The organism is Pseudomonas sp. NPDC088368 (genome assembly GCF_044753445.1).
Classification (GTDB): Bacteria; Pseudomonadota; Gammaproteobacteria; order Pseudomonadales; family Pseudomonadaceae; genus Aquipseudomonas; species Aquipseudomonas bambusae.
This window is the reverse complement of the sequence record NZ_JBIVNG010000004.1, coordinates 458217-515887: the sequence shown is the minus strand read 5'-3', so window position 1 is coordinate 515887 and position 57671 is coordinate 458217. Positions and strand designations below refer to the sequence as shown.

Here is a 57671-nt window from a genome sequence, read left to right as displayed (position 1 = left end):
GCACCACGCTGAGGGTGTCGAAGAAGTGCACCTGCTCGACCCGATGCCCCAACCGCGTCAGGCCCTGGGCCAGAATCGACGTCAGACGATGAACCCGTCGGGCAATGGCGGTCAGGCCTTTCGGGCCGTGGTATACGGCGTACATGCTCGCGATATTGGCCAGCAGCACTTGGGCGGTGCAGATGTTGCTCGTGGCTTTCTCGCGACGAATGTGTTGCTCGCGGGTTTGCATCGCCAGACGCAGCGCCGGTTTGCCGTGCCGGTCGACGGAGATGCCCACCAGCCGCCCCGGCATATCGCGCTTGAAGGCATCCCGGGTGGCGAAGTACGCCGCATGGGGCCCACCGAACCCCAACGGCACGCCAAACCGTTGGGCGCTGCCCAGCGCCACGTCGGCATCGAATTCGCCGGGCGGGGTCAGTAAAGTCAGCGCCAGCAGGTCGGCGGCGACGGCCACCAATGCCCCGGCCTGATGGGCGCGTTGCACCAATGAGCGATGATCGACGATGGCGCCGGTGCTGGCCGGGTATTGCAGCAGCAGGCCGAAATAGCCGTCGAGCCCCTGCTGCTCCAGCTCGGTCTCATCACCGATGACCACTTCGATGTTCAACGGCTCGGCACGGGTGCGCAGCACGTCGAGGGTCTGTGGGTGGCAGTGGTGCGACACGAAAAACGCCGGGGCTTTGTTTTTGGCGAGGCGCTTGCAAAACGTCATGGCTTCGGCGGCAGCGGTCGCCTCATCGAGCAGCGACGCGTTGGCGATGTCCATGCCGGTCAGGTCACTGATCAGGGTTTGAAAATTCAGCAGCGCTTCCAGCCGACCCTGAGAAATCTCTGGCTGATACGGGGTGTACGCGGTGTACCAGGCCGGGTTTTCCAGCAGGTTGCGCAAGATGGGTGCCGGGGTCAGGCACGGGTAGTAGCCTTGGCCGATGTGGTTGCGCAGCAGCCTGTTTTTGCCCGCGATGGCTTTGATCGCCGCCAACGCTTCGGCTTCGCCCTGCCCCGTTGACAACTCAAGCACGCTGGTGCCCTTGATGCTCGGCGGGATGACGCTGTCGATCAGTGCGTCGAGGGCGTCATGACCGGTCAGCGCCAGCATCGTCGCAACGTCCTGATCGCGAGGACCGATGTGGCGGGCAATGAATTCGTTGTCGGTATTCAGCGGTGTCTTTGGCGTGCTCATGTCGATCCCCGCTTCAGGCGTTTTCGGCCAGGAAACGCGCGTAGGCGTCCTGGTCCATCAAGTCCTCGAAGGCGCCAAGGTTGTCGATGCGAATGCGGAAGAACCAGCCCTCGTCCATTGGCGATGCGTTGACGATCTCCGGTTCGTCGGAGAGCGCCTCGTTGACCGCCACCACCTCGCCGGTCAGCGGCATGCTGATGTTGCTCGCGGCTTTTACCGACTCCAGCACGGCGACCTCATCCCCTTCCGAGAATCTACCCAGCTCCGGCAATTGCACGAACACCACATCGCCCAACGCCTCTTGGGCAAAGGCGGTGATACCCACCGTGAGCTCGCCGGAAGTTCCCAGGCGCAGCCATTCATGCTCGGCAGTAAAACGCAGCGTGCTCATCGGTATTCCTCTTGTTATGGAGTGCCCCGGTGGTGGGGCTGGCACAGAGGACTAGAGCAAGGGCAATGCCAATCGACTATTTCCCATTAGTTTCAATGAGTTGCGAGATTTAGCGAAGGTTCTTTTCGACGCCCTGGATCGATACCGTTCCAGCCCGGTGAGCAAACGTGCGCGCTGACACGCCAGCACCACGGCACACGCGACGAGCAGGCGCGTGGAGCGAAATCGGTCCAGTGGAACGCTATCGAACCGCCACGCTGAAAGGCGTAAAAACTAGCGACCGCCGATCCCGTATTTGCGCAGCCGTTGGCCAATCGCGGTGTGGGACGTTTGCAGCCGCACGGCCAGTTGGCGAGTCGACGGGTAGGCGAGGTAGAGGGTTTCCAGCAGCGACTTTTCGAAATCCTGGACGGCGGTTTCCAGGCTGACCACGCCGCCCGCATCGGCTTTTTGGCTGACGAGTTCGGTGCCCGCCAGTTCGAGCCCGTCGCAGTCGATCACGTCGTCTTCACAGATCGCCGCCGCGCGAAAGATGACGTTCTGCAACTGCCGCACGTTGCCGGCCCACCGATTGCCCATCAGCACCGAATGGGTCGAGGACGCCAGTCGGCAAGGTGAACGCTGAATCTGCTCGCAAGCCTGACGCAGGAAATGCTCGGCCAGCAGCAGGATGTCCAGGCCGCGTTCGCGCAGCGCCGGAACGAGGAGGTTGAGCACATTGAGTCGGTAATAAAGGTCCTCGCGAAAGGTACCCTCGGCCACCATCCGCTCCAGATTGCGGTGAGTGGCGCACACCACACGCACGCTGACGTGTACTTCACGGTCGCCCCCCACTCGCCGAAAGCAGCCGTCGTTGAGAAAGCGCAACAGCTTGGCCTGCAAATAAGGCGACATTTCCCCCACCTCATCGAGGAACACCGTGCCGCGATCCGACAGCTCCAGCAGCCCCGGCTTGCCGCCCCGCTGCGCGCCGGTGAAGGCCCCGGCGGCGTAACCGAACAATTCGCTCTCGGCAAGGCTCTCTGGCAGCGCGGCGCAGTTCAGCGCCAGAAACGGCGCGTCCCGACGCGTGCTCAAAGCATGACACGCACGCGCGACCAGCTCTTTACCGGTGCCGGTTTCGCCTTGAATCAGCAACGCGGCATCGAGGCCCGCGACTTTCTGCAAGCGGGTCTTGAGCTGCCCGAGCGCCGGAGAATTCCCCAGCAGCGCGTCGAGCCCTTCTGCGTGATCATGATGCAAGGAGGCCAGGCGTTCGCCGATGCGACTGGGGGGATAGAGGGTCAACAGGCCGCCCGCGAGAAAGCGCGCGCGTTGCGCAGCGCCGGTGATGGGCGTGGCATCGAACAGCAAATCCTGCCCGTTGAAACTGACCTCGCACATGGGCAGGCGAAAGCCCTTGTCGACCAGCGACTTCGCCAGGTCCGGCGCGGGAAACAGGTTCGACAGCGGTTCCCCCGTCGGGTCCCGGCCATACAAACTGACCAGCTTGGGGTTGGCCAGCAGCACATAGCCGCCGGGATCGACCGCCAGCACCGGATCACTCATCGCCGCCAGCAACGCGTCGAGCTGCAAACGCCGACGCTGCCCCGGCAGCAGGTCCACCAATTCCACGGCCTTGACGCCCTCGATGCGCAACAGCGCGTAGTTGAGTTCGTCGAGCACGGTCTGGCACAGGTCGGGGGCATCGATATAAACGTTGGGTGGAATCATCTCCACCGCGTCCAGATTGAGGTGACGCGCGCCGAGCAAGGCCAGGACTTCCTGGGTGATGCCGACGCGGTCGTTGAACGTGACGTGGATTCGCATGCTGCGCCTCGCTCAAAGGGTCACTACCGCTCAAGACCGAGGAAGGTAGCCCAACAACTCGTCGGTGTTCATCACGTTGCAGTAGATCATGTTCATGATCGCCAGCTCCTGGTTGTGCAACTCAAGGCTGCCTGCCGCACTGGCGTCGTCGATCACGATCACGTCGAAGCTTTCGTCGGCGAGACTGCGCACGGTGGACGCCACGCACTGGTCGGTGAACAGGCCCGCGCACACGACGTGGGTGATGCCGAGATTGTTCAGAATCAGCCGCAAGTTGGTGCCGGTCAGGGCGCTGTCGGTGGTCTTCAGCACCACGATTTCGTCCGGGGCCGGTGCAAGGCGGTCGATGACTTGGGAAGCGTGCTCGTTCGCGGGCAGCAGCAGGTTGTTCCAGCCCGGTTTCTTCTGGCTTAGCGAGCGGTCGCGGCCCTCGGGAGTCAGGCAGGCAATGCGGGCGAACAGGACATCGAGGTCTGCGCCGCGAAACGCGCCGATCAGTTTTTCCAGATTCGGAATGACGGTTGCATGCATCCGCTCATGAAACGGCGTCCAGGCATCGAACCGGGCACGTTCCCCGTCGTCGAGGGTGGCAGGATCGGGACGCTCCAGATAGGTGTTCTGCACATCGATGACCAGCAGCGCGACTTTGCCTTTTTCGAGCACGGGATCTTCCGGCTCAGGGGCGCCTGCGTAATACAGGGAACGGCGTGCGGTTTTCCAGGTGTTCGTCATGACGGTCTCCAGCAGGTGAAGAGGTTTTTTATGAGGTGCCGTGGCGCGTCCGGGAACCCGCCAGGGCGTTTTCCTGCGGTTATGCCGAACGGGTCAAAGCGGCCGACAGCCTGGCAGACCCAAACGCGAACGCGGTGCCGATGGACATCGAGACGATGACCAGCAACAGCACGTTCTGAAAGCCAGCCGACAACAATGCCGGGTACGCGAACGCACCGGGCGTCTGGCTGATATAGGCGAAGGTGGTGGCGTAACCGAGCGTGGCCGCCGGGACCGACGAGAATGCCGAAAAACGCGACGCCATGATGTAGAGGAAGACGCTGCCGGCGACGAGCAACCCGACCCACAGGGGTGCGCCGAGCGTGGCGGCAGGACTGGTCAATGCCAGCAGCGCAACGATCCACGCGACCAGCACGCCAAATGCGTTCGACGTCAGGTTGAGCCAGATGGCGCGAGTGTCACCGCCAACGGCGAAGTACGACGCCCATGCGACAAAAGCAGCCCATAAGAGAATCGTGCCGACACTGAGAAAAAACCAGGACGCCACCCCTCCCAGGATGCCCACGCCAATTGCGGTTGCGAGTATTGGAGACATACGTTTTACCCTCTTTTCTTTTTTTCGTTTAGGAGAAAAACAGACGCTAAAGAAACATAACAGCAATAAATTTCTCGCGCAAAAGAAAAAACAGGTGTACTTTGAAATTGCCCCCTGCGATTCAGGGGACAGCTACCGTTACAAGCGCATATGTCCTAGCCAGCAAAATCATCAGAAAAAGAATGAGGCCAGATATGTCTACTGAAAGAGCTCACTTCATCAAACGTCACAACCTTTGGACCGAAGAGATGACCCGCGCTGCGGACGACGTCATCCAACGTATCGATAAGGAAGGACTCCGTTTTATTCGGCTGGGATGGGGTGATCAGCACGGTATCGTTCGCGGGAAAACGATCACCGTAGAAGAATTCAAAACCGCTCTGCACAGCGGCAAGGATTTCCAGCTGGTAACGACGATTTTCGACCCGACCAACCACCCGATCGTCCCGCCATTTGGCGCCGAGAACGCTCTGGGTGTGCCGGAAATGATCGGCTTGCCGGACGGCATCCTGGTCCCGGACCCGACCACGTTCCGCGTGCTGCCATGGGTCAAGGACACCGGTTGGTGCCTGAGCGACGCGTACCTCTCCAATGGCAAGCCTTGCCCGTTCTCGACGCGCCAGATCCTTCGTGACCAAATCGCCAAACTGAAAGGCGACGGCCTGAACATGGTCGTGGGCCTGGAGTTCGAGTTCTACGTTTTCAAGCTGCTGGACCCGAAACTGGCCCCGGAAAACTGCGGCAACCCGGCCACGCCGCCTGAAGTCTCGATGATTCAGCACGGCTACCAGTACCTCACCGAAACCCGTGGCGACGAAGTCGAAGGCCTGCTCTCGTTCATTCACGAGAACGTGCAGAAGCTCGGCCTGCCACTGGCGACCCTCGAAGACGAATGGGGCCCTGGCCAGTGCGAAGTGACCTTCAACCCGCTGCCTGCAATGGAAGCAGCCGATGCGGCGCTGCTGTTCCGTTCGGCGGTCAAGCAGCTGTGCCGTCGCAACGGTCTGCACGCCAGCTTCATGGCCATCCCGAAAGTGGCCAACGTGTTCCCGAGCGGCTGGCACATGCACCAGTCTGTCGTGGACAACAACGGTCGCAACGTCTTCATGGCTGAGGAAGGCGAAGCGGGTCCCTTGTCGCCACTGGGCATGAACTACATGGGCGGTCTGCTGGCCAACGCGGCAGGCACTGCCCTGCTGACCACGCCAACCGTCAACGGCTACAAGCGTCACCGGCCGGATGGCTTCGCGCCGAACAAAGCCTCCTGGGCACACGAAAACCGTGGCTCCATGCTGCGCTCGATCGGCGGCCATCACGACAAGGCATCCCGTATCGAAAACCGTGTGGGTGAGCCGACCGCCAACCCGTACCTGTACATCGCGTCGCAGATTATCGCAGGCCGCAACGGCATCGCCAACAAGATCAATCCGGGTGAAGCGGTAAAAGCAGCCTACCTGGCCGACCGTCCGCAACTGCCGATGAGCCTGATGGAAGCCATCGTTTCGTTCAAACAGAGCGACGTGCTCAAGCAGGAACTGGGCCCGGTGTTCCACAACTACCTGACGCTGCTCAAGGAATTCGAAGCCAACCGCTTCCTGTCCGCCGTCACCGATTGGGAACAGAACGAATACTTCGAAATGTATTGATTGAGCGATAGCCGCTCGGAAACCTACTCAAAAAACTCCAGCACACCAGGAGGTCACACATGAAAATCGGCGCAGCGCAGTTGCGGCCAGCCTGGCTCGACCGAGCCAGGACCGCCCAGATCGTCATTCAGGCGATCAAGGAAGCGAGCGAACAGGGTATTGAACTCCTGGTGTTCTCGGAGTCGTTTCTGAGCGGCTACCCGTTCTGGATATGCCGCACCAATGGATCGGCCTTCGACGACCCGCTGCAGAAACGCGCGTACTCGCAGTTTCTGGAAGCGGCCGTCGAAGTCCCCGGCCATGAGATGAATTTGATTGCCGAGGCCAGTCGTGATTATGGCGTCGGCGTTTACCTGGGCATCAACGAGCGCGGCATTCGGGAAGGCCGTGGCTCGATCTACTGCTCACTGGTGGCGATTCACCCCGAGCGGGGCATCGTCAGCGTCCATCGAAAGCTGGTTCCGACCTACGACGAGCGCCTGTGCTGGGCGCCGGGCGACGGCAACGGCTTGCAGGCCCACGATTTCGGCGAATTCAAGGTCGGCGGCCTGAACTGCTGGGAGAACTGGATGCCTCTGGCGCGCTTTGCCCTCTATGCACAAGGCGAAGACATCCACGTCAGCGTGTGGCCAGGCAATGCGTCCGCGATCAAGAACGCGGGCCAGATGATCGCCACCGAGGGCCGGGTCTGGGTCATCAGTTCCAGCGGCATTCTGTCGCTGTCGGACGTGCCCGAGGATTTCGCCTTCTATGACCCGCTCAAGGATGACGGCGTGGACGTCATCTTCACCGGCGGTTCCTGCATCGTCGACCCTTCTGGCCGCGTGGTTGCGCAGGCCGAAGACGGTCGCGAACAGATCATCTCGTTCGACGCCGACGTGGGCCGTGTCCGGGAAGAACGCCAGAACTTCGACCCGACCGGTCATTACCACCGCCAGGACGTCTTTCGCGTCTCGGTCGATACCTCGCGCCGGCAAACGCTGCACCAGCACGACGCGTTCGAACAGCATAAAAAAATATAAATCTTCAACACCTTTTTGGACTGCCACCACATGAAAGCCATCGTCATTCAGCACTCTCCAGACACGGGGATTGGCCTGGTCGGCCCTATCCTGCGTGATCTACACGGGTTCGAGCTGCACACGATCGATGCCCGAACGGCGTCTTTCGACGACATCGATCCCGATTCAGGTGATATTTTCGTGCTGCTCGGCTCGCCCACCGGCGTGTATGAAACGCACATTCCCTGGACCGCAGAAGAGCTTGAATTCACTAAAAAACTGATCGCCCTCGAAAAACCCATCATGGGCATCTGTTTCGGCGCGCAAATGCTTGCCGCCGCCCATGGCTCCGAAGTCAAGCCAATGGGTTATCGCGACACCGGCTGGTTGATCAACGACGACGCCATCGATGAGCTGTGGGCAGGCCCGTGGTTCCGTTGGCACGGCGACAACTTCAACCTGCCGAAAGGCGCACAGAAGCTGGCGAGCGCAGGCACGTCGATCCAGGGCTTCCAGAAAGGCAACACCGTGGGCATGCAGTTTCACCCCGAGGTCGACGTGGGCATCATCAACGGCTGGGTCGAGATCAATCGCGAGTCGCTGATCAACCGCAAGGTCGACATCGAGGAACTCCTTTATACTGCCGCCGCGAGGGTCGAAGAGGCCCAGCCCAGAGTTGAAGCATTGATTGCGGACGTTCTGGCCCGTTGCCTTGGCTGAACCCCCGGAGACCACAGTTTGAGCAAGATCCCTGTCAAACCCAAGGCTGACCCCCTGCTAGGCGTTGAGATCAAGGCTCAGCGCAATGCGCGCGGCTGGACGCTGGAGGAGCTCAGCCAGCGCAGCGGGGTGTCGATCGCGGCAATCTCGAAAATCGAAAAAGGTCAGTCACGCCCCAGTTTCGACACGCTGCTGAGCATTGCCCGCTGCCTGCAAATGAACTTCGTCGACATCATGGACGGGGCGTCGGGGCTCCAGCCCCAGGCCGTCATGGCCCGCCTCATCTCGACCAAGGCCGAGGACGCCGAGCTGTTCAGCACACCCTTCTACGATTACCGCGTGCACTCGTCGGCATTGAAATCCAAGGTCATGGTGCCGCTGCGCATGACCATCCGGAACCACGACGTGCCGCCGATAGAAGACTGGAGCCTGCATGACGGCGAGGAATTCATCTTCGTGCTCAAGGGCGTGCTGATTTTCCACACCGAACACTACGCGCCGCTGACCCTGAACGTGGGCGACAGCTCGTACATCGACAGCACCATGCGCCATGCTTTTGTGTCCGGCGATGAGGGCGAGGCAGAAATTCTGTCGATCTGCCTGTCGATCCGGCCGTTCAAAGCGCAATAGATCGCTGTCTGCACACCCCTCCCCGTCGACTCAATGGACCACCGGGCCGCCTGTTCATCAGGTAACCCCGTGGCCCTTGAATGCTATCCCCGCTCACGGAATCAGCAGAATCGACCCCGAATGTTTACGCGCGGCGATGGCCTGATGGGCCAAGGCCGCCTCATCCAGTCGATACCGGGCCAGTGGGAGCGGCCCCAATGCGCCTGCCCTGAAGCGCTCGAACAGTTCAGCGGCGGCGCTGTCCTGATTCTGCGGGTTGACGTACTGCGGCGTTGAGGGTTTCCCGTAGCGAATCCCGCGCGCGGCCAACACGGCCATGTCTGCCACGCCAGCGCCCGACGCATTGCCGACGTGAACCAAGTGCCCGCCGTCGCGCAATGCGCTGACCGAAGCCGCCAGCGTGGCGTGCCCTACGAGCTCGTACACCACGTCAACGCCCGCCCCGCCATTCGCGGCCTTGATTCGCTCGGCCAATCCGGGCTCGTCTGAACGCAAAACGTGATCGAGTCCCCAGCCTTCGACGATTCGCGCTTTCTCGGCGGACCCCGCCGTCGCGATGACGGTGGCACCGATGGATTTGGCCCACCGGGCGAGCAGCGTGCCGACACCCCCGGAGGCGCCCTGAACCAGAACCGTTTCACCGGCCTGAAGGGCATGCACCTGCCTGACCAGCATCCACGCCGTCAGCCCTTTGGCCAACAGCCCGGCGGCCTGCTCGCTGGAGACGTCGTCGGGCAGTTTGATCAGCGTGTTCGCGTCGATCACTCGGCGATCCGCGTAGGCACCCAAGGCGAAGAAATAGCCCACCCGGTCACCCACTTTCAAATGCCGGACCTGCGCGCCAACGGCTTCGATGACACCGGCGCCCTCCACTCCGGGTGTGAACGGCAACGGCACGTTAAAGGTGCCGTCCCTGAACATCGTGTCGACGAAGTTCACGCCGATGGCTTCGTGGCGCAACAGCACCTGATCACTGCCGAGGGTCTCCAGCGTGAACGTTTCGGGGTGGAGAACCGAAGGCCCTCCTTGTTGATAAATCCGGATGCGTTGGGTCATGGCAGGCTCGCTCAATCGTGACGTGGAAAATGGACGCCCGTATGAAGGGCGTCCTTCAAGCACAGGCGTATCAGGCGGATTGGCCGCCGTCGACGTTGAGGGTGGCGCCGGTGATGTACGACGCATCCGGGCTGGCAAGAAAGGCCACGGCGGCGGCGATATCTTCCGGTTGACCGTAACGACCGAGCGCCGTCAGGCCAATGAGAAACGACGCGTGATCGGCGGTTTCAGGGTTCATGTCGGTATTGATTGCGCCCGGTTGAACGGTATTGACGGTGATGTTCCGCGAGCCCAGGTCCCGCGCCCAACCACGGGTGTACGCCGCGACAGCGGCCTTGGTCGCCACATAATCGGCAGCACCCGGAAACGGGATGCGATCGGCGCCAGTGGTGCCCACGGAAATGATGCGACCGCCGTCACTGATCAAGCCCGCCGCAGCGCGCACAGCGGACACCACGCCGCCGATGTTCACGGCCTGCTGGCGGTCAAACGCCGGGATATCCGCCTGCGGATCATCGACAGGCCCGGTGACGAACACGCCTGCGCTGTTGACCAGGATGTCGAGGCGGCCGAAGTGTTGATGGACCCGTTTGACCAGTGCGGTGACTTGGGCGGCATCGCCTTGATCAGCCTGGATCGCCAGTGCCTGCACGCCTTGACGTTCGATGTCGGCGACGACCTGTTGCGCTTGCTCACGGGATTTCGCGTAGCTGAACGCCACATGAGCGCCGTCTGCGGCGAGGCGTCGGGCGATGGCCGCGCCAATGCCACGGGAGCCGCCAGTCACCAGTGCCACTTTGCCATGAAGGTGTTGAGTCATTGATTGATCTCCTCTGAGTGCCATCCGACTGGATCGCGTAATGGGGTGAAATCAATGTATGAGAACGTGATTGATGGATAAATCCATCGAAAACAACACCACTGTTCCCATAAACAGGCTAATAATGCGAGCACTCACTGTCACCCGAGCGGGCCGCGTGGACTATTTCAATGCTGTGAAATCCTTCATTCAGGTCGTGGAAGCGGGCAGTTTCGTCAAGGCGGCGCAGGCCCTGAACCTGCCGCGCAACACGGTCACCAAGCACATTCAGTCGCTGGAAAGCCACCTGCGGGTGACGCTGCTCAACCGCACCACGCGACGCGTCTCGTTGACCAATGACGGCACGGCTTACTACGAACGCATGGTCCGGGTGATCGATCAATGGCTGGAAGCCGAATCGGACCTCTCCAGCGCACAGGTACGCCCCCATGGAAAATTGCGCATCGACATGGGCGCGACGGTGGCGTCCATGCTGGTGCTGCCCGCACTCCCCGACTTTCAGAAACGCTATCCGCTATTGCAGCTGGACATCGGCGTGAGCGACCGCCCCGTGGACCTGTTGGGTGACCGGGTGGACTGCGTCATTCGTGGTGGCGCGTTGAACGACCCGTCGCTGATTGCCCGACGATTGGGCAGCCTCGAATACGTGACGTGCGCCACCCCCGGTTATCTCGCGGCCCACGGGACGCCCCTGCACCCCCGCGATCTGGAAAAGGACCACCAGATGGTCCGGTATTTTTTTGCCGCCACCCAACAACGCAGGCTGGAAACGTTCGTCCAGGGCGATGAGCGGGTCTCGGTCGATGGCCCTTATTTCGTGTCGGTCAACGATGCCAACGCCCTGCTCGCTGCCGCGCTGGCTGGCATGGGCGTGTTGCAGACACCCCGGTTCATGGCCGATCCGCACCTTGAATCCGGCGCGCTGGTTCAAGTGCTGCAAGACTGGTCACTCGAACCCAATCCGATCTACATCGTGTACTCGCCCAACCGCCACCTCAGCGCGCGGGTGCGGGTGTTCGTCGAATGGCTGGTCGAGCTGTTCGAGGCAAAAGGCTTGAGGTGACGCGCCCGCAGGCAGGACGACATGGGCAGTCCGCCGTTGCATCTCTTTGCATCATTTCAGCCTGCGAAACAATGAATTGAGATTCGAGCGGGTTCTGTACAGAAATCTCTTGTAGGACGATGTTCGTCAGTCAAAACAGCGGCGCATTGACAGGAAACGGACAAGTAAGTTGTTCGTCAGTGCAATGAAACGCGTTAACCCTGAGCGCCGTAAACATACTCTCTTTACATCATCAAGCATGTTGCGTAACAGAAAGACACGCGAAAAAGATATAGCAGCTATTGATACGATCAATACGATTCACTGCATCTTCCAAAGTATGTATCTCAGTATTATGGCGTCGATGCCGATGAATGTTTGCCCGTTGCAAACGTACCTGCGCGCCCACTGGGTACAGCTTACGCCAGACACACAGACCTCACCCTCAGCATGTCCGGTTCACTTTGGAGGCTGGACATATTACCCACCAAAATAAGAACAGCACACACGGAGCAATGCGTCATGAAATTCATTCACGATTTGAAACTGGCCACGAAACTGATCATGGCGTTCGGGCTATGTGCATTCATTACATTGGGCGTCGGCTTATTGGGAAGTCGAGGTTCTACCCAACTGGCGGCGAGTCTGGAAAACGTGTTTTCCAACAACTTCGTTTCCGTGGCAAACATTGATGATGCCCAAACCAAAGCGGTGGCACAGCTTCGTGACGTATACAGTCTGATTGTTGTGACAGCGGCGAACGAGCCTGACAGCGACAAACAGGCAATCCTCACCAGCATCAGAGCCAACGGCAAAGCCAGCGAAGACGCGTTCGCGACCTATCGCAAAACGCCAATGGTGGAAGACGAACGTATCGCCGGTGATAAATTGGTGAAGGACTGGCCGCTGTACCAGGCCCAGGTACAACGCGTGCTCGATGGATTGGCATCAGGCGACTTGCCCTCTGCCCGCTCCATCGTCGGCAACCAAGTGCAAGACCGCTACCAGCAGGTCATGAGCGAATTCGACGCTATTGCGGAGTCCAATGATCGCCAGGTTGCAGAGGCTGCGCGGGACGCACACGAACAGGCCAGTACCGCCGCGACGATCCTCTTCACGGGCGTTGCGGCCGCCTTCCTCGCGGCACTGGGGCTGGGGCTCATGTTGGCGCGCCTCATCAGTCGTCCCATCAAGACTGCCGTGGAAACGGCTGAACGCATCGCAAAGGGCGATCTCACGCAGCGCATCCACAGCACGTCCCTTGATGAGACCGGCCAGTTATTGACGGCCTTGGGCAAGATGCAAGAAGGCCTGCGCAGCACGATTCACCAGATTGCGGATGCTTCCAACAACCTCGCATCCGCCGCCGAGGAATTGAATGCCGTGACCGAAGACGGCAGCCGTGGGCTGTTGCGTCAGAACGACGAAATCCAGCAAGCCGCCACCGCCGTGACGCAAATGACTTCGGCAGTTGAAGAAGTCGCACGCAACGCCATCTCGACGTCCGAAGCGTCAAAACAGGTCAGCGCTCAGGCGAGCAGCGGTCTGGAGAAAGCGCAGGAGGCCGTCGGTGCCGTCAATCAGGCGACAGCCAACATCACCTCGTCCACCGGCATCGTCGAACACCTCGCCGTTGGCGTGCGGGACATCGGCAAAGTGCTGGAAGTGATTCGCGGCATCGCCGAGCAGACCAATCTGCTGGCGTTGAACGCAGCCATCGAGGCCGCGCGCGCCGGCGAACAGGGGCGCGGTTTTGCGGTGGTTGCCGACGAGGTCAGGGCCCTGGCGGCCAGAACCCAATCCTCCACGGGCGAAATCGAAAGCATGATCTCGTCGATTCAATCCAGCGCCGACCAAGCGGTGGTTTCAATGGGTAACAGCAAATCACTGGTGACCCAGACGCAGCAGTTCGCACAGGCCACCGGCGACGCGCTGGAACTCATCGCGCAGGGCATCGGAGAAATCAACGAGCGGAATCTGGTCATTGCCAGCGCCAGTGAGCAACAGGCGAACGTGGCCCGGGAAGTCGACCGCAACCTGGTCAACATTCAGGACCTGTCGACCCAGACGGCAGCGGGTGCGCACCAGACAACGGCGTCGTCGCAGGACTTGTCGCGCCTCGCGATTTCCTTCAACGATCTGGTAGGCCGCTTCAAGCTATAAAAGCAGGCGAACCGCATCGGGCCAATGGGATGACATTGGCCTGATGGGTGATTGGGCGTGGGGGGTGAACGATCAGAGGTCCAGGACCAGCCGTGGACTTTTGGCGCGGGAGCAGCACGGGGTGAATTGGTTGTTGCGCTGATGTTCTTCCTGGGTCATGAACATGTCCCGGTGGTCCGGCGTGCCGTCGAGGACCTTGGTCAGGCAGGTGCCGCAGATGCCTTGTTCGCAGGACACCGGAATCTCGATACCGGCGTCGGCCAGCACCTCGACCACGCTTTTGCCGTCGGGGATGTGATAGGTCTCGCCGGTGCTGTTGAGGACCACGTCGAAACTGCCCGCACTGCGTTGCACCACCGGCGCGGCGAAATACTCCCGGTGCAGGTGATCCGCTGGCCAGTTCAATTGTTCAGCCGTGCCGAGGACGGCGTTCATGAAGCCGTTCGGCCCACACACGTAAAGATGGCTCCCGATCATGGGCTGTTCCAGCACCTTCGCAGCGTCCAGTTTTGAAGGGGTGTCGTCGAAATGGAAGAACACGCGGTGGGCGAAACCGGCCTCGCGCAGCTCCTTGAGGAACGCCATGCGGTCCACTGAACGCGTGCAATAGTGAAGCTCGAACGGCGCACCCCGGTTGAACAATTCTCGCGCCATGCACAGGATCGGCGTGATGCCGATCCCGCCTGCGAACAGCATCGAATACTTGGCCTCGGCCACCAGCGGGAACAGATTGCGTGGCTCGCTGATGGACAGCGTGTCGCCCACCTGCAGCCCGTGCATCGCCTGCGAACCGCCCCGTGATGCAGGGTCTTTGAGCACGCCGATGCGATAGCGACGGGTGTCATGAGGCGCGTTGCACAGCGAGTACTGCCGCGTCAGACCGCTGCGCAGGTGCACGTCGATGTGCGCACCGGCCGTGAACGGCGGTAACGGCGCGCCATCGACACGCTCCAGTTCGAAGCTGTCGATGTCGATCGCCTCGGACCGGCGCGACACCACACACACGTCGATCATGCTGGACTCTCCACGTTCCGTGACGAAGGGTTCAGGCTGTTCTGCTCCTCAAGGATCAACCTGTCGAGAATGCGGCGGGCACGAATGGCCCCGGCGTCACCGATCAACAGGATCGGCTTGAGGTCCCAGAAGTCCTCATCCCCCATGGAGGCCTGCTGCGCTTCGAGCATCGGCAGGTCTTCGGTTTCGAACGGCACGCGCAGGCCCTGAATGTACATCTTGGCTTTCTGCTCGCCGACTTCGGCCAAACGTTTCGGGAAGCTGATCCCGAACCAGTAATGGGTGGTGGTTTCCGTTTCGGGGGTGAAGAAATGCACGGTAGGGACCGGGCTGCCTTCTTCGCGGCTCTTGCCGGTGCGGGTGGCGCCGGTGTTCAGCAGCAACGTCGCCGGGGCGTCCCAGCGCACGTCGAGCCAGCGGTCGACCCGGGTGTCCGGCGGGAAATCGAAGATGTCGTACAGAAAGGACGGCATGATTTCATTCTGGATCAGGCGCTTGGACCAGACCGTGTCGCCGTCCTGTTCGACTACGGTCGTGGCCTGGCTCACCGAGCTGCTGCCCAAGGTGCTGGGGTGCAGATACTCGATGTGGCTGAGGTCCATGATGTTGTCGGTTTCGAGCACGTAGTTGGCCCGCGCGTGCAGGTAGTCGCGACCGATGTAATAGAGGTCCGGGTCCAGGGCTTCGAAGAATGGAATGGTGTCCGGCGTGGCCAGTTCAGGGGCGCCCATCCAGATCCACAGCACGCCGTAACGCTCGACCAGCGGGTAGGCCTTGACCTTCGCCGCCTTGGGAATCTTGCCGTCGCCATGGGGGTTGTGCACGCATTCACCACGGCCGTTGAATTCGAGGCCGTGGTACGCGCAACGCACGGAGTCGCCGTCCAGGGTGCCCATGTGCAGCGGCGCGAACCGGTGCGGGCAGCGGTCGTGCACCGCTTGAGCGACGCCTTGGGAGTCGCGGAAAAACAGGATGTTCTCGTTCAGCAGCTTGCGGTTGAAAAGTTTGTCTTGCTCGACTTCGTAGTCCCAACCCGCCGGGTACCAGGCGTTACGCAGAAAGGCCATTATCGATTCCTCATCTCAGATCATCTTGTTATTGAACGACCGGCGTCTTCACACCAACGCCTGTCGTTTTGCGGCAGCGGGGGGCGGCGCTATTCGGTCGTGCCGTCCGTTTTCAGCCTCCGGGGAGGCAGCTTTGTCTGGCGCATCAGGCAGCATGAAATGCGCGAGCGCGGGCAACAGAATCAGCGCGCCCAGCATGTTCAGCAGGAACATGAAGGCCAGCAGCACGCCCATGTCCGCCTGAAATTTGATCGGTGAAAAGATCCACAGAAAGACCGCGCAGGCCAGGGTCGCGCCAGTCAACATCACAACCTTTCCGGTGAACACCAGCGACTGGTAATAGGACGCCGACAGCGAATGGCCCTGACGTTTGTGCGCCACCAGCACGCTCATGACGTACAGCGCGTAATCGACCCCGATGCCCACGCCCAGCGCGATGACCGGCAGGGTCGCGACTTTGATGCCCATTCCGAGCATGACCATCAACGCCTCACACAGGATCGACGTCAGGACCAGCGGCACGATGGCGCACACCGTCGCGCGCCAGGAGCGGAACGTCGCCAGGCACAGCAAGGTGACGGCGGCGTACACCCACAACAGCATTTCGTGGTTGGCCTTCTCCACCACCTGATTGGTGGCGGCTTCGAACCCGGCGCTGCCCGCGGCCAACAGGAACTTGACCTCGGGTTCGTCGGCGGTCCGGGCATAGGCCTCGACCGTTTGCGTGACCGCCTTGAGCGTGTTGGCCTTGTGATCGCTCAGGTACACGAAGAGCGACAACAGGTTGCAGTCCTGATTGAACAGCGAACGCGGGGTGTTGGTGGCGATGGCGTTCAACATGCCCTGGTTATGGCTGAGGTCGTACCATTTGGGGTTGCCTTCGTTCATGCCCACCAGCGCTTGACGACTGACGCTGGACAGCGACGCCGTGGACTCGACGCCGGGCAGGTTGCGCAATTGCCATTCCAGCGCGTCGACTTTTTTCAGCGTCGAATAGGCTGTGCATTGATTGGTCGGGGTTTTCACCATCACCACCAGGACGTCACTGGTGGACGCGTAATGCCGGGTGATGAAGTCGTTGTCCTGGTTGTACCGCGAGTCGGCCCGCAGTTCCGGTGCGCCCCGGTCGAGGTCGCCGATCTGCACGCCCCGCCCGATCACGAAACCGCCGCCCGCCAGCACAGCGGCAACGATGAGCGCCACGGTGGCCCAACGACGCTGGGTGAAACGGTCGAGAAATTGCCACAGCGGATTGCGGGCCGCCGTGTCCGTTTCCGCCACGCTCTGTTCATAACTTTTGCGCGCGGCAACCGGACTCACGCCGACGAACGAAAGGAAGACCGGCAACAAAATCAGGTTGGTGAAGATCAGCGTGGCGACGCCAATGCTCGCGACCATGGCCAGGTCCTGGATGATCTGGATCTGAATGATCGTCAGCACGCCAAACCCCACGGCGTCGCACAGCAGCGCGGTCAATCCAGTCAGGAACAGCCTGCGAAACGTGAACCGCGCAGCGACCAGACGGTGAGTGCCCTTACCAATGTCCTGCATGATGCCGTTCATCTTTTGCGCGCCGTGGCTGATGCCGATGGCGAACACCAGGAACGGCACCAGCACCGAATACGGGTCGAGCTGCAACCCCACCAGGGGCAACATCCCCAACTGCCAGATGATCGCCACCAACGAACAGGACAGCACCAGCGCCGTGCTTCTCAGGCAGCGGGTGTAGGCGTACAACACGCCGCCCGTGATGATCACCGCGAGCAGGAAAAACAGCAGGATCTGCTCCAGCCCGTCGATCAGATCACCCACGACCTTGGCGAAGCCGATGATGTGAATGCCGACCTTGTCGGAGCGATATTTGTCCCGGATCTGTTCAAGGCGCGCGGACAATTGCGCGTAATCGATCGGCAAGCCGGTCTGCGTGTCGAGGGCTAGCAGCGCCACGTAAATGATGCTGGACTTGCCATCGAGCCCGACCAGCCGACCGATCTCGCCGGAGTTGTCGACGTTGTGGTGCAGCGCTTCGAGGGTGGCTTTGGAGCCGTCGTAGTCGTCCGGCATCACCGGGCCGCCGTCCAGCCCCTCTTCGGTGATCGCCATCCAGCGCGTGGACGAGGTGCACAGCGACTTCATGAACGGCCGATCAACGCCTGGAATCAGGAACACCTCATCGCTGATCTGCTTCAGCGTCTCCAGGTACGCCGGGTCGTAGATGTCACCGCCAAGGTTTTCCACCGCAATGCGCAATGCGTTGCCCTGCCCCGCCAGTTCGTCCTTGTTGTCGGCGTAGTGAATCAGGTACGGGTGCTGGGTCGGTACGGTCTTTTCGAAACTGGCGTTCAGTTGCAGATGGCGCAATTGCCACCCGAGAAAAAACGTCGCGAGCACGCACAGCAGGATCACGATGAAACGGTGATTGAAAATCAGGCGCTCGGTGAACGAACCCGAGCGGGGATCGAACTGATCCAGCGTCATGGGCTGCTGACTGTCGGCGGCACCGGTCATGTCTTTAGGGTTCATTGCTGGGCTTCCAGTACGGCGTTGTCAGAGACAGCCTTCAAAGCGTGGGTCACGCCTCCCGGGCCCACCACGGTCGTGGCCCCTGTGGGCGAGGCAACGAAATCGGACAGCGGCCCGCCGTTCGAACGGGCGAGTGGTATCAACGCAGCGTCCTTCGCGGTGTGAAACAGCGCACCGTTGGCGTTGGCGAATATCACGCTGTCATCAGGACCGGGTCGACTGGCGACCCAGCTCTGCTTCAGCCCGCCCGTCAGTGCCTGCCAGGTGGCGCCCTGATCCGAAGAGCGCAAGGCAACCCCTTCGAGTCCCCCTGCGTAAATCCCACCCTGGGCGTCTTCGGTCAGGGTGAAAAAACTGGCGGAGGCGCCGGAGTCCAGTCTTGCAAAGTGCTCACCCTGATCGGAGGAGCGCGCCAGGAAACCTTGCTCCCCGGCCAGGTAAAGGCTCCCTTGAACGTTGGCAAGGGCGTAAAGGTGCAGGTTACGAGGGTTGTCGACATGCCCCAGCACGGCGGCCCACGTACGGCCACCGTCCTGTGTGCGGAGGACCACCCCGTAGGCGCCCACCGCCAGACCGTGCTGCGAATCGGTGAACTGAATGGAGAACAACGGCTCGCTGGAACCCGTCTCGATCATGCGCTCGGCGTTGCGCTCCAGACCGTCGATCAGGGGCTGCGCCTGCGCCGAAACGGGGGACGCCTTGAGGTGCCGGACTTCGGCCAGCGCCAATTGCGCGGCCGCCACCCCTCGCAGCACCGGTGCCCAATGCTCGCCGCCGTCGTCGCTGCGCAACAACGTGCCTTCATGGCCAACGACCCAAATGTGTTGCGGGTCCAGGGCCGTCAGGCCGGTCAGGGTGACGTCATTGCCGCTATCGACCTGTCGCCAGTTGGCGCCATCGTCGTCGGACAGCAGGATGACGCCACGCTCCCCCACCGCGATCAGGCGTTCGCCCGCGCGCTCGACGGCGGTCAGGTAATGGGGCTTAGCGGCACTGTCTTGAGCGGCGGCGTGAACGAGGTTTCCCGCCACGGGCAACACGCTCACCAGCCCGAGAAACAGGCAACCGAAAATGCGATGGTACATGTCAGATACTCCAGTCATTCGCGCCGCTTGCGCGGCGCGGATGGACCTCAGCGAACGCCTTCACTGGACAGCGAGTCCGCCGTGAAAAACGAGTTGGGCCAGGGAGCATGAACCGTCATCTGGTCCTGATAACCGTTCTGGATGTTGTTGGCGAACCAGCCGCCGCTCAGCAAGTCGTAGACGCCGAAACTGCTGTTGATGGTGCCCGGCAAATCCGGCAGGACGACGTTCTGCATGTAGCCGGTTTTCCACAGTTTGCCGTTGGCGTCCCAGCTGTCGGCGAGCATGGCCTGCCAAGTGTCTTCGTCGAGGTAGAAGCGACGTTTGGGCATCACGTGGCGCATGCCGGGCGCGAGTTCCGCTTCCACGATCCAGGCGCGGTGCAGTTCCCAGCGCACGTGATCCGGGTTGAGGAAATGTTCGCCCAGTACGTCAGCGTCCTTGGCCGGTTGCAGCGCCTTGTTATTGTTGTACGGCACGAAGACTTCCTGCTTGCCCACGAGCTTCCACTTGTAGCGGTCCATCGGGCCTTCAAACATGTACACCTCGTCGAAGTTCATCTGCCCGGAGGTGACGAACGACGGAGTGTCGTAGGCGGCGTTGGGCAGCTTGCGGGTGCGACGCTGGCCGGTGAGGTACTGCCAGGTCGGACGGCCCTGGGCGATCTGGTCCAGCGGGTCGATGGCAAGAATCGATTGACCGGCCTGCAACGGCGGCGCAGTCGGCACCAGTTTCAGTTGACGATAAATACCGTTGAAGCTGTCCCGGCCGTCCTTCTGGTAGTAAGGAAACTGGTAGTAGGCATTGTTCGTCGAGGTCAGCACGGTACGGCCCGAGGTCGTGCCGTTGTAGGCGCTGAATTCGAACGTGAGGCTTTCGCCCTGCCAGCGCAGCATGTGGTTCCACATGGCTTCGTTGCCGTTTTTCGGGATCGGAAACGGCGTGCCGCCATAGGCCCCTTCCACCGCAAAACCGTCTTTGACCAACTTGGCCTCGGTGGCATTGCGCAGGGTGTTTTCATAGACCCACTTCGGCGCAGCGGCGGTGCGGTGAGTCGGGTACACGTCGATGCGATAGTCCGGGTATTTGGCAAGCATCGCCAACTGGCCTTCGGTCAGGTTCGCCTTGTAGTCCGCCGCGTTTTTGCCGGTGATGCTGAACAGCGGTTTTTCCCCCGCGAACGGGTCGCCTCGCTTGCCGCCGGATTTGTAATTCGGATCGAGCGTGGTGTACCCGCCGGTCCACGCCGGGATCTTGCCGTCCGCACTCGCGGCGCGCTCTCCGCCCAGCGGCGTCAGCGTCGTATTCAACTGAGCGGCTTCCTGAGGGCTGACGGCGGCGTGGGCCAGGCCGACACTTGAACACAACACGCCAATGGCAAAGGCTGAACACAGTTTCATGGAAAAATCCTCGGTTCTTATCATTCTGGATTTAGAACGCCCGCTGAATGGAGAACGAAATGAAGTCCCGGTCCCCGTAGGCATTGTCGGCACTGTTGGAGCTGCCGTAGTAATGGGTGAAGTTGAGCAGGCCGTTCCAGACGCCGTCGTAGACGCCGCGCAGGCCGATGCTCATGTCGCCGCCACCGTCGGCGTTGTAGTTGTTGAAGGCCGCGTCGGTCGGGGATTTGCCGTGGGTGTAGCCCATGCCGACAGGCACGAACAGATCCAGTCCCGGTGCCGCCTGGTAATAGCTGGGCTCCAGAACGAAGCGCACGCCGGTGGCACTGTCGGTGAAGTCCTTGGCATCGAACTGTTCGCGGTTTTTGGTCACGGCCAGCAACCGGTGCCACGCCACTTCACCGATCAGGCTGGCGGACTCCCACAGGGGCGTGCGCGGCACCAGGTAGATGGTCGACAACTGGGCATGGGCGGTTCGACCCAGTGCATGCCGGTCGCGGCTATCATCGTCAACGTCGACGAACACCGGCCCCAACTTGCGCAGCGGCATGTCGTAGCGCGTCGACATTTCACCGGCAAAGTTCGCTTCACCGACGCTGGTGCTGAAACTGGCACCGAGCATTTTCACGCCTTCGGAATACACCTCGGCGAACTCACCCACCTGGCCAGGGTTGGCCCCGAAATTCTTGCCTTGATAGGCATAGATTTGCGGAAGACGGTTATTGAAGCGCAAGGCGAACAGGCTGTACTCCGTTGCGCCTTGACCGGGGTTGAAGTTCAGCGCGACGCCAAACTGGCCGGACTTGCTGGCGTCGCGACTTTTGCCGCGATAGAGCGAGATGTTGCCGTCCGCGTCGCCGATCACCGGGTTTTGCCCCACGATGATCCGCTTGTTGCCGTCGCCGACGATGTCGGCGGTGCTGAAGAAACTGCCCGAGGGCGCCAGGCGTGTGCGCTCCCAATCCAGTTGGTAAAACGCCGCCATGCTCATGCTGTCGTTGAACTGGAATTGCATCGACAACTGGTTGACCGGCATGAACAGCTCAGCGGCCCGAGTGTTGGGCACCGACAACGCTTTGGACACATCGATAGGCGCCTGGCCGTAGGCGATGCCGTTGGTGGGGAACAGCAAGCTCTGCCCCCACAACAACGTGTGCTTGCCCAACCGGAACGAGGTGTTATGCCCGCCGATATCGGTGCTGCCGTAGACAAACGCGTCGAGCAGCTCGGCCTTGCGACCCGCGAGCTTTTCGGTCTCGTCGTCAAACCCGTCATTTCTGCCCAGGTGGTTGACGGTATTGGATGAGTTGTCGTTGCGCCCGTTATAAACGCTGTCGTACCAGGCGGCGCCCGTCGTGCGAAATCCGAAGCCCTGATAGCTCATCCCCAACTCGGTGAACAGGTCGACCCGGTTGGAGGTGATGCCCTTGTCGAAGTTGCGGTCGCCGTCATCGGCGTTGGCATCGGACGTCAATGAGCGATCCTGGTCGTGCAGCCGGTACGCCGTGCTGTACTTGAGGGTGTTGTCCCAATAGCCTTTGACGCCCGTGTCTTCGAACTTGAATTCGAATCCCGAGGCAAACGGGGCCATGATGGAGAACGTGCCGAACAGCAACGTCATCTGTGTCGGACGGGCAAGACGCTTATAAATGAGGTGCATGGCAGATACCGTTTTTATTTTAGTTGTCTGAACTACGTCGTGGTGCACTACAGGGTTTCAATGCCGCTTCAAACGCTCCGGTTCGTGAGCGTCAGAAATTCACGTGGTTAGCACCCTTGAGGGCGAGCAACTGCCGGGCCTCCTCCGGGGTGGCAACGTCGAGGGCCAGGCCTTCGATGATCTTGCGCACCCGGCGCACCTGGTCCGCGTTTTCCCGGGCCAATTGGCCCTGCCGGTCCCACAGCGAATCTTCGAGACCGACCCGGACGTTCCCGCCGTTGGCCGCCGAAATGGCAGCGGTGGGCATCTGTGCACGACCAGCCCCCAGCACCGACCACACGAAGTCGTCACCGAACAGCCGATCCGCCGTGCGCTTCATGTGCGCCACATCGTCTGGATGCGGGCCGATGCCGCCGAGAATCCCGAATACCGTCTGCACGAACAGCGGCGGGGTCACCAGCTTGCGGTCCAGGAAGTGCGCCAGGTTGTAGAGATGGGACGTGTCGTAGCACTCGAATTCGAAGCGCGTGCCTTGGTCCGAACAGGCACGCAGGATGTTTTCGATGTCCTTGAAGGTGTTGCGGAACACCGTGTCCCGCGTGCTTTCCAGGTACTTCGCTTCCCAGTCGTGCTGGAAATCCTTGTAGCGATTTAGCATCGGAAACAGCGCGAAGTTCATGGAGCCCATGTTCAGCGACGCCAGCTCCGGCGCCAGCTGCAACGCGGGTTGCAGACGTTCGTCGACACCCATGGTCGGCGCGCCGCCGGTGGTGATGTTGATGATGCCATCGCATTGCGCCTTGATCGTGCCGACGAATTCGCGGAACAGCGCCGGGTCCTGACTCGGGCGCCCGGTCAACGGATCACGGGCATGCAAGTGCACGATGGACGCGCCCGCCTGCACGGCACCGATCGCCGCGTCTGCGATCTGTTGCGCCGTTACCGGCAAATGCGGCGACATGCTCGGCGTGTGGACGCCGCCCGTCACGGCGCAGGTGATGACCACTTTGCCTTTGATGTTTTTCATCGATTACCCGACCTTCGCTTGAAGCGCTGGCGTGCGCTGAGCCGTCAGGTCGTTGAACACGTCTCTGACCCAGTCCACGAGGTAATCCCGGGCGTTGGACATGTTGTCCGCACCGCAATGTTCTACCCCGCCTTCGCGCTCGGTGAAAATCTTCAGTTCGCGCCGTGGGCTGTTGACCGCTTGCTCGTAGGACTGGTGGGCGTACTTCACGTTGATCTGGCGGTCGTTGCTGCCGTGCAACACCAGGAACGGCACGGTGATCTTGTCCACCACGCCATTGAGGGTCACCCGAGGGGCCATGGCCATGAACGCGTCCATGCTGTTTTCGCCCCAGACCCATTGCACGTGTTCCCAGTAATGAGGCACCGGGTTCGCGCCTTCACGGGCCTGACGCTGTTTCTGGACTTCGCCCCAGTTGTGATTGGCGCCCCAGGCGACGCACAACGTGAAGCGTTTTTCGAATGCTGCCGCACGAGGGGCGTAGTAGCCGCCGAGGGACCAGGCCGAGATGCCGATCAGGGTTGGATCGATGTCGCTGCGGGTTTCGAGATAATCGACGACCGCGCCAGCCCACAGCTCGCTTTCAATGACAGCGGTGTGGCCGTGCAGGCGAATGGCGCCCCCTGCTCCCGGTTGGTCCACGATGATGCTGGAGATGCCGCGACGAGCCAGTTGCTGGGCGAGCCCCGAGCCGTAAATCATCTCTTTGAAACTGTCGAGGCCGTTGAACAGCGCCATCACCGGCGCAGGCTTGCCGTTCACACCTTCCGCTTTGACGAACAGCGCGGGCAAGTAACTGCCGTTATAGGGCACTTCGATGATTTCGCAGTTTTCCTGGCTCAAGTGCACGAACTTTTCAAAACACTCAATGCTCTTTTTGTACGCGGTCTCACGCTGCGGGAATTCCTGCGACAACATGCGTTCAGCCGTGAGGTAATAGTTGGAGGCGCGACCGTATTTAGTGCCCGCGCTCAATAAGTGCCCCGCCGCCACGTCTTCTTGTGCCAACTCGATCAACGTGTTGGCGCGAGCGCTCCAGGCTTCGTAAAACGCCAGGCTGCCTTCGTCATCGCCCCGTTTCGACACGTCGATGAGCGACTGACAAATAGCGTGCACTTCACCGAAATGGCCACCGGTGTTTAACGAAATATTGGTCGCCAGGTTCCATACATAGTTCGTTGGAAAGTATTCAAGCATGTCGACAACTCCAGCCAATCTGAATAGTGGGCACGGTCATGGATGCGCACAGGTCCGCGCGCCGCGATCAATACGCGACACGGGAAGTGCAACGATCACAGTGCCCCTGATGCGAACTTAAAACGGGCGCGCGAGGTCTCTCAGCGCTTCGCCGAACACTTGGCCTGCGTCATGGGTCGGCGCCTGACCGGCCCATTGCCGAAGTTCGGCTTCGATCAATTTTCCACACGCGTCGGTGACGTTGCGGCAACGAGGCTGACGCCGGACGTCGTAAGCGCTCAAGGCGCTTTCAAGGCCTTGATGTTCGTCGAGCAGGTCGCCCAATAACACCGCATCTTCCAGCGCCATCGCGGCGCCCGCTGCCAGGTGCGGGCTGGACGCGTGGGCCGCGTCACCCAACAACACGACGCGACCACGATGCCAGGAGCCTTCGACGAACAGCTCTTCGATCGGCTTGTAGACGACCTGGGCCGGATCGGTCACACGCTGGGCCAGCTCAGCGATCAGGCCGGAATAATCCTCCAAGTGTTCGCCCAACAGGGTGTGCAGTTGATCCAGCGGCTTGCGCGGATTGCCCGGCTCGGCGGTGACCAGGAACAGGTACATCAACTCTTCGCTGAGAGGAACCAGCCCGACCTTGTTGCGATGCCCGTAATAAATCCCGCCCCAGCGCATGTCCTTGGGACGTTCGGTGATGAAGCGCCACACTGCCTGCCCGACGAACTTGAGCTCGGTGCGACCGAACATCAGATCGCGAACTTTCGAATACACGCCATCGGCGCCGACCACCAGGTCGTAGTGAGCCTGGCGCCCATCGGTGAAGGTTACGTGGGCGGAATCCGCCGTTTGCGTGATCGCCTCCACGGAAGTCCCCAACTCGACGCGGACACCGTGCTCGATGGCCGTCTGCGACAGCATGTCGTGGAGGATGGGCCGGGTGATCCCGTTGTTCGGCGGGCAGTCGGCGCCTTCAGCGCGGGGTGTCGGCACAGAGTGGAGCAACTCACCTTCTTGCGTGAAGAGCTGCCAGCCTTCGAACGGCCATCCGTTGTCGATGCAGCGCTGGGCCAGGCCGATTTTCGACAACGCACGCAGGGCATTGGACGGCTGGATGATCCCCACGCCGTAAACGGTCCACTCGGTCTTGATCTCGACCAGGTCCACTTCGATGCCTTTTTGGCGCATCGCGATGGCCGCTGCGAGACCACCGATTCCACCGCCCACGATCAGAACTTTATTAACGCATCCCATGACTGAATCCTTTTAATCGGCAACAACAGGCTGAAGAGTCACTGACAGCCAGTGAAGGTCGATTTCAGGGGGCATTTCAGAAACTGAGGGCAACGAATCAGGGTGTAGAAACATGAGGTCTGGCTCCGACGTCAGGATAAGCCGGTGATGATTGGCCCATCGGTTTTTTGTATTTGTGAGCCCAATCTATCGGGCTGCCCGGCCCCTGATAAATGGCTTGTATAAATGCTTCGTATTGACCCCGTGAATGTTTCTTCACGCTTCTCGCCAGTCCCGTGGATGCGTCATCAATGGCCGCCGTTTCATCAGCTATTTGCCGGGTGAATGGCAGGTATTTATCCAATCCACTCCTCATCGTTTAGCCCTGAGCGTAGGTTCGTCCGCCAAGCGCGAATGCCGGGCAAGTACCCGTTTCCGTGAACGTTCAGGTTCAACGTCCGGCCGCCCCGAACACAATAAAAACGACACTCAGAGGGTGATTCAATGGCAATTATCGGAATAGAAAGTCTGGTCTATGGCGTCGAGGATTTGAGCGAATCAACCCGCTTCTTTGAAGACTTCGGCCTGCCGCTCATTCATCAGGACACCGACTCCAGCCTCTTCCGGCTGGAAGAAGGTTCCCATGTGGTCCTTCGACTGCTGGGCGACCCGACGCTGCCCGCGTCCAGTGTGATTGGCAGCGGCGTGCTCGAAACCATTTGGGGCGTGGACTCACAGGCGTCGCTGGAGGCGTTGGCGCAGCAGTTGGGGCGTGACCGGGACCTCACGTTCGATGCAGACGGCACTGTGCATTTCCAGACCGATTGCGGGTTGGCGATGGCGCTTCGGGTCTACTCCCGGAAAACCGTACTGACGGCCCCCGATGCGCTGAACTCGCCCGGCCGGATCAATCGGCTCAATCAGCACCGCAAGTGGCGTCTGCGGGCACGCCCCAAGGTGATCCAGCACGTGGTGTTCGCGGTTCAGGACTACGAAAAGACATTCGCCTTCATGAAGGAACGGCTGGGGTTCAGGCTGTCGGACCACCAACGCACTTTCGGCATTTATGCGCGCGCGGACGGGGCCAACAACCACCACAACATCTTCTTCCTGAACGCCAATCTGCCCTTCGGTGGCAATGTCGGGGAAGTGCGTTTTCATCACGCCAACTTCGGCGTCGAGGACATTGACGAACTGATGGTCGGCGCCAATTACATGGAGCGTAAGGGCTGGGAAAAATCCCATTTCGGGTTGGGTCGCCACCGCATCGATTCCGGGCTGTTTTATTACGTGCCCTGCCCGGCCGGTGGAGAAGCCGAATATGGCGCAGACGCCGATTACGTCGACGATAACTGGATACCCCGCGACTGGGAGGAACCGACGTTCGGCTTCGCGCATTACGTGCACAACATCCCACCGTTCCTGAAAGAAGAACCGGGATGGGTCGTCAAATACCTGGAAGGCAGCGTGCCCACCGTCAAGAGCAAGTAACTGACGGCGTTTGAATCGCCCGTCTTGCATAAACAACAAGACGGGCGCAGATGAATCGGTATCGCTGAGTTATTGTTTGACGCCACTGTTCATTTGCGCGGCGACGCGATGCAACAAGTCGCGAAACCACAAGGAGACCTGATCAGAGCCAAAGGATTTGTGGTATTGAATGTACTCTCTGAAGATGGGCATCTCGACCGGAAGTTCGTGTATCGCGATGGGAAATGTCGACTGATACAACTTCGCCAACTCATGATGCACCGTGGCAATACGGTTCGTGCCCACGACCAGACTCGGCAATAAACTGAAGTACAGACAAATCACTTCTATTCGTCTGACCTTTCCATACTTGGCGAGGAACCAGTCTTCGAACAACGCCGTACGCCCCTCTTCGATTTGCGTCACCACGTGACCCAGCTTTTGATAATCCTCGAACTTCACGCCTGCTTTGATGGCAGCGTTCTGGTCCCACGCCACGCAACAAAAACGGTCCTGGAACAGAAACTCGGTGGGATGGGCGGGATGGGTAAAGTTCTCCGGGGCAATGACGAAATCCACTTCGCCCCGGTCGAGGCGGTCCAGATAGGAGCCGTTCAGGATCGACATGCGAATCCTGACGTTGGGGGCTTCCAACGCCACAGCCCGCACCACGGCCGGCATGAACACGCTGCTGACGTAGTCGGACACGATGATCGACACCTCGGCATCGACCTCTGAAATATCGAACGTTTCCCGGATCTGCGTGACTTTTTGAATGCTGATTAGAATGGACTTAACTTCCGGCGCCAGGCGTTCACCGAGTGATGTAATGACCATCTTTCTGCCCGTAGGCACCAACAGTTCGTCTTGAAAATACTCTCTGAGTCGGGTCAGCGAATTGCTCATGGCGGACTGGCTCAGATAAATCCGCTCTGCCGCTTTCGATACACTTTTTTCCCGCAACAAGGCGTCGAGCGCGACCAACTGGTTTAAGTCCAAGCGGTTAAACCTCATCGCCCCTCTCCTCTGTTCTTATATTTATACGGTCCACGGGTGGTATTGATCTAATCCATTCCTCAATACACGGTCGGAAGCCTACCCTTCCCACTGGGATTTTTCAATCCTGGCGGTCGGTTACCGACAACTTTCATCACTCACAATGATAATAAACAGGGGTATTGTTCGATGCCTGGCAATCCAATAGATTCTTTTATCGTCACCACTGACGATCTTCATTACATCGGTCATAAGTTACAGCGCCCGGAATGCATTCTGGCCGAGCGCGACGGTTCTTTATGGACAGCGGACGCACGGGGTGGCGTGGTGCACATTCAGCCCGACGGCAGCCAGCAGTTGATTCTTCCCAAACAAACGACGAGCGCCACGGTGTCAAACCCCTCCGAAGAGGCCTCTCGACTGACCACCGGCAGTTTGCCCAACGGCCTGGCGTTCGCCCGCAATGGCGACATCATCATTTCCAACTTTGGCACGGACCGGTTGGAGTTGATGAGCCGTCAGGGGGATTTCAGCGTCATGGCCGACACGATCGATGGCCTTCCTATCGGCAAGGTCAACTTCGTGCTGCGGGACAGCAAAGACCGCATCTGGATGACGATTTCCACCCGAACGGTGAACTGGATGACGGCCATGAGCCCCACCATTTCAGACGGCTACATTGCGCTGTACCAGCACGGCGTGCTGCGGGTCGTGGCCGAAGGGTTTCACTTCACCAACGAAATCAGGCTCGATGCCAACGAGGAATGGCTGTACGTCGCCGAAACCTGTGGCATGCGCGTGACCCGATTGCGCGTGCTCGATGACGGGTCCCTGGTGGATCGCGAAGTGTTCGGCCCCTCGAACCACAACGGCTTCATCGACGGCATCACCTTCGACGCCTTCGGCAACCTGTGGGGAACGCACATCATGCTGGACCGGGTGTTCGCGATCACGCCCCAGGGTGACATGAAGATCATCCTCGACGACGACAACGGCAGTGCCGAAGGCAAGGCCCTGCTCGCCGCGTTCGCAGAAGACAAGGCCACCGCAGACTTGATGTTGGCGTGCGGCGGCACCATCGCGCCCTGGTTCACCAGCATCACCTTTGGCGGCGCCGACCTGTCCACCGTGTACATCGGCACCCTGCGGGGCGACCGCATTCCGTATTTCAAATCCCCGGTGGCGGGCTTGCCGATGGTTCACTGGTAGTCGCCTGCCCTCTCAAGCCCGGCCAATCCCGTCGCAACGACGGGATTGTTCAGTCCCCTGAACACTCATTTCGTCCTCTGCCCGTATATGGGTTTTTCCCGACTCGATAGAGTTTCCTCATGCCGCTCAGCCCTGTTGAACGGCCCTCGCTTTCCCTTTTTCCAGACCTCCCTTCCTTCGGGATTTCACGGAGTGAACCATGACCGATAACGCGCAAGACAATCAGCCCGCCGGGTACCTGCCTGACGCCGTGTGGCAGCCGAAAACGGCGTACGGCGGCCAATTCGCAAGCATCAACCGCGCCGACTCGGGCGCACGCTTCGAACAAGCGCTGCCGGTGGGCATGCACCCGCTTCAGCTGTATTCCCAAGGCACGCCCAACGGCCAGAAAGTGACGATTCTGCTGGAAGAATTGCTCGCCCTCGGACACGAAGGCGCCGAGTACGACGCGTGGCTGATCGACATTTTCAAGGGCGACCAGTTCGGCAGTGGTTTCGTCGGCATCAACCCCAATTCGAAAATTCCGGCGTTGGTGGATCACTCGATGAACCCTGCCCTGCCGGTCTTCGAAAGCGGTTCCATCATGGTGTACCTCGCAGAACGCTTCGGCGCCTTTCTGCCGACCGAGCCACGTGCACGTTCCGAGACCTTCAACTGGCTGATGTGGCAGATGAGCACGGCGCCATTCGTGGGCGGCGGCCTGGGGCATTTCTATGCCTATGCGCCGATCAAGATCGAATACGCCATCGACCGTTACGCCATGGAAACCAAGCGTCAGTTGCATGTGCTGGACACCCACCTCGCCTCCCACGAATACCTGGCGGGGGATCAATACACCATCGCCGACATGGCCGTGTGGCCCTGGCATCCGGGCAGTCTGTTCGGGGTCTACGGCACCCACGCCTTTCTCGCGGTCGAGGAATACACCCACCTGATGCGCTGGTATCACGCCATTGCCGCACGGCCTGCCGTAGCCCGCGGCCGCCTCGTCAATCGCACGTCCGGCGCGCCGGGAACGTCCCTGCGCGAGCGCCACGACACCACCGATTTCGATGCCTTGCTGAAATAGGCAAAGCGCTTCAGCGGGTACGATGTCCTGCAACCGTTGACGGCTCCCGACGCAAGGTGCCGGTGTTGGCGAACAGTTCGGCGATCCAGTCGACGAACACCCGCACTTTGGTCGAGAGATGGCGATTTTCGGGGTACACCGCGTAGACCGGCAGCGGCTCGTTGGCCCAGTCATCCAGCACCGTCACCAATCGCCCATCTCTCACCCAAGGGGCCATCAAAAAATCGGCCATTTGCACGATGCCCAGACCTGAGAGGCCAGCGGCGGTGTAGGCATAGCTGTCGCTCAAGGCGATGTGGCTGGACAGGGCCACCTGCACGCGCTCTTCCGCTCGCGTGAAATACCAGTCGAACGTCTTGCCGGTGCGTGCGGAGAAATAATTGACGCAGCGGTGATGGGCCAGGTCGTTGGGGTGCAGCGGACGTCCGTGGCGCTCAAGGTACGCGGGCGAAGCGCAGGTGGCGTAATGCATCGTGCCGACACTGCGGGCGATCAAGCGAGAATCCGCGAGCTGACGACCGCCACGAATGGCGCAGTCCACGCCTTCCTCCAAAAGGTCCACAGGCCGGTCGCTGCACCCGAGCTCCAAGCGAATGTCGGGGTAGCGTTCGAAAAAATCCGGCAGCGCCGGAATGATCACTTCGCTGGCCAGGCCCGTGGGTACGTCGGCCCGCAAGCGCCCCGAGGGGCTGAGCCTGTGAAGGGAAACGGCGTCTTCGGCGTCACGCACCTCCGACAGAATGCGCAAACAGCGCTCGTAGAACGATGCGCCCTCGGCGGTGACGCTGACGTGGCGGGTCGTCCGGTTGAGCAGCTTGACCGACAGCGACGTTTCCAGGGACTGGATGAGGGTTGTCACCGTCGCCTTGGGCAACTTCAGGGTGTCGGAGGCGCGGGTGAATCCTCCGGTGTCCACGACCTGAACGAAGACTTCCATCGTCAGCAATTTGTTGATCACGGCCGTTCCTCCTCAGCACTCTCGGCGATGATCGTCTGCACGATCACCAGCGCCGGGGCGAGCGTCTGCGCAATCCGCTCAGCCTTCGTGGTGGGCCGCACGTGACGCCCGCACGGCACGAACAGCGGATCGTCAAAGCGCTTTCGCAACTTGCTGAGCACATTGCTGACCGCTGGCTGCGTCACGTTCAAGACATGGGCCGCCTTCGACACGCCCCCTTCCTGATACACCATCAGGAAGGTCACCAGCGAATTGAGGTCGAATTTCTGGAAGTGCTGGCCGTCAATCGGCATGGGGCGCCCTCTGCACTCTCACAGGCTTCCCCGGATGACGAAGCTCTGCCAGCCGCGCATGTGATTGATGAAACGCTCGCTCAATCCGCCGTCACGCAAATACTGCGCAGGCACGGGCAGTTTCGGGCTTTCATAGGCCGGGTTTTCCCAGACTTGACGCGGAAAATCCCGCTGGAGAATGCTGGCGCAGCCGATCAACACGAAATCACAGCCTTGATCCATCAACTCCCCTGCGCGTTGGGCTGTCATGATTTTCCCCGCCGCCCCTACTCGCACCCCGTCGCGGGGCAGTTCCGTGAACACGCTCAGCATGTTCTGCCCCTTGAACGTGCCCTCCTGGACGATCTGCGCGGAATCCCACAGGGCCAGGTCGAGGTAGTCGATCAGTTCCCGGCGAAGGATGTCGGCGGTGATGTCCCGCAGCTCATCCAGCAACAGCCCGTATCGTTCGACGGACAGGCGCCAGCCAATCTGGAAATCGGGGCCGCACGCTCGACGAATGCCCTCCATGACTTCAATCGTCAGACGGGCGCGGTTCTCGACGCTGCCGCCGTATTGGTCCGTGCGGTCGTTGTACAGCGGCGACATGAACTCCGACAGAATCCAGCCAAAGGCGCCGTGTATCGCCACGCCGTCGAAGCCGGCCGTTTCTGCCCTCACCGCACCGGCGATGAAGCTGTCGCGGATGCGCTCGACTTGCTCGGTGGTCAACGCCCGGACTCCCGGCACCGTGTAATTGGACGCAGGCGCCGGAATGCCGCCAATCAGCGGATTGGCGCGATGCCCGGCGTGGTGCAGCTGCACCGCCGACAACCCGCCGCCTTCGCGGATCGCGCGGGCCATTTTGGTCAGGCCTTCCAGCTGTGCGTCGCAGTTGATCCCCAACTGCCGTTCGAAACCAATGCCGCTGGCTTCCACGTAGGTGGCACAGGTCTGGACCAGACCGTAACCCCCTTGGCCGATCTGTTCCATCCACTGCTGATCGAACTCAGTGGCCGTGCCGTCGTGTTCGCTTTGCTGGTTGGTCAGTGGCGCCAGCATGAAGCGGTTGCGCATCGCCGGGCCGTGAAGCAGCGCCAGCGGTTTGAATAAATCTGAAACGGACATAACACCAATCTCCCATCACACAACGTTCGAACGAGCGTCAGCCACCGGGGCTGACGCTGAATCAACCCCGACGATCCTGTTGCTGCGAATCGACGACCCCACCCGCCTGCTGGCGCTCATCGGCCTGCCAGCCGCCGCCGAGGGCGCGCACCAGGTCCACCGTCGCTCGCGCCCGCGCCCCTTCGGACTGGATCAACAATTGCCGGTTACGCAGCAACGTTCGCTCGGCATCGACCACGACCAGGTAGTCCACGTCACCTTCGTCGAAACGGGACTTGGCCGAACGGGCTACACGGGACGAGGCCTCTTGCGCACCCTGTTGATGAACGATTCGCGCGTCCAGCGTGCGCATGGAAACGAGGGCATCCTCGACTTCGCGGAACGCCTGCAACACGGTCTTGCGGTACTCGCCCACCCGTTCCTCGTAAACCGCGCGGGCGCGGGCCATGTCGGCCTTGCGCCGCCCGCCGTCGAAGATCGGCAGGTTCAACGCCGTGCCCACCAGCGGCCCCAACAGAAAGGTGCGCTGCGACCAATTCGTCAGATTGCCGAGGTCCGTGGACTCGTAGCCCAGCGCGCCGGTCAGCGACAACGACGGGAAAAAAGCCGCTTTTGCCACGCCGATCCGAGCGTTCTCGGCGGCCATGGCGCGCTCGGCAGCGGCGATGTCAGGGCGACGCTCCAGCAACGTCGAAGGCAGGCCCGGCGGCAGTTGAACGGTGATCGGGTTCAGCGGTTTCCCTTCCACCGAAAACGCTGACGGTGCCTGACCCAGCAAGGTGGCCAGCGCATGGGCCGTCAACGCGTATTGCTGCTCGACCGCCAGTTGCTCGGCCCGGGCGGAATACAGCTCGGTTTGCGCCTGGTCGACCACATAATTCGCCACGGCGCCGTTGTCGAGCCGTCGCACCAGCAGCTTCGCGGTGTTGTCGCGCAGCGTCACCGTTTCCTCCAGCAACAGGCGTTCACCCTCCAGTTGGCGCAGGCTGAAATAGGTGCGGGCGACATCGGCCTGAATCAGCAACAGCATCTGGTCCGCCAAGGCCTGTTGCCGGGAGGCGTCCGCCTCAGCCGCTGCGATGCTGGCGGAAACGCGGCCAAACAGATCGACCTCATAGGCCACTGTGGCCTGGGCGCGCCAAAGGGTTTGCGCGGTGCCCGGTTCACCATCGCCGCGCCCGTCCGCAGCACCCGAGGTGCGCTGGCGGGTGGGACCGAAGCCTGCGTCAACGTCAGGGAAACGCGCCGACTCACTGCGCGCCGTCAACGCACGCGCCTGTTTGAGTCGGGCCATCGCGATGCTGACGTCCGGGTTGGCCGCCAGAGCCTGCGCTTCCAATCGTTCAAGGACAGGGTCGCCCATGATGGTCCACCAGGGCGACGGCTTTTGGGCATCCGCGGGCGCGGCGGGTTGCCAGCGACCGGGGGTTTCCGACGGCGTCAGCGGCGTGGCGGATGACTGACCGGCCTCGACGAACTGCGCAGGCACCTGCAAGTCAGGGCGTTGCTCGACAGGCGTCACCGAACAGGCCGACAGCAGCGCCAGCCCGATCGCCAGGCTGAGCAGATTCCGAGGCGTACGAGCCGAACGCCCGCCTGCATGGATTGAATAAGTCATGCCAGACGCTCCGGCTGCGGTTGATCGTGATGATGGGAAACGAGCGCGGGCGCTTCGTGGTGGGCCGCACTGTGCAACGGTTTGTTACCGCTGAGGGCGCGGACCACCACGTAGAACAGCGGCGTGAGGAACAGCCCGAAGAAGGTCACGCCGATCATCCCGAAGAACACCGAGATGCCCATGGCCTGGCGCATTTCAGAACCGGCGCCCGACGACATGACCAACGGAATCACGCCCATGATGAAGGCCATCGACGTCATCAGAATCGGCCGCAGACGCAAGCGGCACGCCTCGATGACGGCCTGGACCGTGGACCTGCCAGCCATCTCCAGCTCACGGGCAAACTCGACAATCAGGATGGCGTTTTTTGACGCCAGGCCGACCAGTACGATCAGGCCGATCTGGGTGAAGATGTTGTTGTCACCGTGGGTCAGCCACACGCCGAGCAGCGCCGAAAAAAGACTCATCGGGATGATCAGAATGATCGCCAGCGGCAGGGTCAGGCTCTCGTACTGCGCGGCCAGAACGAAGAACACCAGCAACACGCACAGCGGCAGAATCCAGATCGCCGTGTTGCCCGCGATGATTTGCTGGTAGGTCAGGTCGGTCCATTCGTAGCTCATGCCCGCTGGGAGGGTTTCGGCGGCAATGCGTTGAATGGCGGCCATGGCCTGATCCGAGGAATAGCCTGGCGCCGGGCTGCCGCCCACGTCAGCCGCAGTGAAACCGTTGTAGCGCACGACCTGATCCGGGCCATAGGTCTGGCTGATCCGGGCGACCGAGGCGATGGGGATCATCTGCCCGCCATCGCTGCGCACATGCAGTTGGCCAATGTCATCCGGCTTGGAACGGAACGGGCTGTCCGCCTGCATCCGCACCTGATACACGCGCCCCAGGAAGTTGAAGTCGTTGACGTAATACGAGCCCAGGAACGCTTGCAGCGTGTCGAACAGGACCGGCGTACTCACGCCAAGTTGCTGGGCCTTGGCGCGGTCGATGTCGATCTTCAACTGCGGCACGTTCACGGTGTAGGTGCTGAACAACGGGCCGAGTTCCGGCGCTTCGGCAGCCTTTTTGATGAACGCTTGCGTGGCCGTGTACAGCGCTTCGTAACCGAGGTCGCCACGGTCTTCGATCTGCAATTTGAAACCGCCCAGCGTGCCCAGTCCGTACACCGGTGGCGGCGGAAAAATTCCCGTGAACGCGTTACCGATGGTGCTGAACTCACGGGCCAGGTCGGCGGCCACCTGATTGGCACTGATGCCCTGGCGGTCCTTGAACGGTTTGAGCAGAACGAAACTCAACGCGGTGCTGGAGCTTTTGGTCACGGCGTTGATCGACAACCCGCTGTACGCCGAGGTGCCCATGACCGCCGGGTGCTTGAGGGCCATTTCGTTCATACGGTTCATGATCGCTTCGGTGCGGTCCAGCGTCGAACCTTCCGGCAATTGGGCCAGGCTGACGAGGTATTCCTTGTCTTGAGCGGGCACGAAACCGCCCGGCACGTGGCCCGTCAGCCACCATGTCGCGCCCAGCAACGCGGCGTACACCACCAACAAGCTGCCTTTGTGTTTCACCAGCCCGCCGATGCCGCCGCCATAGCGTTCCGACGCGCGATCGAAGGTACGGTTGAAGCGCCCGAAAAACCGGCCGAACAGTGCATTGGTCACACGGGTCACGGCATCCGGCTTGGCGTCGTGCCCCTTCAAAAGCATGGCCGACAACGCAGGCGACAAGGTCAGCGAGTTCACCGCCGAGATTAGCGTCGAGATGGCGATGGTGACCGCAAACTGCTTGTAGAACTCACCGGTCAAGCCACTGAGAAACGCCAGCGGCAGGAACACGGCAGAGAGTGTCAGGGCGATGGCGATGATCGGTCCGCTGACTTCACGCATGGCCTGATAAGTCGCCTCCCGGGGATTCAACCCTCGGGCGATGTTGCGCTCGACGTTTTCGACCACGACGATGGCGTCGTCCACCACAATGCCGATGGCCACCACGAGGCCGAACAGCGACAGGGTGTTGATCGAGTAACCCGCCAACAGCAGGAAGGTGAAGGTCCCGATAATCGAGATCGGCACGGCGAGCAGCGGAATGATCGACGCGCGCCAGGTTTGCAGGAACAGGAACACCACCAGCACCACCAGAGCCACCGACTCCAACAGCGTCTCGACCACGGCATCGATGCCGTTCTGCACCGCGCGACTCGGCTCGTAAACGACGCGGTAGATCAGGTCCTGAGGGAAGTCTTTTTCAAGTTCCTGCATGGCCCGATGCACGTCGCGGGAAATCTGCAACGAATTGGCGCCGGGCGCTTCCTGCACGGTCACGGCCACGGCAGGCGCGTTGTCCAGAGTGGCGCGAATGCCGTAGTCCTCGGCCCCCAGTTCGACCCGTGCGACGTCGCCCAGACGGGTGATCGCCCCGCGCGCATCGGACTTGATGACGATGCTTTTGAATTCGTCGGGGGTCTTGAGCCGTCCGTCCGCATTGACGTTGAGCTGGTACGCGGTGGTCGATGGCGTCGGCGCGCTGCCAATGGTGCCCACCGCCGCCTGAATGTTCTGGCGGCGAATGGCGTCGGCCACATCGTTGGCGCTCAGCCCTCGCTCGGCGAGCGCCGCAGGGTTCAGCCACACGCGCATGGCGTAGCCGCCCGGGCCCCAGATCGACACTTCGCCCACGCCGGCAATCCGCGCCAGACGGTCCTTCACATGGAGGATGGCGTAGTTACTGACGTAGTTATTGTCGTAGGTGCCCTTGGGCGAAACCATGTGCACGGCGATGGTGATGATCGGCGAGTTCTTGATCGCCGTGACACCCAGACGCTGCACGTCTTCAGGCAACCGCGCCTGAGCCTGGGAAACGCGGGTCTGCACAAGCTGCTGCGCCTTGTCCGGGTCGGTCCCCAGCTTGAACGTCACGGTCAGGTAGAGATGGCCGTCGCCGCTGGCCTTGGAATCCATGTACAGCATGTCCTGCACGCCGTTGATGGATTGCTCCAGCGGCGCAGCGACGGTTTCGGCGATGGTCTTGGCGTTGGCACCGGGGTATTGCGCGTGAACCACCACCGAAGGCGGAATGACTTGCGGGTATTCCGAGACGGGCATGTTGAACGCCGAGACGATGCCCGCGAGCAGGATCAGCGCCGAGATCACACAGGCGAAGATCGGCCTGTCGATGAAGAACTTAGAGACGTTCAAGACCGGCCTCCCAGGGCGGCGCTGGCCGATTCGGGCTGAGCGGCGGGCTTCGCGTCCGCCGCGACCGCCGAGACTTCGGCACCGGGCATGGCACGGAAGGCGCCGTCCACGATCACCTTCTCATTGGCCTCGACGCCGCTGCGCACCACGCGGTCGGTCCCCTGTAAGGTGCCCAGTTCCACGAAGCGTCGCTCGACCTTGTTCTGCGCATTGATCACCAGTACGTATTTGCGGTCCTGATCGGTGCCGACGACGGTCTCATCGACCATCACCGCTTTGTACGGCGCACCGCCTTGCAACCGAACCCGCGCTTGCAGACCGGAGAGCATGTCAGGGCTGACTTTTTCCAGACGCGCACGCACCCGCACCGTGCCCGAGCGGGTGTCCATCTGGTTATCGAGGGATTCGATGCTGGCGGAATACGGGAACGCGTCATCGTTGGCCAGGCCGACCTTGACCACCGGTTGCGTGCCCGCGCGCAACGACGGCGCGATAAGGCGCAGGTAACTCTGCTCGTCCACATTGAAGGAGGCGTAGAGCTTGCCGTCGGAGACGATTCGGGTCAGCGGCACTGCGTCGCCGCCCGCAGCGACCACGTTGCCCACGGTGATTTCTGCGCGGGAAATACGGCCTGCGATGGGCGACCTGACCTGGGTGTAACTGAGCATCAGTTGAGCCTGTGCCAAGGCGGCCTGCGCGCCTTTCAGCGCCGCCGCCGCTTCACGGGCCGCATTGTCGAACGTGTCGAAATCCCTGCGGGCGATGGCGTTCGATTCCAGCAGACGCTTGCCCCGCGCCTGCTCGACGTTCGCGTGCCGCTGGCGCTCTTCGGCGCCTGCAACATTGGCCTGGGCCTGGCGCACTTGGGTCTCGAAGGGCGCAGGGTCGATGGTGAACAGCAAATCGTTCTGGCGCACCGACTGGCCGTCCTTGAAGTGCACCGTCAGCAGCGTGCCCGCCACTTTCGGGCGCACGTCCACCACATCGACGGCTTCCAGACGCCCGGTAAAGTCCTGGGAATCCGAGACCCAGCGCAATTGGGCGGATTTGTATTTCACGGCGGGCAATGGAGCGGCCGGTTCGGCTTGAGCTTCCGCGCCGGGCTTCCAGAAAGCACTGCCAGCGCCGATGGCTGCAAGCACGGCTACCGCCAACAGGTGCTGTTTTTTGAGGGGATTCATGCGAGTGATTCCAAAGTTGAATACCCGCAGTCTGAGGCCGTCCCTCAGAGCCATCTAGATCGAAACTTGGCTATGTTTATTGCCTTAAATGGAATAACCACCACTGATAATCGAGTGATATCAAGCGAATCAGCTTTTTTAATCCTCGAAAAAAGCCATGCTTATTGCTACAACTGCAATTAATTTTGCCAGCTGGAGTGAGCGTGTGGACCGTATTCAATCGATGCAGATCTACGCCCGTGTGGTTGAAATGCACAGTTTCACCCGCGCGGCCGAAAGCCTGTCCCTGCCGCCTTCGCGGGTCACCCGTTCAGTGAAAGAACTGGAGGCGTTTCTCGGGGTGTGCCTGTTGCGCAGGACCACTCGCCACATCAGCCTGACCCCGGACGGCACGCTGTATTACGACCAATGCAGACGCTTGCTGGCGGACATCGAAGCGGTCGAGTCAAGCTTTCCCGGTTCCGCCGGAAAGCCCCGAGGCCGCTTGCGGGTGGACATGACGCTGTCGCTGGCGCGGCTGGTGGTGCTGCCACGGATCAAGGATTTCCAGGCGCGCTTTCCCGACGTCGAACTCACCCTGACCATGGCGGACCGCACGGTCGAACTGATTCAGGAAGGGATCGATTGCGTGATCCGGGCGGGCACGCCCGAGGACTCGCCGACGCTGGTGGCCAAGCGCATCGGCGCGTTCGACTGGATTGTCTGCGCGTCCCCGGAATACCTCGCCGAGCACGGCACGCCAAACACGCTCGAAGACCTGGCCGACCATCACGCCGTGGGTTACCTCTCCAGCCGAACGGCCCGGTCGCTGGAGTGGCACTTCGTGATGGACGGCGAAGAGCGCTGCATCCGCATGCCGGAACGCCTCATCGTCAACGACACCGACGCCTATGTCGAATGTGCCTTGGGCGGGCTGGGGCTGATCCGGGCCGGGAGCTACATGGTGCGTCACCACCTGGCCAGCGGACGACTGGTACACGTCTTGGCCAACTGCCCTGCCCCCGCCGTTCCGCTCTCGGTGCTCTACCCGAAGAACCGCCACCTGTCGCCAACCGTCCGCGCGTTCGTGGACTGGGTCGGCGGCGTTGTGCGCGAGGCGGAAGGCAGTTGGAAGGTCAGTGCGTGACGGAGTAGAGGCTCACCGTTTACGCAATTGCCTCCACGTATCCACGCTGTACACCAACAGCCCCAGCCAGATGAACACGAACGCCGTCAGCGTCGCGGGCGCCAGGACCTCGCCGAACAGCGTCACGGCCAGAATCAGCACCAGCGTTGGCGCGAGGTATTGCAGAAAGCCCAGCGTCGAATACGGCAGATGCCGCGCGGCGGCGTTGAAACACAGCAATGGAATCAAGGTGATCAGCCCTGCCATTGCCAGCCAGAGGACTTCGTGACTCAACAGAAACGCGGGCTGCACACTGTCCGCGTCCGCATGAAACGCTACCCATCCCAAAGCCAACGGCACCAGCAACCAGGTCTCGACCACCAGCCCCGGCAACGCGGCCACCGGGGCACGTTTGCGTATCAGCCCATAGAAACCAAACGTCAACGCCAGAACCAATGACACCCACGGCAAGCTACCCACCTGCCACACCTGCTGCGCGACGCCGATGGACGCCAGGCCCACCGCGACCCACTGCAATCGGCGCAGGCGCTCACCCATCAGCAGCATGCCGAGCAAGACGTTGATCAAGGGATTGATGTAATAACCGAGGCTCGCTTCCAGCATCCGACCATGGTTTACAGCCCAGACATAGACCAGCCAGTTGCTCGCGATCAAGCACCCGCTCACTGCCAATATCCCCAGCCGCCGGGGATTTTGCAGCAACTCGCGCCACCAGCCGGGGTGCTTCCAGACCAGCAGCATCGCCGAGCCGAACAGGGCCGACCACAGCACGCGATGGACGATGATTTCCACAGCGGGCACGCTTTGCACCGCTTTGAAATAGAGCGGAATGAAGCCCCACATGAAATACGCGCTCAGGCCCAGCAGGTAGCCTTTGCGCGGGTTGACGGCAGTTTGCATCGGTGGTCCTTTCCGGCGTTGTTATGAAAAACGGCTGACGAGGATACCGGTCAGCCAGCCGTTTTTCGAATTCATCAGCGCACGGCCGTCCCGAGGGCGCTCATCCTCTTCAACGCTTGATAGTCACACTGCGCGGAAACTGCGTCAGGCACTCATACCCCTGAGGTTGAACAACAATGGTTTCCGACATTTCCATCCCCCAGCCCTTCATCCACATGCCGAGGATGATGTGCAGCGTGGTGTTCGTCTCGATCGGCTCGTGCTCGCCCGGACGCAGGCTGATGACGTGCTCGCCCCAATCCGGTGGCAGGCCGATCCCGATCGAGTAACCGATGCGGCTGTCCTTGCGCAGCCCGTAGCGGTTCAGCACCTGCTGCCAACTGGCGTGAATGTCTGCTCCACTGACCCCGGTCTTGACCATCGCCAGCACTTCGCTCATGCCTTCCTCAACCGCCGCAGCGGTGTGGGTCAGTTCGTCAGGCGGGTTCGATCCCAGGTGCAGCGTGCGCGCAAGACCGGTGGTGTAGTGGCGGCGAGCGCCTGCCAGTTCGATGGCCACAGTCTGGTTGTCGATGAACTTCTCATCGGTCCAGGCCGGGTGCGCGGCAGAGGCTTTCTCGCCCGCCAGAATGATCGGGCACAGGGCGGTGATGTCGCCGCCAAACGGCGCGTCGGGCGCGATCTGGGCTTTGTAGATTTCCGCGATGACGTCGGACTGGCGTACGCCCGGCTGGATCATGTCCTGAGCGACGTGCATGGCGCCTTGAACGATCGTGGCCGCTTCGCGGTGGTACTGAATCTCGGTCTCGCTCTTCACCACCCGTGCGCGGTTGACGAGCAGATCGCAGTCCACGAACACGCCGTTCGGCAGTTTGGCGATCAGGCTGTTCAGCGAGCGTGGCGAGAAGAAATAGCTGTCGGACTCGTAACCGATGCGTCGCGCACTCGGCCAGCGTTTGGCGACAAATTCACCGATATAATCGCTGGGGTGAATGTCCCGGCGCATCACGTAATCTTCGGGGTAACCGATGACGTGGTCGTTGCCCATCCAGGTGGTCAACGCGGCACCGGGGGCGTCCATGGCTCGGCCAATCCAGACCGGCTTGCTGTCCTGCAAACTGACGATCACAAACTGCGGCGTGTAGAACGACCAGTCCGCCGCGCCGGTCAGCCAGAAGATGTTGTTAGCATCCGCCACCAACAGCAGGTCGACGGACGCCTCCGCCATTCGATGCTTCACCTTTTGCAGACGGCTCGCGTATTCGGCGTCTGTGAAAAACGGGTCACTCATGATCCACCTCGTCTTATTGAATTTTTTGGGTGCAGGGCGTCGCGTGTCAGGCTTCGGGGCTGGCGAACATCGCCAGGAAATCGCCCTTGGCGATGTACCCACCGAAATGACGGCCCAGCAGCGTGCCGGTAACGGGTGCGGTCACGGCCAGCGGCTCCTTATCCAGCTGTTCGAAGTCATGAATGCGGGCGATCACCTGACCGGCTTCCACTGCTTCGCCCAAGTCGCGGGTGAATTCGATGAAGCCGCTGTTCTGTGCGCTCACGTAACCGTCGGCCTCGTTTTGCATGATGACCACCGGCGAGACAGCGGGCTTTGGCGTCGTGTCATAAACCTCAGTGTGCACAAGGAAGTTATGGGCGCCGTCCTGTGCGAGTTTGACCGTCGCAGCAGTGGTCGAACCGCCGCCGCCCAACTCGGTGGAGAGAAACAGCTTGCCCTTCTCTTCCACGGCGGTGTCGAGCATGCCCTCGTTGTCCAGCTCTTCCAGAATCAGGCCGATGGGTGCGCCGAAGGCGATGAGCGCCTCGCGGGCACGCAAGGTCTGCGCTTTATCGGGCAACTGATGAGAGACCGCGAAAGGCTGGAAAAACATGGTCCGGCCGCCTGCGTGAATATCCAGCACCGCGTCGGCGCGGCTGATCAACTCGGCCTCGACGAAATGGGCGATCTGTTCGGTGATCGTCCCTTCCGCCCTGCCGCGAAACGCGCGGTTCATGTTCAAACCGTCGATGGGTGACAGGCGAGTGCCGGCTTTCAGCGCGGGGTAATTGAGGGCGGGAACGATGCAGATCGTGCCGGTGACCCGCTGCACGTCGATGGCTCGCGCCAGGTTGGATAACGCCAGAGGCCCTTCGTATTCGTCGCCATGATTGCCCCCGGTCAACAACACGAACGGCCCCTCGCCGTTCTGGATGACGATCACCGGAATCTGCAGGCTGCCCCATGCGGATTCGTTTCGGGACCAGGGGAAATTCAGACTTCCGAACTGACGCCCCGTCAGTTCCCAATCGATGGTCAGCCGACCTTTGCTCTTCTTGTTCATGCGTCCCACCCCACTTGCCGTCGTCTCTGTGAACCCCTTACGTGAGACAAATCATAGCGATTCCCCCAAACCATATCCGACGATAAACAATCGTCCAGAGATGAAATCCGTACAAAATCGGATAGAAACGAGGAAAAACTGCGTTATCTGCGGTTCAGATCAGCGGCAAAACGGGACATCAGAAAACCTTCCGACGTCGCGATTCGTTGTGGGAGTCAAGAAGGGATCAATCCAGATCAATGGGCAATTCGAACCCGGCTTTCACCCGGTCCATGACCACCAGCGTCTTGAAGCTCTTGATGTCCGAGTTCTCGTAGAAGAACCGGCGGGTGAACTGTTCGTAGTCTTCCATGTTCTTCGCGGTGATCACCAGGACGAAGTCCGAATCGCCCGTGACGTAATACCCGGTCATCACTTCCGGCGTATTGCGGATGGATTTTTTGAAGCGGTCGATGATGTCGGAACGTTCCCTCTCCAGGGTCACCAGCACCAGCATGAACACGTTCCGCCCCACGGCTTTAGGCGACACGATGGACACGTCACCTTCGATCACCCCTTCCTTGCGCAGCGTTTTCAAACGTCGCTGGCACGCGGTGGCGGACAACCCGACCAGGTTGCCCAATTCCTCGGACGTGATCCGGTTGTTCTTCTGCATTGCACCCAGAATGTTGACGTCTATCCGGTCGAGAACAAACATTGGCTTTCTCCTTAGTGCAACACGATGACGCTGAAGAGTGAATGGCAGCGGGGTCGGATGCTCTCACACGGATCAACCGCCAGCAACGCATGACCCTGTCTGGCAGCACCCAATAAGCGACCACAGAAAAAAGGCCGGTACGAAACCGGCCTTCTTCATGAGCAGGGCGAGACGATCAGCGCAATGCGCCTTCCTTCGCCAGCTCGTCCATCACTTTGTTTACCGCCTGGCGAGCGATGTCGACGATCTGATCCACTTCCTTCTCGGTGGTGGTCAGAGGCGGTGCGAAGCCGAGGATTTCACCATGTGGCATTGCCCGCGCGATCAGGTTCAGGTCGCGAGCAGCCTTGGAGATCCGCGCGCCGACTTTCAGGGCCGGGTCGAAACGTTTTTTGGTGGCCGGATCGGCGACGAACTCAATCGCAGCCATCAGGCCCACACCGCGCACTTCACCTACGATCGGCAGGTTGTCGAAGACTTCGTGCAGGCTGCTTTGCAAGTACGCACCCACGCGGTTCGCATTGCCCGGAATGTCTTCACGCTCGACGATGTCCAGCACCGCGTTCGCCGCTGCCACCGCAATCGGGTGGCCGGAATAGGTGTAGCCGTGGGAGAACGCGCCGACGCGGTCTGCGCCCTCTTCCATGACCTTGTAGACCTTCTCGCCGACAATGGCCGCGGACAGCGGCATATAAGCCGAGGTCAGGCCTTTGGCGACGGTGATCAGGTCGGGCGTGATGCCGTATTTTTCGCAGCCGAACATGGCGCCGGTGCGGCCGAACGCGGTGATCACCTCGTCAGCGATCAGCAGAATGTCGTACTTCTGCAGGATCGGCTGAATCGCTTCCCAATAACCGGCCGGTGGCGGCGTGATACCGCCAGTGCCGAGCACGGGTTCGGCGATGAAACCGCCGATGGTGTCCGGGTCTTCGCGCAGGATCAGTTCTTCGAGTTCACGGGCACGACGGGCCGAAAACTGCAGTTCGGTTTCACCCGGCTGAGCGTCCCAATACTGATGAGGGACGCCCGTGCGCAAGATGCCGGAGATCGGCAGGTCCATGTGATCGTGGTAGAAGTTCATGCCGGTCAGGGAGCCGGACATCACCGAGCAGCCGTGGTAACCGCGATCACGGGTGATGATCTTTTTCTTCTTCGGCAGACCGCGCAGGTTGTTGTAATACCAAACCAGCTTGGCCTGGGTTTCGTTGGCGTCGGACCCGGACGTGCCGTAGAACACCTTGCTCATCTTGCCTGGCGCCATCTTCACCAAACGATCAGACAGGCTCGCCAGTTCGTCCGTCGTGTGCGCGGCGTAGCTGTGGTAATACGCGAGCCTGTGCGCCTGACGGGAAATGGCCTCGGCCACTTCGTCACGGCCATAGCCGATGTTCATGCAGTACAGGCCGGCAAACCCGTCGATGTACTCGCGCCCGGTCGAATCGGTGATGCGAATGCCTTTACCGGTTTCGATAATGGTCGGGTCACCCAGCTTGCCGCTGGCAAAATCCTTCAGGTTGGTGAAGGGGTGCAGCACGGAATTGCGGTCCTGGGCAGCGACGGTATCGTGCTCTGTCTTATTCATGTCGTTCTCCTTCTCTCTCACAGGTTGCCAAAACAGACGTATTTGATTTCCATGTATTCTTCCAGGCCGTGCTTCGACCCTTCCCTGCCCAACCCCGACTGTTTCCAGCCTCCGAACGGAATGGGCGCACCGGTAAACTTCGGCGTATTGATCGCCACCATGCCGTATTGCAAGCGGTCGGACAGGCGCAGCGCACGGCGCAAATCGTTGGTGTAAACATAGGCGGCCAGCGCGAATTCGGAATCGTTGGCGCGTTGCAGCACTTCTTCTTCGGTGTCGAACACGAACACAGCGGCGACCGGCCCGAAGGTCTCATCGCGGGCAATGTCCATGTCATCAGTGGCGTCGGCCAGCAGCGTCGGCTGCACAAAATTGCCGTCGATGTCCGACCCGCCCACCAGCAACTTCGCACCCAAGGACATGGCATTGAGGATCTGTGCCTGGCATTTCACCGCGACGGATCTGCGGGTCATCGGGCCAATGTCCACACCCGGCTCCAGACCATGACCCACCTTCAGTTTTTTCACCCCCGCTGCCAGCGTGCTCACGAATGACGCGTAAAGGCTGCGATGAACGTAGATGCGGTTGGCCGCCAGGCAATCCTGGCCTGAGGTGGCGAATTTCGCGTTGAGGCACGCGGCGACCGCGTCCTCGACCGACGCGTCTTCGAACACGATGAACGGCGCATGACCACCCAGTTCGAGGGACACGCGTTTCACGGTGTCACTGGAGGTCTTGAGCAGGATTTTTCCGACTTCGGTCGAGCCAGTGAAACTGAACGCGCGCACCTCGGGGAACTGAAGCAGGCGCGCGGATTGAGCGACGGCATCGCCGGTCAGTACCTGGAACACCCCCGCTGGCATCCCCGCCTCTTCCGCCAGTTTCGCAAGGGCCAATGCCGACAGCGGTGTTTCAGGCGCGGGCTTGACGATCATCGTGCACCCGGCAGCCAATGCAGCACCGGCCTTGCGGGTGATCATCGCGCTCGGGAAGTTCCAGGGAGTGATTGCGACCGTCACGCCGATGGGCTGCAACTTGGTCAGCAACTGGCTGCCCGGCAAATGACTCGGGATGGTTTCGCCGTAGCAACGCTCGCCCTCTGCCGCGAACCAGTCGAGGAACGCCGCGCCGTACGAGATTTCACCCACGGACTCCGCCAGCGGCTTGCCCTGCTCGGCCGTCATGATGACTGCCAGGTCCTGAGCGTGTTCGCGCATCAGCGTCGCCCACTTGCGCAAGATCAGCCCGCGTTGAACCGGCAGCAACTGGCTCCAGGCGGGAAGCGCTGCGCTGGCGGCTTCGACGGCGCGGTCGGCCCAAATCGGCGCGCAGTGGGCAACATGCGTGATGGTCGCCCCCGTGGCGGGGTCGGTTACGGCAAGTTTGGCGTCGGCATCGACCCACTCTCCGTTTATATAGGCTCGAAGCTCCAGCAAATCCTTTCGAGCGAGGCGGTTCAGTGCGTCTTTAACGATATCGGTCATGGCAGTCGTCTAACGTTGTGTCTGTGTGCGAAAGCTTAGGGCCGCCTACTGACGCAAAAACGTCGAAACCCTTCGCGCCGACGCAGTGTTACTGCGTTATCCCGCTGACCGCGCCGTTTTTCTGCATTCCTCGTTTTAGCCCTCAGGACGGCGTGTTTTGAGGCAGGTTTGCGGCAGTAGCACTACGCGCTGCATCGGCAAAGGGCTTCACGAAAAAGACCCTCTCGCACTTAAATCGCTTCGGTCAGACGCCGTTTTCCCGTAGCCTTGAGGCCATTCACCCACACGGCAATTGCTTCCTGAGGCCCTCACGTTTCCCTCCATGCGCAAAGTTCTTGGCACCCTCGCCGCCATCGTGCTGGCGATTCTTCTCACCAGCTATGGCCTGTGGACACATAAGCGCCATGTCGGCCATTACCTCACCGATTTGCGCATTCAGCTGGTGATCAACGACGGTGAACCCGGTGATCGCGGCAACCTGCTGGGCATTCAGCCCGAGCTGTTTCCTTCGGACTATTCCAGCGTCAAGCGGCTGCATCGCAAGCTGGCGGCGTACCTGCAACAGGCGCGGGAGCACGGTCTGATCAACGACAAGACCATCGTTGTCCTGCCGGAGCACATCGGCACGTGGCTGTTCGCGGTCGATGAGAAATCGCAGTTCTACCAGGCCATGACCATCGAAGAAGCCATGAACTGGCTGGCGTTCAGCAATCCGCTGCTGTTTTTCGATGCACTGTTGCACGCCCGCGGAGAGAACCGGGTGGACGACGCGCACCTGCGCATGAAAGCGCGCAGCATGGCGCAGGACTACCAGACAGTGTTCGGCGGGCTGGCCAAGGAGTTCGGTGTGACGCTGGTGGCGGGTTCTATCGTGCTGCCAGGTCCAGAAGTGCGCGACGGCCAATTGCAGGCGGGCAAAGGCGCGCTCTACAACAGCAGCGTGGTGTTCGGCCGTGACGGCCTGCCCATCGGCCAGCCCCAGCGGCAGCTGTTCCCCTCTTGGTATCAGCGCGGCTACATCCGATCGGGCAAGGACGCGCCGCTGAACATCATCGACACCCCGGCGGGTCGGCTGGCCACACTCATCGGCAGCGACAGCTGGTACCCGGACAACTATGCGCGGCTGAACGCGAGCGGGGCCGAGCTGATCGCCGTGCCTGCGTTCGTCGCGGGCAATGGCAGTTGGTCCCAGCCGTGGCGCAGCGACAAACACCCCACGCTGATGAGCCGACTGGACCTGGGCCCCAAGCCGTTGACCGAAGGCGAGGCCTGGCAACGCTTGTCCCTGACGCCGATCAGCACCGCCAAAGCGGGTATCAGTGTCTTCATGCGCGGGCAGTTCTGGGATCAGGGCAGCGCCGGTCACAGCTTTGCGACACGCGGCGGACAAAGCGTCGCCGAACGCTCCATCAGCGCCGCGCCCAAAGGGGCCAAACCGGGCCACGGGGCGCGCCTGATCAACCTCTGGTTGTAATTGATGAACGCACCGCGGGTACGTCTGGGGGATTTGTCAGTCGGATTCGTCCATAACCTGGGCGATGCCGTGCGCAGCACCGGTCATGACCCGCAACCCTTGCTCGACCAATTCGGCCTGGACGCCGCCCGACTGGGCGAAGCCGATGCGCGCCTGTCGATTCCGCGCTACATGCGTCTGGGTCACGCGGCCATTCAATTGAGCGGGATGCCGGGGCTGGGCCTGAGGATGGGGCAGTTGAGCCGTTTGAGTCTGGCGGGGCTGGCTGGGGTCACGGCCGCTCAGGCGCCAACGGTGCGGGAAGCAGCGCGCACCCTCATTCGTTTCGAAGCGCTTTACGCCTCCAATTACCGGGGGCAGTCGAGTTTCCACGAAGACAGCGAAGGCGCGTGGCTGCGGTTTTACTCCATCAGCCCGTACAACGATTACAACCGCTTCGTGGTCGACTCGATCCTCAGCGGGTGGCTGCACCAACTGTCGACGCTGGCCGGTACGCCGATTCTCGCCGAGCGCGCCGAGATCGAATTCGATGCGCCAAGCTATACCTCGGACTATGCCGTGTTGAGCGAGCAACCCGTGGCGTTCGGCGCGGGCCTCAATCAGCTGCGCCTGAGCCAGCGGACCCTGGGGCTGCGCAATCCAGACCATGTGCCGAGCACCTGGCGGCACCTGCTGCAATTGTGTGAACGCGAGCTGGAACAACGCACACGCACCCGCACCCTGCGTGAACGGATCACTCAGTTGCTGGGACCTTTGCTCAATGGTGGGAGGGAACCGGACCTGGAGGAAGTGGCCGCCCGGTTGAAGCTGCCGACCTGGACCCTGCGTCGCCGGCTGGCGGACGAAGGGACGCGCTTTCGCGCCGTGCTCAATGACACACGTCGGGATCTGGCGATGACCTACATCCGCGACACGGAGCTGGCCTTTGGTGAAATCGCCTATTTACTGGGGTTTGCATCGGCCGAAGCCTTTCAACGCGCCTTCAAACGGTGGAACGGACAGACTCCCGGGGAGTTCCGCCGTAGCCAGCGTCATTCGGCCTGACAGACTCGCTTACAGCTCAGTCGCGTCGTCTGCGGGTTCCAGCGGGTCAAGCTCGTAAGCCTGATATTCCAACAACTCTTCCTGATAATCGTCCATCACTCATGCCCTCATGGCTGGTCTTTGCGTTTCGGCGTTTTGTCGTCGTTTCAGCGACTGATTCCACTGACCACGTCCTTCACCCTAAAGTGCCCTCATGAACGAACCATGAAGGCTTTTTGAACAATCGACGAAGGGGATGCAGTGCAAATGACCGACGCATCCTTGTCAGCGCTCTGGGGCGGGGTCCGTAGCCAGCTAACGGAATTTGTAGCTCAGCGGAAAAAACCGCGCAAGCGGTCAGGAAAAATTCTCTGCCGCTGGCGGCTAATCATCCCTGCGGCTACAGAGCACCCGATTGCGCTTGACGACGAGAACCGGCTCGCCATAGTCTTCGGGCCATGAACCTCACTCAGCAACGCCTCGGCCAACGAATTATTACCGCCATTACAGTCATGGCGGGTTAGCCGACGTTTGCACCGAACCCGCCCTTGGAGGCGGGTTTTTTCTTTCTGTCTCTCTGGGCCCCGAACCTCGAACCAGGAGTCAGACATGCTCATCATCCGCCCTTCCCTCGCTGCTCATTCCGCACGCCTGATCATCGCCGTTCCCACGACGAGGACGACACGATGACCTCGACGCTTGCGCACAGCTCAGTCAGCGGCGACCTGCTGAACCACTACGCCCGCAAAATCCTCACCTCCCGCGTCTACGACGTCGCCATCGAAACCCCGCTGCACGGCGCTCGTCAGCTGTCCGAGCGGCTCGGCAACACGGTTCTGCTCAAGCGCGAAGACCTGCAACCGGTGTTCTCCTTCAAGATTCGCGGCGCTTACAACAAGCTGGCGCAACTGAGCGCGGAAGAACTGGCGCGGGGCGTGGTCACGGCATCGGCGGGCAACCATGCACAGGGCCTGGCGCTGGCGGCGAAAACCTTGGGCGTGTCGGCCACTATCGTCATGCCGAAAACCACCCCGGAAATCAAAGTCGAGGGCGTGCGTTCGCGCGGCGGAAAGGTCGTACTGCACGGTGACTCGTTTCCCGAGGCGCTGGCGTATTCCCTGAAGTTGGTTGAGGAAAAAGGCTACGTCTACATTCACCCCTACGACGACCCTGACACCATCGCCGGGCAAGGCACGGTGGCGATGGAAATCCTCCGTCAGCACCCCGGGCGACTGGACGCGATCTTTGTCCCCGTGGGCGGCGGCGGTCTGATCGCGGGCATCGCGGCCTACGTGAAATACCTGCGGCCGGAGATCAAGGTGATCGGCGTCGAGCCGGACGACTCCAACTGCCTGCAACAGGCCATGGCCTACGGCGAGCGCGTGGTGTTGCAGCAGGTCGGATTGTTCGCGGACGGCGTGGCCGTGGCGCAGATCGGCCAGCACACCTTCGACATCTGCAAGGATTACGTCGATGAAGTCATCACCGTCAGCACCGACGAAATTTGCGCGGCGATCAAGGACATCTACGACGACACCCGCTCGATCACCGAGCCCGCGGGCGCTTTAGGGGCAGCGGGGATCAAGAAATACGTCGAGCAATACGAGGTGAAGGGCCAGACGTTCGTGGCCATCGAGTCCGGCGCCAACGTCAACTTCGACCGCCTGCGCCACGTCGCCGAGCGCGCTGAACTGGGCGAAGGCCGCGAAGCGATCATTGCCGTGACCATCCCCGAGCAGCCGGGCAGTTTCAAGGCGTTCTGCGAAGCCGTGGGCAAGCGCCAAATCACCGAATTCAACTACCGCTACCACACCGACCGCGAGGCGCACATCTTCGTCGGCGTGCAGACCCACCCCGAGAACGACCCGCGCAAGGCGCTGATCGCGAGCCTTACCGAGCAAGGCTTCCCGGTGCTGGACCTGACCGACAACGAACTCGCCAAGCTGCACTTGCGGCACATGGTGGGCGGGCATTCGGAGCGGGTCAGTGATGAAGTGGTGTTCCGCTTCGAATTCCCGGAACGGCCGGGGGCATTGTTCAATTTTCTGAATAAGCTGGGCGGGAAGTGGAATATTTCGATGTTTCACTACCGTAATCACGGCGCGGCGGACGGTCGGGTCGTGGCGGGGTTGGTGGTGCCGGAGGATGAGCGGCATCTGGTGCCGAAGGCACTGGCGGAGATTGGTTACCCGTATTGGGATGAGACGAATAATCCGGCGTATCGGTTATTTCTCGGCTGACATCGTTGGTCGCGGTGAGGGCGCACGCTCTTGATTCTGCCCGAAGGGCGTAGGAGTGCCGGGGTGGCGCTCCACCTTGCCTGCGATCTGTCGCGAAGCGGCAGTAAAACCGGACACCTCGGTTGTGTCAGGCAGACCGCGTCGTCGGGTTTACGACTGCTACGCAGCCGATCGCGAGCAAGCTTGCTCCTACGCCTTCGGCAGAAGCGGATCGGTGCGAGACACAAAACTGCCATCGAGGCCGTCAGTGAGACACTCACTGCGCTGGCGTGGCCTCTGGCGAGGTTGTCGGCGCGGCTTCTGCGGCAGGTGCCGGGGCTGGCTCTGCTGGCGCCGTAAGTTCGGCTTTCACCGGCTCAGGCTCGGCAGGGGCTGGCATCGGCTCGCTGCTTTGCTCGGCGGCGGCTGCCGGTTGCGTCGTTGGCGTGGCCAATGGCGCAGGGGTGGCAGCCGGGGCCGGGGCCGTGGCGGGGGCTTCGGCCGGTTTCTGCTCGGTCAACGCAGCCGCCTTGGCAGGTGCAGGCTCTGGCATGCCCAGATCGGTCTTGGGCTTTTCTTCGATGTGCGCCGCTTTCTTCACCTCAGGCGGCAGGAAATTTTCCACCAACCCAAAGAAGCGGTCGTAAAACTTGGAAGACGCCACCGTTTCGCTGGCGACCTTGACCATCGAATCATCGGTCGAGCCAATCGGCATCGACACCGAACCCAACACGCCCACACCCAGGCTCGCCGAGTTGTTCACCTTCTTCAGCGCATAGCGGTCCTGCAAGGCGTTGGCGAACATCGTGGCCTTGCCATCGGCGCCACCGTCAGCGGCACAGACCACGTTGAAGCTGATTTCCATGTGGGTTTCGCCGGTCTGCTGAAAACTCTTGTGACCGGCGATCATCTTCGGATCGCTGCTGGTAATGATGTACCCCTGACTCAACAGGGCGCGGCGGCCCGCTTCGCAGGTGGCGGCATCGGAAACGGGATAGGTGCGTGAGAACGTCCCGGCGTCATCGAAGTTTTCGTGCTCGTAAATGGCCTGTTTCTTGGACGAGCAGCCTGCGGCGGCCAGCAGGGCGAGCGCCCAGCATGCAGTACGAAAGCTCAGTAATTTAGACATCAAACATCCCGGGGAAAAAGGTCGACAGAACAGTGGACCGGAGAAAACGCGGGTAAGTCTGCAACAAGCACCGCGCAGGATCAACGCAGAGTTTGCATAGATGTCGATACACACCGGGTTTTCACCGGTGATCCAGACGTCCCGGCCCCATCGCGCGGCGCTATGGGGCAAATCGCAGACGCCATTACCCTGCACATTAAATTCGCTGGACGGTCAGGACAATCGACCGACGGCTGATTTCACCCGCCCTAAAACCCTCACCAGACGGTCCATTTGCGAAAGCGTCGAACCCGGCATATTGTCTTTGTAACATTTGGTAATAACTTGCCAGTCGAGCAAAAGGCACGCCCCTGCGGCGTCCGAGGACCATGAACTATGTCGCACGTTGTAAACTTCGCCGTGTCAGAGTGGGCTCCCCGGCTGGACGCTGAAAGCCAGGCAAGCATCATCGACGCACTTGAATCCGGTGATGTGGTGTTTCTGCCACAACTCGAATTCGTCCTCGAAGAAAAAGAACGCACCCTCTTTCAATCAGCCCTGCTGGGCCGCAGCAAAAACATCAGTTTCTTGCCCGCCAAAGGCGAACTCAAGGGCACCGACAGCATCGGCTCCGAACGGCAGGTGCTCCAGGCCATGATGGCCCGTTTCGCCCGCGCTACAGCAGACCTCACCTCTCACTTGCTCGGCCTCTATGCGGGGGAATTGACGCAAGCACGTACCAGCTTTCGCCCCGTGGAAATCGTTGGTCGCCAGACGTCCTGGCGCAAGGACGACTCGCGCCTGCATGTGGATAACTTTCCCTCATCACCCTGCGGCACGCAGCGGATTCTTCGGGTGTTCAGCAATGTCGACCCTGGCAACCACCCGAGACACTGGCGGGTGGGCGAACCGTTCGAATCGGTGGCCCGGCATTACCTCAAGACGCTCAAAGCGCCGCTGCCCGGCTCAAGCCGCGTCTTGCAAACCCTGGGCATCACGAAAACCCGCCGCAGCGAATACGACCACTACATGCTGCAACTGCATGACCGGATGAAGGCTGACACCGCTTATCAACAACGCGCAGGCTACACGGACGTCTCTTTCCCGTCCGGCAGCAGCTGGATGGTCTTTACCGACCACGTCTCTCATGCCGCCATGGCCGGGCAATTCGCGCTGGAGCAGACGTTCATGCTGCCGGTGGACGCGATGCACACCCCGAGCCAGGCCCCACTCCGAATTCTGGAAGGCTTGATGCAGCGACGGCTGGCCTGATACGCCAGCCAGCGAACGCTTCAGCGCGGACTCAAATCTCGCCGTGTTCCAGACGCACGCCGAGAAACTCCAGCGCGCGCCAATAGCCCGGATACGTCTTTGCAACGCAATCCGGGTCCTGGATACGCACGCCGGACACTTTCAGCCCTGCCAAGGCAAAGCACATGGCAATGCGGTGGTCGGAGTGGGTGTTGATCAGCGCGGTGCTGCTGGTACCCGCGAGACCCGGATCGGACGCCACCAACAAATCGTCACCTTCGACCGTCGCCAGCCCCGGACGCACTTGATTGAGGCCGTCATACAGCGCCTGAACGCGGTCGCATTCCTTGACCCGAAGATTGGCCAGATCGACAAAACGCACGGGGGTATTGTTGAACGCCGCCAATACCGCCAGCGTCGGGATCGCGTCCTGCATTTGCGAGCCGTTGATCACCGGCTGCATGTTCGGGAATTGCGCGATCATTTCCATCGCCTTCGCGTCTGGCTGAGTGAAAGCCTCGGCCGCCACGCCCAGATCGATCTTGCCGCTGGTGAGCGCTTCGGCCGCCCACAGGTAAGTCGCCGCCGAAGCGTCAGGCTCAATGTGGTAATCGCAGGCGGTGTAGCCGGTCGGCGACACGCGCCACAGGACTTCATCCACCACCTCGACCTCAGCCCCGAAGGCGCGCATGCAGGCCAGGGTCAGATCGATGTAGCCACGAGCGCCGATCTCCTTGCCGGTCAGCGCCACTTCAATAGGGGCCGCACCGCACGCCGCAACCATCAGCAGGGCCGAGACGTACTGGCTCGACAAACCACCGTCGATTTCGAAGCGTGTGGCCTTGATCGCGCCGGTGCCGTGGATCACAACAGGTGGGCAGCCCGTGGCACTTTCGGCGCTCAGGCCGCCTTTGCGCAGCGACTCCAGCAAAGGGCCGATCGGGCGCTTCTGCATGTAATGGTCGCCGTCGAGGGTGACTACCCCGTTGACGGTCGCGACGGCGGCTGTCAGGAAGCGCACGGCGGTGCCTGCGTTCCCAAGAAACAGAGCAGCGTCGGGAACGTTCAGACGGCCACTGCTGGTGACCACAAAACTGGTGTCGTCTGGCTCGTCGATGGTCACGCCCATCTGCCGCAACGCGTTGGACATGTGCCGGGTGTCATCGCTCTTGAGCGCGCCGCGCAGGTGGCTGGTGCCCTTGGCCAAGGCCGCCAGCAGCAACGCACGGTTGGTAATCGACTTGGAGCCGGGGGGCGCGACATGTCCCGTCAACGGTACACCGGGTGGAATCACAGTGATGGTTTGGTTCATGCCCATGGTCCAGCTCTCCAAATTCGAAATCAGCGCCGCTTTAAACAAGCCGCCAATCATGGCATTTATCGTGGGGATCTGCAGCAGCCCTTTGCCACGAGTGCTGCAGGAAAAGTCTGCCGCTAGCGCGGGCTCTGTCGGTTGGCACGGTACTCACGCCCCACCTGCGCCAGCGAGGCCATGGTGTCGTTGTGGGGCCGATACCCCAACAGATCGCGGGCTTTGCTGGAGTCCACCGTCAGCGAACCGCACAGCTTCGTGTAGGTGTCTTCCTTGCCGATCAGCCTGAACAGAAACGCCAAGAGCGAGGGCGGTACGGGAATGGACCACAGCCGCTTTTGCATACCCTGCGCCAGCGCGACGAGGATCTGATGGGTGGAAACGTCGGAGCCGTCGCTGGCGAGGAACAATTGGCCAGCGGCGTCAGGATGCTGAATAGCGAGCGCGATCAGATTCGCGAGGTTATCCACCGAGATCAGGCTACGGGCATTGCGCACCTGCGCAAGCGGGCTGGGAAGGCCTTTGTCGACCACTTTGAGCAGGGTTCGAAAATTGCCCAGCGCTTCAGCCCCGTAAACCAGCGGCGGGCGAATGATCACCCACTCCGTGGGCGTTCCGTCGAGCAGCGCACGCAAACCGTTCTCGGCATCGAGCTTGGAGCGGTCATAGGCCACCACCGGTTGCGGCGCCGACGCTTCGGTAAAACGCTGCTGCTCGGAGGCATTGCCATTGACCCGGATCGTGCTGACGAAGACGAAACGTTTGACCCCGGCTTCCAGAGCCAGCCGTGCAAGCCGAACAGTGGCTTCGTGATTGACCTCCCGGTACAGCTCCGGCGCGTCATTGCGTGGGTCCATCACATGCGCCCTGCCCGCCAGGTGCACGATGCAGTCCATGCCATCAACGTAGTCCTGCAGCGAAGGCGTATCAATGAAATCCTTCGCACGATAATCGACACCGGCAACGGTCCCACTGCCTCGACGGGACAGTCCGATGACCGTGTGCCCTTGTTCGATCAACACCTGGCAAAGCCGCGTGCCAATGAACCCGGTGGCGCCTGTGACGAGAATCCGCATGATTCGCTCTCCATGGACTGGGCGGGATGATAAGCGCTGAAACAACGGGCTGCTTTTCGCAGGCACAAAAAAAGCGACCCTGAGGTCGCTTTCTTTGTCGCTTCAAGGAGTTCAAGGGCCTTGAAGCTATGTATGGCGCAGCGGACGGGACTCGAACCCGCGACCCCCGGCGTGACAGGCCGGTATTCTAACCGACTGAACTACCGCTGCGTGTCGCACAGACTTTCATCTGTTTAACTCTTTTCACAGACTTTCGTCTGTTTAACACTTTCGAAACAAGTCTCGTGTACTTGTTTCGTATAACACTGATCGAAGGCCTTGGCTTTCGATCTCAAACCAGACTCGGAAGTCTGATCTGGAAAATATGGCGCAGCGGACGGGACTCGAACCCGCGACCCCCGGCGTGACAGGCCGGTATTCTAACCGACTGAACTACCGCTGCGCAGTGGTGGACTTTCGTCCTGCTGAATCTCAGTAGCCTTCAGCGTGCTTTAAAACTTCTCAACGATGGTGGGTGATGACGGGATCGAACCGCCGACCCTCTGCTTGTAAGGCAGATGCTCTCCCGGCTGAGCTAATCACCCTTTGCTTCGCTGAGGCCGCGAAATTTACGCAGGTGCCGAACCTAAGTCAATAGCCTGATTGAAGTTTTTTTAAATAAGCAGTTTTGAGCTGCAAGCTTCAAGCGGCAAGTTAAAAGCAAAAAAGCGAACGCTGAGGTCCGCTTTTCACTTGAGGCTTGCAGCTTGAAGCTCGCAGCTGCATCACTCAACGTAGATCATCTTCTTGCTCATGCCGCCGTCGACCACGAACTCCTGCCCTGTCACGAAACCGGCGTTCTTCGACAACAACCACGCCACGGTCGCGGCCACGTCTTCCACCGTCCCTACCCTGCCAGCCGGATGCTGCGCATGATCGGCGTCGGATAACGGCTCGGCACGGCGCCTGGAAGGGTCACGGGCGTCGATCCAGCCGGGGCTCACGG

47 protein-coding genes, 3 tRNA genes and 1 pseudogene (2 of these 51 cut by a window edge) are annotated in these 57671 nt (G+C 61.0%); 15 read left to right on the top strand and 36 right to left on the bottom strand.

Going from position 1 to position 57671, the window contains the following annotated elements:
• The 5 genes from gcvP to ACIQAL_RS11425 form a co-directional block, all read right to left on the bottom strand.
• Positions 1–1186, bottom strand: the 5' end (the start) of a protein-coding gene (gene gcvP / locus ACIQAL_RS11445) for an aminomethyl-transferring glycine dehydrogenase (protein ID WP_401145268.1). Its footprint begins 1685 nt before the window's first position; only the first 1186 of its 2871 coding nucleotides appear in the window; it begins with the start codon at positions 1184–1186; the stop codon falls past the left edge of the window.
• A gap of 13 nt (positions 1187–1199) precedes the next feature.
• Positions 1200–1577, bottom strand: a complete 378-nt coding sequence (gene gcvH / locus ACIQAL_RS11440) for a glycine cleavage system protein GcvH (RefSeq protein WP_401145266.1) — start codon at positions 1575–1577, stop codon at positions 1200–1202.
• Between the two features lie 273 nt (positions 1578–1850).
• Positions 1851–3386, bottom strand: coding sequence for a sigma 54-interacting transcriptional regulator (locus ACIQAL_RS11435; protein ID WP_401145264.1), 1536 nt, complete (start codon positions 3384–3386; stop codon positions 1851–1853).
• 30 nt (positions 3387–3416) lie between these two features.
• The gene (locus ACIQAL_RS11430) at positions 3417–4118 is read right to left on the bottom strand and encodes a cysteine hydrolase family protein (protein ID WP_401145262.1); all 702 of its coding nucleotides are present in this window, start codon (positions 4116–4118) and stop codon (positions 3417–3419) included.
• 79 nt (positions 4119–4197) lie between these two features.
• A complete protein-coding gene (locus tag ACIQAL_RS11425; protein ID WP_166598206.1) occupies positions 4198–4713 on the bottom strand; it encodes a DUF1097 domain-containing protein in 516 nt (171 codons plus the stop codon).
• Positions 4714–4907: 194 nt separating this feature from the next.
• Here ACIQAL_RS11425 and ACIQAL_RS11420 point away from each other — a divergent pair, with 194 nt between their 5' ends.
• The 4 genes from ACIQAL_RS11420 to ACIQAL_RS11405 are packed head-to-tail and all read left to right on the top strand — an operon-like array spanning position 4908 to position 8710.
• Positions 4908–6359, top strand: a complete 1452-nt coding sequence (locus ACIQAL_RS11420) for a glutamine synthetase family protein (RefSeq protein WP_166598205.1) — start codon at positions 4908–4910, stop codon at positions 6357–6359.
• A 59-nt stretch (positions 6360–6418) separates the two neighbouring features.
• Positions 6419–7381: a carbon-nitrogen hydrolase family protein gene (locus tag ACIQAL_RS11415; protein ID WP_401145259.1), complete on the top strand. Its 963-nt coding sequence runs from the start codon at positions 6419–6421 to the stop codon at positions 7379–7381.
• 30 nt (positions 7382–7411) lie between these two features.
• Positions 7412–8080, top strand: coding sequence for a hypothetical protein (locus tag ACIQAL_RS11410; protein WP_401145257.1), 669 nt, complete (start codon positions 7412–7414; stop codon positions 8078–8080).
• Positions 8081–8098: 18 nt separating this feature from the next.
• Positions 8099–8710: a helix-turn-helix domain-containing protein gene (locus ACIQAL_RS11405; protein WP_166598202.1), complete on the top strand. Its 612-nt coding sequence runs from the start codon at positions 8099–8101 to the stop codon at positions 8708–8710.
• Positions 8711–8803: 93 nt separating this feature from the next.
• On the opposite strand, the gene ACIQAL_RS11400 is transcribed toward ACIQAL_RS11405, so the two are convergent.
• Both ACIQAL_RS11400 and ACIQAL_RS11395 read right to left on the bottom strand, forming a co-directional pair.
• Positions 8804–9766 (bottom strand): quinone oxidoreductase family protein, encoded by a 963-nt coding sequence (locus ACIQAL_RS11400; protein WP_401145254.1) that lies wholly within the window; start codon positions 9764–9766, stop codon positions 8804–8806.
• 70 nt (positions 9767–9836) lie between these two features.
• Positions 9837–10586 (bottom strand): SDR family NAD(P)-dependent oxidoreductase, encoded by a 750-nt coding sequence (locus tag ACIQAL_RS11395; RefSeq protein WP_401145252.1) that lies wholly within the window; start codon positions 10584–10586, stop codon positions 9837–9839.
• 157 nt (positions 10587–10743) lie between these two features.
• Between ACIQAL_RS11395 and ACIQAL_RS11390 the strand changes: the two genes are divergently transcribed.
• From ACIQAL_RS11390 to ACIQAL_RS11380, 3 genes and pseudogenes are all read left to right on the top strand, one after another.
• Positions 10744–11649 (top strand): LysR substrate-binding domain-containing protein, encoded by a 906-nt coding sequence (locus ACIQAL_RS11390; protein WP_401145333.1) that lies wholly within the window; start codon positions 10744–10746, stop codon positions 11647–11649.
• A gap of 429 nt (positions 11650–12078) precedes the next feature.
• Positions 12079–12933: pseudogene (locus ACIQAL_RS11385) on the top strand (MCP four helix bundle domain-containing protein); the annotation flags it as partial.
• Positions 12928–13791 (top strand): methyl-accepting chemotaxis protein, encoded by an 864-nt coding sequence (locus tag ACIQAL_RS11380; RefSeq protein ID WP_401145331.1) that lies wholly within the window; start codon positions 12928–12930, stop codon positions 13789–13791. The pseudogene ACIQAL_RS11385 and the gene ACIQAL_RS11380, both read left to right, overlap by 6 nt.
• A gap of 72 nt (positions 13792–13863) precedes the next feature.
• On the opposite strand, the gene ACIQAL_RS11375 is transcribed toward ACIQAL_RS11380, so the two are convergent.
• The 9 genes from ACIQAL_RS11375 to ACIQAL_RS11335 form a co-directional block, all read right to left on the bottom strand.
• A complete protein-coding gene (locus ACIQAL_RS11375) occupies positions 13864–14805 on the bottom strand; it encodes a PDR/VanB family oxidoreductase (protein ID WP_401145250.1) in 942 nt (313 codons plus the stop codon).
• Positions 14802–15872 (bottom strand): Rieske 2Fe-2S domain-containing protein, encoded by a 1071-nt coding sequence (locus tag ACIQAL_RS11370; protein WP_401145248.1) that lies wholly within the window; start codon positions 15870–15872, stop codon positions 14802–14804. The genes ACIQAL_RS11375 and ACIQAL_RS11370 overlap by 4 nt, the downstream gene beginning before the upstream one ends.
• Before the next feature lie 48 nt (positions 15873–15920).
• Positions 15921–18395, bottom strand: a complete 2475-nt coding sequence (locus ACIQAL_RS11365) for an RND family transporter (RefSeq protein WP_401145246.1) — start codon at positions 18393–18395, stop codon at positions 15921–15923.
• Complete coding sequence (locus ACIQAL_RS11360) at positions 18392–19480, bottom strand: WD40/YVTN/BNR-like repeat-containing protein (protein ID WP_401145244.1); 1089 nt, start codon at positions 19478–19480, stop codon at positions 18392–18394. Before ACIQAL_RS11360 ends, ACIQAL_RS11365 begins: the two co-directional genes overlap by 4 nt.
• Positions 19481–19527: 47 nt before the next feature.
• A complete protein-coding gene (locus ACIQAL_RS11355) occupies positions 19528–20880 on the bottom strand; it encodes a DUF1329 domain-containing protein (protein ID WP_401145242.1) in 1353 nt (450 codons plus the stop codon).
• A gap of 31 nt (positions 20881–20911) precedes the next feature.
• Positions 20912–22540 (bottom strand): DUF1302 domain-containing protein, encoded by a 1629-nt coding sequence (locus tag ACIQAL_RS11350; protein WP_401145240.1) that lies wholly within the window; start codon positions 22538–22540, stop codon positions 20912–20914.
• Between the two features lie 91 nt (positions 22541–22631).
• The gene (locus ACIQAL_RS11345; protein WP_401145238.1) at positions 22632–23567 is read right to left on the bottom strand and encodes a 3-keto-5-aminohexanoate cleavage protein; all 936 of its coding nucleotides are present in this window, start codon (positions 23565–23567) and stop codon (positions 22632–22634) included.
• Between the two features lie 3 nt (positions 23568–23570).
• Positions 23571–24764 carry an alpha/beta hydrolase family protein gene (locus tag ACIQAL_RS11340; protein ID WP_401145236.1) on the bottom strand — a complete coding sequence of 398 codons (1194 nt, stop codon included), beginning with the start codon at positions 24762–24764 and terminating at the stop codon, positions 23571–23573.
• Between the two features lie 117 nt (positions 24765–24881).
• A complete protein-coding gene (locus ACIQAL_RS11335) occupies positions 24882–26015 on the bottom strand; it encodes an FAD-dependent monooxygenase (RefSeq protein ID WP_401145234.1) in 1134 nt (377 codons plus the stop codon).
• Between the two features lie 483 nt (positions 26016–26498).
• Here ACIQAL_RS11335 and ACIQAL_RS11330 point away from each other — a divergent pair, with 483 nt between their 5' ends.
• Complete coding sequence (locus ACIQAL_RS11330) at positions 26499–27485, top strand: VOC family protein (protein WP_341963379.1); 987 nt, start codon at positions 26499–26501, stop codon at positions 27483–27485.
• Positions 27486–27554: 69 nt separating this feature from the next.
• Here ACIQAL_RS11330 and ACIQAL_RS11325 read toward each other — a convergent pair whose 3' ends face one another.
• On the bottom strand, positions 27555–28478 hold the full coding sequence (locus ACIQAL_RS11325; protein WP_401145232.1) for a LysR family transcriptional regulator: 924 nt from the start codon (positions 28476–28478) through the stop codon (positions 27555–27557).
• A gap of 171 nt (positions 28479–28649) precedes the next feature.
• Here ACIQAL_RS11325 and ACIQAL_RS11320 point away from each other — a divergent pair, with 171 nt between their 5' ends.
• Positions 28650–29669, top strand: a complete 1020-nt coding sequence (locus ACIQAL_RS11320; RefSeq protein ID WP_401145230.1) for an SMP-30/gluconolactonase/LRE family protein — start codon at positions 28650–28652, stop codon at positions 29667–29669.
• 199 nt (positions 29670–29868) lie between these two features.
• Positions 29869–30738 (top strand): glutathione-dependent disulfide-bond oxidoreductase, encoded by an 870-nt coding sequence (yghU, locus tag ACIQAL_RS11315; RefSeq protein WP_401145228.1) that lies wholly within the window; start codon positions 29869–29871, stop codon positions 30736–30738.
• A gap of 10 nt (positions 30739–30748) precedes the next feature.
• Here yghU and ACIQAL_RS11310 read toward each other — a convergent pair whose 3' ends face one another.
• The 6 genes from ACIQAL_RS11310 to ACIQAL_RS11285 form a co-directional block, all read right to left on the bottom strand.
• On the bottom strand, positions 30749–31696 hold the full coding sequence (locus tag ACIQAL_RS11310; protein ID WP_401145226.1) for a LysR family transcriptional regulator: 948 nt from the start codon (positions 31694–31696) through the stop codon (positions 30749–30751).
• Entirely contained in the window at positions 31693–31989 is a 297-nt protein-coding gene (locus ACIQAL_RS11305; protein ID WP_166598184.1) for a LysR family transcriptional regulator, read from the bottom strand. Before ACIQAL_RS11305 ends, ACIQAL_RS11310 begins: the two co-directional genes overlap by 4 nt.
• Before the next feature lie 18 nt (positions 31990–32007).
• Complete coding sequence (locus ACIQAL_RS11300; protein WP_401145224.1) at positions 32008–33096, bottom strand: NADH:flavin oxidoreductase; 1089 nt, start codon at positions 33094–33096, stop codon at positions 32008–32010.
• A gap of 61 nt (positions 33097–33157) precedes the next feature.
• Complete coding sequence (locus tag ACIQAL_RS11295) at positions 33158–34714, bottom strand: efflux transporter outer membrane subunit (RefSeq protein WP_401145222.1); 1557 nt, start codon at positions 34712–34714, stop codon at positions 33158–33160.
• Positions 34711–37917: an efflux RND transporter permease subunit gene (locus ACIQAL_RS11290; RefSeq protein WP_401145220.1), complete on the bottom strand. Its 3207-nt coding sequence runs from the start codon at positions 37915–37917 to the stop codon at positions 34711–34713. The genes ACIQAL_RS11295 and ACIQAL_RS11290 overlap by 4 nt, the downstream gene beginning before the upstream one ends.
• Positions 37914–39098, bottom strand: a complete 1185-nt coding sequence (locus ACIQAL_RS11285; protein ID WP_401145218.1) for an efflux RND transporter periplasmic adaptor subunit — start codon at positions 39096–39098, stop codon at positions 37914–37916. The genes ACIQAL_RS11290 and ACIQAL_RS11285 overlap by 4 nt, the downstream gene beginning before the upstream one ends.
• 205 nt (positions 39099–39303) lie before the next feature.
• Here ACIQAL_RS11285 and ACIQAL_RS11280 point away from each other — a divergent pair, with 205 nt between their 5' ends.
• Positions 39304–40224 carry a LysR family transcriptional regulator gene (locus ACIQAL_RS11280; protein ID WP_401145216.1) on the top strand — a complete coding sequence of 307 codons (921 nt, stop codon included), beginning with the start codon at positions 39304–39306 and terminating at the stop codon, positions 40222–40224.
• A gap of 12 nt (positions 40225–40236) precedes the next feature.
• On the opposite strand, the gene rarD is transcribed toward ACIQAL_RS11280, so the two are convergent.
• From rarD to ACIQAL_RS11250, 6 genes are all read right to left on the bottom strand, one after another.
• Entirely contained in the window at positions 40237–41124 is an 888-nt protein-coding gene (gene rarD / locus ACIQAL_RS11275; protein ID WP_401145214.1) for an EamA family transporter RarD, read from the bottom strand.
• A gap of 109 nt (positions 41125–41233) precedes the next feature.
• A complete protein-coding gene (locus ACIQAL_RS11270) occupies positions 41234–42415 on the bottom strand; it encodes a M24 family metallopeptidase (RefSeq protein WP_401145212.1) in 1182 nt (393 codons plus the stop codon).
• Positions 42416–42461: 46 nt separating this feature from the next.
• Complete coding sequence (locus ACIQAL_RS11265) at positions 42462–43460, bottom strand: succinylglutamate desuccinylase/aspartoacylase family protein (protein WP_401145210.1); 999 nt, start codon at positions 43458–43460, stop codon at positions 42462–42464.
• Positions 43461–43686: 226 nt separating this feature from the next.
• The gene (locus ACIQAL_RS11260; RefSeq protein WP_166598766.1) at positions 43687–44157 is read right to left on the bottom strand and encodes an Lrp/AsnC family transcriptional regulator; all 471 of its coding nucleotides are present in this window, start codon (positions 44155–44157) and stop codon (positions 43687–43689) included.
• A 175-nt stretch (positions 44158–44332) separates the two neighbouring features.
• Positions 44333–45739, bottom strand: coding sequence for an aminotransferase (locus tag ACIQAL_RS11255; RefSeq protein ID WP_401145208.1), 1407 nt, complete (start codon positions 45737–45739; stop codon positions 44333–44335).
• Positions 45740–45756: 17 nt separating this feature from the next.
• Complete coding sequence (locus ACIQAL_RS11250) at positions 45757–47223, bottom strand: NAD-dependent succinate-semialdehyde dehydrogenase (RefSeq protein WP_401145206.1); 1467 nt, start codon at positions 47221–47223, stop codon at positions 45757–45759.
• 322 nt (positions 47224–47545) lie between these two features.
• Here ACIQAL_RS11250 and ACIQAL_RS11245 point away from each other — a divergent pair, with 322 nt between their 5' ends.
• The 3 genes from ACIQAL_RS11245 to ilvA all read left to right on the top strand — a co-directional run bounded on the left by ACIQAL_RS11245 (position 47546) and on the right by ilvA (position 51960).
• Positions 47546–48697 (top strand): carbon-nitrogen hydrolase family protein, encoded by a 1152-nt coding sequence (locus ACIQAL_RS11245; protein ID WP_401145204.1) that lies wholly within the window; start codon positions 47546–47548, stop codon positions 48695–48697.
• A 3-nt stretch (positions 48698–48700) separates the two neighbouring features.
• Positions 48701–49741, top strand: a complete 1041-nt coding sequence (locus tag ACIQAL_RS11240) for an AraC family transcriptional regulator (RefSeq protein ID WP_401145202.1) — start codon at positions 48701–48703, stop codon at positions 49739–49741.
• 665 nt (positions 49742–50406) lie between these two features.
• Positions 50407–51960, top strand: a complete 1554-nt coding sequence (gene ilvA, locus ACIQAL_RS11235; RefSeq protein WP_341963341.1) for a threonine ammonia-lyase, biosynthetic — start codon at positions 50407–50409, stop codon at positions 51958–51960.
• 256 nt (positions 51961–52216) lie between these two features.
• Here ilvA and ACIQAL_RS11230 read toward each other — a convergent pair whose 3' ends face one another.
• Positions 52217–53068 (bottom strand): DUF2242 domain-containing protein, encoded by an 852-nt coding sequence (locus ACIQAL_RS11230; RefSeq protein ID WP_401145200.1) that lies wholly within the window; start codon positions 53066–53068, stop codon positions 52217–52219.
• Between the two features lie 375 nt (positions 53069–53443).
• Here ACIQAL_RS11230 and ACIQAL_RS11225 point away from each other — a divergent pair, with 375 nt between their 5' ends.
• Entirely contained in the window at positions 53444–54319 is an 876-nt protein-coding gene (locus ACIQAL_RS11225) for a Kdo hydroxylase family protein (RefSeq protein ID WP_401145198.1), read from the top strand.
• 31 nt (positions 54320–54350) lie between these two features.
• Here ACIQAL_RS11225 and ACIQAL_RS11220 read toward each other — a convergent pair whose 3' ends face one another.
• From ACIQAL_RS11220 to ACIQAL_RS11195, 6 genes are all read right to left on the bottom strand, one after another.
• Complete coding sequence (locus ACIQAL_RS11220; RefSeq protein WP_401145196.1) at positions 54351–55616, bottom strand: 3-phosphoshikimate 1-carboxyvinyltransferase; 1266 nt, start codon at positions 55614–55616, stop codon at positions 54351–54353.
• A 116-nt stretch (positions 55617–55732) separates the two neighbouring features.
• Positions 55733–56686: an NAD-dependent epimerase/dehydratase family protein gene (locus ACIQAL_RS11215; RefSeq protein ID WP_401145194.1), complete on the bottom strand. Its 954-nt coding sequence runs from the start codon at positions 56684–56686 to the stop codon at positions 55733–55735.
• Positions 56687–56819: 133 nt separating this feature from the next.
• Positions 56820–56896, bottom strand: a tRNA-Asp gene (locus ACIQAL_RS11210).
• A 155-nt stretch (positions 56897–57051) separates the two neighbouring features.
• Positions 57052–57128: transfer RNA gene (locus tag ACIQAL_RS11205), tRNA-Asp, on the bottom strand.
• A gap of 66 nt (positions 57129–57194) precedes the next feature.
• Positions 57195–57270, bottom strand: a tRNA-Val gene (locus tag ACIQAL_RS11200).
• Between the two features lie 180 nt (positions 57271–57450).
• Positions 57451–57671: the end of an SDR family oxidoreductase gene (locus ACIQAL_RS11195; RefSeq protein ID WP_401145329.1), read on the bottom strand. 544 nt of this gene lie beyond the right edge of the window; only the last 221 of its 765 coding nucleotides appear in the window; its start codon lies beyond the right edge, outside the window; it ends in the stop codon at positions 57451–57453.

Excerpts from the sequence above, each read along its gene's own strand:
- gcvH (WP_401145266.1), bottom strand. The coding sequence starts at position 1,577 with ATGAGCACGCTGCGTTTTACTGCCGAGCATGAATGGCTGCGCCTGGGA.
- ACIQAL_RS11435 (WP_401145264.1), bottom strand. The coding sequence starts at position 3,386 with ATGCGAATCCACGTCACGTTCAACGACCGCGTCGGCATCACCCAGGAA.
- ACIQAL_RS11430 (WP_401145262.1), bottom strand. The coding sequence starts at position 4,118 with ATGACGAACACCTGGAAAACCGCACGCCGTTCCCTGTATTACGCAGGC.
- ACIQAL_RS11425 (WP_166598206.1), bottom strand. The coding sequence starts at position 4,713 with ATGTCTCCAATACTCGCAACCGCAATTGGCGTGGGCATCCTGGGAGGG.
- ACIQAL_RS11420 (WP_166598205.1), top strand. The coding sequence starts at position 4,908 with ATGTCTACTGAAAGAGCTCACTTCATCAAACGTCACAACCTTTGGACC.
- ACIQAL_RS11415 (WP_401145259.1), top strand. The coding sequence starts at position 6,419 with ATGAAAATCGGCGCAGCGCAGTTGCGGCCAGCCTGGCTCGACCGAGCC.
- ACIQAL_RS11410 (WP_401145257.1), top strand. The coding sequence starts at position 7,412 with ATGAAAGCCATCGTCATTCAGCACTCTCCAGACACGGGGATTGGCCTG.
- ACIQAL_RS11400 (WP_401145254.1), bottom strand. The coding sequence starts at position 9,766 with ATGACCCAACGCATCCGGATTTATCAACAAGGAGGGCCTTCGGTTCTC.
- ACIQAL_RS11395 (WP_401145252.1), bottom strand. The coding sequence starts at position 10,586 with ATGACTCAACACCTTCATGGCAAAGTGGCACTGGTGACTGGCGGCTCC.
- ACIQAL_RS11380 (WP_401145331.1), top strand. The coding sequence starts at position 12,928 with ATGCAAGAAGGCCTGCGCAGCACGATTCACCAGATTGCGGATGCTTCC.
- ACIQAL_RS11375 (WP_401145250.1), bottom strand. The coding sequence starts at position 14,805 with ATGATCGACGTGTGTGTGGTGTCGCGCCGGTCCGAGGCGATCGACATC.
- ACIQAL_RS11370 (WP_401145248.1), bottom strand. The coding sequence starts at position 15,872 with ATGGCCTTTCTGCGTAACGCCTGGTACCCGGCGGGTTGGGACTACGAA.
- ACIQAL_RS11365 (WP_401145246.1), bottom strand. The coding sequence starts at position 18,395 with ATGAACCCTAAAGACATGACCGGTGCCGCCGACAGTCAGCAGCCCATG.
- ACIQAL_RS11360 (WP_401145244.1), bottom strand. The coding sequence starts at position 19,480 with ATGTACCATCGCATTTTCGGTTGCCTGTTTCTCGGGCTGGTGAGCGTG.
- ACIQAL_RS11355 (WP_401145242.1), bottom strand. The coding sequence starts at position 20,880 with ATGAAACTGTGTTCAGCCTTTGCCATTGGCGTGTTGTGTTCAAGTGTC.
- ACIQAL_RS11350 (WP_401145240.1), bottom strand. The coding sequence starts at position 22,540 with ATGCACCTCATTTATAAGCGTCTTGCCCGTCCGACACAGATGACGTTG.
- ACIQAL_RS11345 (WP_401145238.1), bottom strand. The coding sequence starts at position 23,567 with ATGAAAAACATCAAAGGCAAAGTGGTCATCACCTGCGCCGTGACGGGC.
- ACIQAL_RS11340 (WP_401145236.1), bottom strand. The coding sequence starts at position 24,764 with ATGCTTGAATACTTTCCAACGAACTATGTATGGAACCTGGCGACCAAT.
- ACIQAL_RS11335 (WP_401145234.1), bottom strand. The coding sequence starts at position 26,015 with ATGGGATGCGTTAATAAAGTTCTGATCGTGGGCGGTGGAATCGGTGGT.
- ACIQAL_RS11330 (WP_341963379.1), top strand. The coding sequence starts at position 26,499 with ATGGCAATTATCGGAATAGAAAGTCTGGTCTATGGCGTCGAGGATTTG.
- ACIQAL_RS11325 (WP_401145232.1), bottom strand. The coding sequence starts at position 28,478 with ATGAGGTTTAACCGCTTGGACTTAAACCAGTTGGTCGCGCTCGACGCC.
- ACIQAL_RS11320 (WP_401145230.1), top strand. The coding sequence starts at position 28,650 with ATGCCTGGCAATCCAATAGATTCTTTTATCGTCACCACTGACGATCTT.
- yghU (WP_401145228.1), top strand. The coding sequence starts at position 29,869 with ATGACCGATAACGCGCAAGACAATCAGCCCGCCGGGTACCTGCCTGAC.
- ACIQAL_RS11305 (WP_166598184.1), bottom strand. The coding sequence starts at position 31,989 with ATGCCGATTGACGGCCAGCACTTCCAGAAATTCGACCTCAATTCGCTG.
- ACIQAL_RS11300 (WP_401145224.1), bottom strand. The coding sequence starts at position 33,096 with ATGTCCGTTTCAGATTTATTCAAACCGCTGGCGCTGCTTCACGGCCCG.
- ACIQAL_RS11295 (WP_401145222.1), bottom strand. The coding sequence starts at position 34,714 with ATGACTTATTCAATCCATGCAGGCGGGCGTTCGGCTCGTACGCCTCGG.
- ACIQAL_RS11285 (WP_401145218.1), bottom strand. The coding sequence starts at position 39,098 with ATGAATCCCCTCAAAAAACAGCACCTGTTGGCGGTAGCCGTGCTTGCA.
- rarD (WP_401145214.1), bottom strand. The coding sequence starts at position 41,124 with ATGCAAACTGCCGTCAACCCGCGCAAAGGCTACCTGCTGGGCCTGAGC.
- ACIQAL_RS11270 (WP_401145212.1), bottom strand. The coding sequence starts at position 42,415 with ATGAGTGACCCGTTTTTCACAGACGCCGAATACGCGAGCCGTCTGCAA.
- ACIQAL_RS11265 (WP_401145210.1), bottom strand. The coding sequence starts at position 43,460 with ATGAACAAGAAGAGCAAAGGTCGGCTGACCATCGATTGGGAACTGACG.
- ACIQAL_RS11260 (WP_166598766.1), bottom strand. The coding sequence starts at position 44,157 with ATGTTTGTTCTCGACCGGATAGACGTCAACATTCTGGGTGCAATGCAG.
- ACIQAL_RS11255 (WP_401145208.1), bottom strand. The coding sequence starts at position 45,739 with ATGAATAAGACAGAGCACGATACCGTCGCTGCCCAGGACCGCAATTCC.
- ACIQAL_RS11250 (WP_401145206.1), bottom strand. The coding sequence starts at position 47,223 with ATGACCGATATCGTTAAAGACGCACTGAACCGCCTCGCTCGAAAGGAT.
- ACIQAL_RS11245 (WP_401145204.1), top strand. The coding sequence starts at position 47,546 with ATGCGCAAAGTTCTTGGCACCCTCGCCGCCATCGTGCTGGCGATTCTT.
- ACIQAL_RS11240 (WP_401145202.1), top strand. The coding sequence starts at position 48,701 with ATGAACGCACCGCGGGTACGTCTGGGGGATTTGTCAGTCGGATTCGTC.
- ilvA (WP_341963341.1), top strand. The coding sequence starts at position 50,407 with ATGACCTCGACGCTTGCGCACAGCTCAGTCAGCGGCGACCTGCTGAAC.
- ACIQAL_RS11230 (WP_401145200.1), bottom strand. The coding sequence starts at position 53,068 with ATGTCTAAATTACTGAGCTTTCGTACTGCATGCTGGGCGCTCGCCCTG.
- ACIQAL_RS11225 (WP_401145198.1), top strand. The coding sequence starts at position 53,444 with ATGTCGCACGTTGTAAACTTCGCCGTGTCAGAGTGGGCTCCCCGGCTG.
- ACIQAL_RS11220 (WP_401145196.1), bottom strand. The coding sequence starts at position 55,616 with ATGGGCATGAACCAAACCATCACTGTGATTCCACCCGGTGTACCGTTG.
- ACIQAL_RS11215 (WP_401145194.1), bottom strand. The coding sequence starts at position 56,686 with ATGCGGATTCTCGTCACAGGCGCCACCGGGTTCATTGGCACGCGGCTT.